The sequence below is a fragment of the Streptomyces sp. NPDC005302 genome, assembly GCF_040607345.1.
Classification (GTDB): domain Bacteria; phylum Actinomycetota; class Actinomycetes; order Streptomycetales; family Streptomycetaceae; genus Streptomyces.
Window position 1 is genome coordinate 1 of record NZ_JBEXGN010000035.1, and the last position, 47,040, is coordinate 47,040.

The 47,040-nt window shown below is 72.4% G+C and carries 41 protein-coding genes; 18 read left to right on the plus strand and 23 right to left on the minus strand.

The window, feature by feature from the left end:
• Positions 1 to 140: 140 nt before the first annotated feature.
• The 4 genes from ABZT74_RS32775 to ABZT74_RS32790 all read right to left on the minus strand — a co-directional run bounded on the left by ABZT74_RS32775 (position 141) and on the right by ABZT74_RS32790 (position 5,140).
• The gene (locus ABZT74_RS32775) at positions 141 to 866 is read right to left on the minus strand and encodes a GvpL/GvpF family gas vesicle protein (protein WP_356440884.1); all 726 of its coding nucleotides are present in this window, start codon (positions 864 to 866) and stop codon (positions 141 to 143) included.
• A gap of 103 nt (positions 867 to 969) precedes the next feature.
• Positions 970 to 2,817, minus strand: coding sequence for a transketolase (locus tag ABZT74_RS32780; protein WP_356440887.1), 1,848 nt, complete (start codon positions 2,815 to 2,817; stop codon positions 970 to 972).
• Entirely contained in the window at positions 2,814 to 4,211 is a 1,398-nt protein-coding gene (locus tag ABZT74_RS32785) for an NAD(P)/FAD-dependent oxidoreductase (RefSeq protein WP_356173729.1), read from the minus strand. Before ABZT74_RS32785 ends, ABZT74_RS32780 begins: the two co-directional genes overlap by 4 nt.
• 434 nt (positions 4,212 to 4,645) lie before the next feature.
• The gene (locus ABZT74_RS32790) at positions 4,646 to 5,140 is read right to left on the minus strand and encodes a phage holin family protein (protein WP_356440891.1); all 495 of its coding nucleotides are present in this window, start codon (positions 5,138 to 5,140) and stop codon (positions 4,646 to 4,648) included.
• 146 nt (positions 5,141 to 5,286) lie between these two features.
• On the opposite strand from ABZT74_RS32790, the gene ABZT74_RS32795 reads away from it, so the two are divergent.
• Complete coding sequence (locus ABZT74_RS32795) at positions 5,287 to 5,634, plus strand: VOC family protein (RefSeq protein ID WP_355874183.1); 348 nt, start codon at positions 5,287 to 5,289, stop codon at positions 5,632 to 5,634.
• A 78-nt stretch (positions 5,635 to 5,712) separates the two neighbouring features.
• Here ABZT74_RS32795 and ABZT74_RS32800 read toward each other — a convergent pair whose 3' ends face one another.
• The 11 genes from ABZT74_RS32800 to ABZT74_RS32850 form a co-directional block, all read right to left on the minus strand.
• On the minus strand, positions 5,713 to 7,689 hold the full coding sequence (locus ABZT74_RS32800; RefSeq protein ID WP_356173724.1) for a DUF5107 domain-containing protein: 1,977 nt from the start codon (positions 7,687 to 7,689) through the stop codon (positions 5,713 to 5,715).
• 51 nt (positions 7,690 to 7,740) lie between these two features.
• Entirely contained in the window at positions 7,741 to 8,637 is an 897-nt protein-coding gene (locus ABZT74_RS32805) for an arginase family protein (protein WP_356440894.1), read from the minus strand.
• Positions 8,638 to 8,731: 94 nt separating this feature from the next.
• Positions 8,732 to 9,280 carry a GNAT family protein gene (locus ABZT74_RS32810; RefSeq protein WP_356440897.1) on the minus strand — a complete coding sequence of 183 codons (549 nt, stop codon included), beginning with the start codon at positions 9,278 to 9,280 and terminating at the stop codon, positions 8,732 to 8,734.
• Between the two features lie 23 nt (positions 9,281 to 9,303).
• Positions 9,304 to 9,552 (minus strand): LapA family protein, encoded by a 249-nt coding sequence (locus ABZT74_RS32815; protein ID WP_356173718.1) that lies wholly within the window; start codon positions 9,550 to 9,552, stop codon positions 9,304 to 9,306.
• A gap of 112 nt (positions 9,553 to 9,664) precedes the next feature.
• Positions 9,665 to 11,455, minus strand: a complete 1,791-nt coding sequence (locus tag ABZT74_RS32820) for a CocE/NonD family hydrolase (protein WP_356440900.1) — start codon at positions 11,453 to 11,455, stop codon at positions 9,665 to 9,667.
• 205 nt (positions 11,456 to 11,660) lie between these two features.
• Positions 11,661 to 12,587 (minus strand): LD-carboxypeptidase, encoded by a 927-nt coding sequence (locus ABZT74_RS32825; RefSeq protein ID WP_356173902.1) that lies wholly within the window; start codon positions 12,585 to 12,587, stop codon positions 11,661 to 11,663.
• A 214-nt stretch (positions 12,588 to 12,801) separates the two neighbouring features.
• A complete protein-coding gene (locus ABZT74_RS32830) occupies positions 12,802 to 14,775 on the minus strand; it encodes an LpqB family beta-propeller domain-containing protein (RefSeq protein ID WP_356440903.1) in 1,974 nt (657 codons plus the stop codon).
• Positions 14,776 to 14,784: 9 nt separating this feature from the next.
• The gene (locus ABZT74_RS32835) at positions 14,785 to 16,098 is read right to left on the minus strand and encodes a M20/M25/M40 family metallo-hydrolase (protein WP_355874207.1); all 1,314 of its coding nucleotides are present in this window, start codon (positions 16,096 to 16,098) and stop codon (positions 14,785 to 14,787) included.
• Entirely contained in the window at positions 16,091 to 16,924 is an 834-nt protein-coding gene (locus ABZT74_RS32840; protein ID WP_355874210.1) for a M55 family metallopeptidase, read from the minus strand. Before ABZT74_RS32840 ends, ABZT74_RS32835 begins: the two co-directional genes overlap by 8 nt.
• 202 nt (positions 16,925 to 17,126) lie before the next feature.
• Positions 17,127 to 19,517, minus strand: coding sequence for an MFS transporter (locus tag ABZT74_RS32845; protein ID WP_356440906.1), 2,391 nt, complete (start codon positions 19,515 to 19,517; stop codon positions 17,127 to 17,129).
• Positions 19,518 to 19,711: 194 nt separating this feature from the next.
• Positions 19,712 to 20,155, minus strand: coding sequence for an SRPBCC family protein (locus tag ABZT74_RS32850; protein ID WP_355874216.1), 444 nt, complete (start codon positions 20,153 to 20,155; stop codon positions 19,712 to 19,714).
• 184 nt (positions 20,156 to 20,339) lie between these two features.
• On the opposite strand from ABZT74_RS32850, the gene ABZT74_RS32855 reads away from it, so the two are divergent.
• The 4 genes from ABZT74_RS32855 (at position 20,340) to ABZT74_RS32870 (ending at position 24,129) form a co-directional block, all read left to right on the plus strand.
• Positions 20,340 to 21,380, plus strand: a complete 1,041-nt coding sequence (locus ABZT74_RS32855) for an Rv2578c family radical SAM protein (protein ID WP_356440909.1) — start codon at positions 20,340 to 20,342, stop codon at positions 21,378 to 21,380.
• A 182-nt stretch (positions 21,381 to 21,562) separates the two neighbouring features.
• Positions 21,563 to 23,146, plus strand: a complete 1,584-nt coding sequence (locus ABZT74_RS32860; protein ID WP_356440912.1) for an alpha/beta hydrolase — start codon at positions 21,563 to 21,565, stop codon at positions 23,144 to 23,146.
• Between the two features lie 60 nt (positions 23,147 to 23,206).
• Positions 23,207 to 23,605, plus strand: coding sequence for a RidA family protein (locus ABZT74_RS32865; protein ID WP_356440915.1), 399 nt, complete (start codon positions 23,207 to 23,209; stop codon positions 23,603 to 23,605).
• A complete protein-coding gene (locus tag ABZT74_RS32870) occupies positions 23,602 to 24,129 on the plus strand; it encodes a GNAT family N-acetyltransferase (RefSeq protein WP_356440918.1) in 528 nt (175 codons plus the stop codon). The genes ABZT74_RS32865 and ABZT74_RS32870 overlap by 4 nt, the downstream gene beginning before the upstream one ends.
• A 58-nt stretch (positions 24,130 to 24,187) precedes the next feature.
• Here the strand turns inward: ABZT74_RS32870 and ABZT74_RS32875 are convergent, their stop codons facing one another.
• Entirely contained in the window at positions 24,188 to 24,766 is a 579-nt protein-coding gene (locus tag ABZT74_RS32875) for an adenylosuccinate lyase (RefSeq protein WP_355874230.1), read from the minus strand.
• Positions 24,767 to 25,136: 370 nt separating this feature from the next.
• Here ABZT74_RS32875 and ABZT74_RS32880 point away from each other — a divergent pair, with 370 nt between their 5' ends.
• The 9 genes from ABZT74_RS32880 (at position 25,137) to pssA (ending at position 36,070) form a co-directional block, all read left to right on the plus strand.
• Complete coding sequence (locus tag ABZT74_RS32880; RefSeq protein ID WP_356440921.1) at positions 25,137 to 26,942, plus strand: 3-hydroxyacyl-CoA dehydrogenase family protein; 1,806 nt, start codon at positions 25,137 to 25,139, stop codon at positions 26,940 to 26,942.
• Between the two features lie 136 nt (positions 26,943 to 27,078).
• Positions 27,079 to 27,894: a TetR family transcriptional regulator gene (locus tag ABZT74_RS32885; protein WP_355874236.1), complete on the plus strand. Its 816-nt coding sequence runs from the start codon at positions 27,079 to 27,081 to the stop codon at positions 27,892 to 27,894.
• A gap of 429 nt (positions 27,895 to 28,323) precedes the next feature.
• Complete coding sequence (gene ccrA / locus ABZT74_RS32890; RefSeq protein WP_356173687.1) at positions 28,324 to 29,661, plus strand: crotonyl-CoA carboxylase/reductase; 1,338 nt, start codon at positions 28,324 to 28,326, stop codon at positions 29,659 to 29,661.
• A gap of 8 nt (positions 29,662 to 29,669) precedes the next feature.
• On the plus strand, positions 29,670 to 31,718 hold the full coding sequence (locus ABZT74_RS32895) for a protein meaA (RefSeq protein WP_356440924.1): 2,049 nt from the start codon (positions 29,670 to 29,672) through the stop codon (positions 31,716 to 31,718).
• Entirely contained in the window at positions 31,715 to 32,680 is a 966-nt protein-coding gene (locus ABZT74_RS32900) for a CoA ester lyase (RefSeq protein ID WP_356173681.1), read from the plus strand. The genes ABZT74_RS32895 and ABZT74_RS32900 overlap by 4 nt, the downstream gene beginning before the upstream one ends.
• Positions 32,681 to 32,684: 4 nt before the next feature.
• Entirely contained in the window at positions 32,685 to 33,197 is a 513-nt protein-coding gene (locus tag ABZT74_RS32905) for a MaoC family dehydratase (RefSeq protein ID WP_355874247.1), read from the plus strand.
• A 2-nt stretch (positions 33,198 to 33,199) separates the two neighbouring features.
• Positions 33,200 to 34,405, plus strand: a complete 1,206-nt coding sequence (locus tag ABZT74_RS32910; protein ID WP_356173678.1) for an acyl-CoA dehydrogenase family protein — start codon at positions 33,200 to 33,202, stop codon at positions 34,403 to 34,405.
• A gap of 170 nt (positions 34,406 to 34,575) precedes the next feature.
• On the plus strand, positions 34,576 to 35,232 hold the full coding sequence (locus ABZT74_RS32915; protein ID WP_081220193.1) for a phosphatidylserine decarboxylase: 657 nt from the start codon (positions 34,576 to 34,578) through the stop codon (positions 35,230 to 35,232).
• 55 nt (positions 35,233 to 35,287) lie between these two features.
• Positions 35,288 to 36,070, plus strand: coding sequence for a CDP-diacylglycerol--serine O-phosphatidyltransferase (gene pssA / locus ABZT74_RS32920; RefSeq protein WP_355874302.1), 783 nt, complete (start codon positions 35,288 to 35,290; stop codon positions 36,068 to 36,070).
• 68 nt (positions 36,071 to 36,138) lie between these two features.
• Here pssA and ABZT74_RS32925 read toward each other — a convergent pair whose 3' ends face one another.
• From ABZT74_RS32925 to ABZT74_RS32945, 5 genes are all read right to left on the minus strand, one after another.
• A complete protein-coding gene (locus ABZT74_RS32925; RefSeq protein ID WP_355874254.1) occupies positions 36,139 to 37,407 on the minus strand; it encodes an ABC transporter substrate-binding protein in 1,269 nt (422 codons plus the stop codon).
• Complete coding sequence (locus ABZT74_RS32930) at positions 37,404 to 38,450, minus strand: branched-chain amino acid ABC transporter permease (protein ID WP_356173899.1); 1,047 nt, start codon at positions 38,448 to 38,450, stop codon at positions 37,404 to 37,406. Before ABZT74_RS32930 ends, ABZT74_RS32925 begins: the two co-directional genes overlap by 4 nt.
• A gap of 79 nt (positions 38,451 to 38,529) precedes the next feature.
• Entirely contained in the window at positions 38,530 to 39,420 is an 891-nt protein-coding gene (locus ABZT74_RS32935; protein WP_355874257.1) for a branched-chain amino acid ABC transporter permease, read from the minus strand.
• Positions 39,417 to 40,202: an ABC transporter ATP-binding protein gene (locus tag ABZT74_RS32940; RefSeq protein WP_355874307.1), complete on the minus strand. Its 786-nt coding sequence runs from the start codon at positions 40,200 to 40,202 to the stop codon at positions 39,417 to 39,419. The genes ABZT74_RS32935 and ABZT74_RS32940 overlap by 4 nt, the downstream gene beginning before the upstream one ends.
• A 195-nt stretch (positions 40,203 to 40,397) precedes the next feature.
• Positions 40,398 to 41,204 carry an ABC transporter ATP-binding protein gene (locus ABZT74_RS32945; protein WP_356173673.1) on the minus strand — a complete coding sequence of 269 codons (807 nt, stop codon included), beginning with the start codon at positions 41,202 to 41,204 and terminating at the stop codon, positions 40,398 to 40,400.
• Positions 41,205 to 41,384: 180 nt separating this feature from the next.
• On the opposite strand from ABZT74_RS32945, the gene ABZT74_RS32950 reads away from it, so the two are divergent.
• The gene (locus ABZT74_RS32950; protein ID WP_356440929.1) at positions 41,385 to 42,605 is read left to right on the plus strand and encodes a helix-turn-helix domain-containing protein; all 1,221 of its coding nucleotides are present in this window, start codon (positions 41,385 to 41,387) and stop codon (positions 42,603 to 42,605) included.
• 254 nt (positions 42,606 to 42,859) lie between these two features.
• Here ABZT74_RS32950 and ABZT74_RS32955 read toward each other — a convergent pair whose 3' ends face one another.
• Positions 42,860 to 43,996, minus strand: a complete 1,137-nt coding sequence (locus ABZT74_RS32955) for a glycerate kinase (protein ID WP_356440932.1) — start codon at positions 43,994 to 43,996, stop codon at positions 42,860 to 42,862.
• A gap of 221 nt (positions 43,997 to 44,217) precedes the next feature.
• On the opposite strand from ABZT74_RS32955, the gene ABZT74_RS32960 reads away from it, so the two are divergent.
• Together ABZT74_RS32960 and ABZT74_RS32965 are read left to right on the plus strand one after the other, a co-directional pair.
• Positions 44,218 to 45,291, plus strand: a complete 1,074-nt coding sequence (locus ABZT74_RS32960; protein WP_356440935.1) for an ADP-ribosylglycohydrolase family protein — start codon at positions 44,218 to 44,220, stop codon at positions 45,289 to 45,291.
• Between the two features lie 83 nt (positions 45,292 to 45,374).
• Entirely contained in the window at positions 45,375 to 45,869 is a 495-nt protein-coding gene (locus tag ABZT74_RS32965; RefSeq protein WP_356440938.1) for an NUDIX hydrolase, read from the plus strand.
• A gap of 68 nt (positions 45,870 to 45,937) precedes the next feature.
• On the opposite strand, the gene ABZT74_RS32970 is transcribed toward ABZT74_RS32965, so the two are convergent.
• A complete protein-coding gene (locus ABZT74_RS32970; protein WP_356173661.1) occupies positions 45,938 to 46,222 on the minus strand; it encodes an SHOCT domain-containing protein in 285 nt (94 codons plus the stop codon).
• Between the two features lie 310 nt (positions 46,223 to 46,532).
• On the opposite strand from ABZT74_RS32970, the gene ABZT74_RS32975 reads away from it, so the two are divergent.
• The gene (locus ABZT74_RS32975; protein ID WP_355874277.1) at positions 46,533 to 46,961 is read left to right on the plus strand and encodes a hypothetical protein; all 429 of its coding nucleotides are present in this window, start codon (positions 46,533 to 46,535) and stop codon (positions 46,959 to 46,961) included.
• Positions 46,962 to 47,040 lie beyond the last annotated feature (79 nt).

Sequence of the window (47,040 nt, forward strand, 5' to 3'; positions counted from 1 at the left end):
GGGGCGCGCCCGGGGCGGCGGCGCCCGGGCCGCGCGCCCCCCCCCCCCCCCCGGGCGCCCCCCCCCCCCCCCCCGCCCCCCCCCCCCCCCCGCCGCCCCCCCCCCCCCCCCCCGCCGCTCTCAGGTCCCGCCCGGCGCCGTCACCGCGCGGTGCGCGTGAAGCCCGCGAGGTCCGTGAAGCCGGTGAGGCCGGGAAGCTCCGTGAAGGAGTACGCGGCCCAGGGTCCGGTGAGTTCCACCCGCAGTCCGGGCTCCTCGCGCACGCCGCGGTTCACCCGCTCGACGAACTGCTCGGACTCCGCGCGCGGCACCAGGTAGGCGGCGTTGAGCACCTGGGAGTAGGCCAGATCGGAGGGCGCGGCGCTCTGCGGGGCGTGCAGCCTGCTCTCCGTCGCCCGGCCGGCCAGCGTGTCGTGCAGCCGGTGCGCGAGCCCGTCCGCCCGCTCCCCCGTGTACCCGAAGGCCCCGGCGGTGTCGGCGTACACCCTCACGTCCCACTCGACCCGCCCGTCGAGCCGGTCCAGCGTCGCGAGGAACTCCTCCCGGCGCTCCTCCATCATCACGCGGACGCCGCTCTCGTCCCGCAGGACGGTGGCGAGCCGCAGCGGCAGCGGGCTGGTGACCCCGGTGAGCGCGTCGATGACGCCCTGGTGGGCCCGGGCCGTCGCCTCCAGCCAGGCCACGTCCTCCAGCCTGCGGCGCAGCGGCTCCGCGGCGAACTCCTCCTCCGGGACCGAGCCGACCACGGCGACCAGATCGTCGTGGCGCAGCAGCTTGGGCGGGACGCCCGCGACACCGGTCAGTTCGGCCGACAGCGCGGCCGGGAAGGCGCGGCAGATCGCGTAGACGTACGGCAGTCCGCTCATGGGGTCTCTCCTCCCGCGGGTCCCCGTGCCCGGCGTGGGGACCCGGCGCACGGCACCGGGCCGGCTCACCGGCCTTGTCACCATCCTGCTCTCCCTTCCGTACTCAGCGCACCACGGCCGTCTCGACGAGCAGCCGGGCCGCCGCGGCGATCGACGCGGCGTCGATGCCGGCGGCGCGCAACTGCTCGGCCGGGCTCGCCGAGCCGGGCATCGTCCGGACGGCGAGCCGGGCGAGGCGGGGCACCGGCCGTCCGTCGGTGAAGGCGTCGAGCACCGCGTCGCCGAGTCCGCCCTCCTCGCGGTGGTCCTCGACGGTGACCAGGCATCCCGTCTCCTCCGCGGCCTCGCGCAGGGTCGCGCGGTCGACGGGCTTCACCGAGTACAGGTCGATCACGCGGACCTGGATGCCCTCGCGGTCGAGGGCGTCGGCGGCGGCCAGCGCCTCGTGGACGGTGACGCCCGCGGCGACGATCGTCAGCCGGTCGCCGGACGAGGCGCGCAGCACCTTGCTGCCGCCGACGGGGAACTCCTCGGTGGGGCTGTAGATGACCGGGCTGTCGCCGCGCGAGGTGCGCAGGTAGCGGATGCCCTCCAGGCCGGCCATGGCGGCGACGAGCTTCGCGGTCTGGTTGGCGTCGCACGGGTAGAGCACGGTCGTGCCGTACAGGGCCCGGAACATCGCCAGGTCCTCCAGGCCCATCTGGGAGGGTCCGTCCTGGCCGATGGCGACGCCCGCGTGGGAGCCGACGAGGTTGATGCCGGAGCCGCTGACGGCGGCCATCCGCACGAAGTCGTGGGCGCGGGTGAGGAACGCCGCGAACGTCGTGGCGTACGGCACCCAGCCGCGTGCGGCCATGCCGACGGCGCAGCCGACCAGTTGCTGCTCGGCGATGTAGCACTCGAAGTAGCGGTCGGGGTGTTCCTTGGCGAAGAGCTCGGCGCGTGTCGAGTCGCCCACCTCGCCGTCCAGCGCGACGACGTCGCCGCGGGCGCTGCCGAGCGCGGCCAGCGCCTGTCCGAAGGCGTCCCGGGTGGCGATCTCGTCGCCCGTCTCGAAGCGGGGCAGGTCGAGGTGCCCGGAGCTGACGGCGTGCAGCATCCGCGCGGCGGGCGGCTGCCGGACGTCGACGTGGTGGTCGTGCACGCCACCGAGCTCGGCGATGGCCTCCTTCGCGTCCGGCAGGGGCTTGCCGTGCAGTCCCTCCCGGTCCTGGACCGAGGCGACGCCCTTGCCCTTGAGGGTGCGGGCGAGGATCGCGGTGGGCTGCCCGCCGGTCGAGCCGGCCTCGGCGAAGGCGCGGTCGACCGCGTCCACGTCGTGTCCGTCGACCTCGACCGTGTGCCAGCCGAAGGCCTGGAAGCGGCGGGCGTAGGCGTCCAGGTCGTGCCCGTGCCGGGTCGGTCCGCGCTGGCCGAGGCGGTTGACGTCGACGATCACCGTGAGGTTGTCGAGGTGCTCGTACCCGGCGTGCTCGGCGGCCTCCCAGACGGAGCCCTCGGCGAGTTCGCTGTCGCCGCACAGCACCCAGACGCGGTATCCGGTGCGGTCGAGCCGCTTGCCGGCGAGGGCGACGCCCACCCCGACGGGCAGTCCCTGGCCGAGCGACCCGGTGGCCGTCTCGACCCAGGGAAGCCGTCGCGGCGACGGATGCCCTTCGAGCCGGCTGCCCTCCTTGCGGAAGGTGAGCAGTTCGGACTCGCTCACGGCGCCGGCCGCCTTGTAGGCCGCGTACAGCAGGGGCGAGGCGTGGCCCTTGGAGAGGATGAAGCGGTCGTTGCCGGGGTGCTGGGGGCGCTCGAAGTCGTAGCGCAGGTGGTGGGCGAACAGGACCGCGACGAGGTCGGCGGCGGACATCGACGAGGTCGGGTGTCCGGAGTTCGCGGTGTCGGCGGCGCGCACGCTGTCGACCCGCAGCTGCTGCGCCAGGTCGATGAGCTGACGGGTGTTCATGAGTCTCCTTCCGGGCGGCCCGTGGTTTCCGAACGGCCGGCGTCGGGTCCGGCGGCCTCGGCGGGCTTCGTCGCACCCTGCGGCGCTCCGGCCACCCGGGCCAGTTCGGGCGCGGAGGTGTCCAGGGGCACCGACCAGGCGCGGACCAGGCCCAACTGCACGGACTGGCGCGGGAGTACGGCGTCCAGCAGCCAGTCGGCGGCGACGCGGACGCGGTTGGCGGGCATGGCGGCGAGGTGGTAGCCGCGGGTGACGGCTCCGGCGAGCGGCCCCGACAGGGGCACACCGAGGGGGTTGGCCGCCGCGTCGACGCCGCCGAGGTCGACGGTGAAGCCGAGGTCGCGGTGACGGTAGGCGCGGCGGTCGCCGACACCGAGCGAGGCGGCGACGTTGTGACCGGCGACCTTCCCCTGGCGCCAGGCGTGCTGGGCCGTCATCGGGGTGTACTCGCCGGGCTTCTCCAGGTCGGGCACGGCCGCCGCGTCACCGCAGGCGAACACGTCGGGGTGGCCCGGCACCTGGAGGAACGGGTCGACGAGGAGCCGGCCCCGTTCGAGGGGCCGCCCGAGCCCCTCGACCAGCGGATCGGGCCGGACGCCGACGCACCAGGCCAGCGTCCGGGTGTCGACGAACTCCCCGTCGCTGAGCCGGACTCCGTCGGGCGTGGCCTCCTTCACCGAGGTGCCCGTGCGCACGTCGACCCCGCGCCCGCGCAGCACGCGGTCGGCGGTGCGCGAGAGCCGTTCGTCCAGTTCGGGCAGGACGCGGTCGGCGGTGTCGAGCAGCAGCCAGCGCGGCCGGATGCCGTCGGGCAGCGACCGCTCGCGCACCAGGGCGTCGGTGAACAGCTGCCCCTGCGCGGCGACTTCGGTTCCGGTGTAGCCGGCGCCCACGACCACGAAGGTGGTGCGGGCGGTGCGGCTCTTCGGGTCGTCCGACCCGGCGGCGAGTTCGATCTGCCGGGTGACGTGGTCCCGCAGGTAGAGCGCCTCGGGCAGGCCCCGGAATCCGTGCGCGTGCTCGGCGACTCCGGGGACCGGCAGCAGCTTGTTGACGCTGCCGACGGCGAGCACGAGGCGGTCGTACGTCAGCGTGCCGCCGTCGCCCTCGGGGCCGGTGTAGCGCACGGTGCGTGCGTCGAGGTCGATCCCGTCGGACGCGGCCTCACCGAGTACGAGGCGTACGCCGGGCAGTGTCCCGGAGAGCGAGACGGTGACGCGGCGTGGCTCCAGGACACCGGAGGCGACCTGGGGCAGCAGCGGCAGGTACAGGAAGTAGTCGGTCGGGTTCAGCAGAGTGATCTCGGCCTTGCCCCGGGCCAGCCGCGTCAGGGTGCGGGCCGTCCGGTAACCGGCGAATCCGGCGCCGACGATCAGAATGCGGGGTCGCCTCACGATGCTCCTCTGTCGGTGTCGCTTGCGGTGTCTCTCGGTGTCACCTGTGGTGTCGCTCGTACGGGCCTTCCGCGTCCCCCTCGCGGGATGACCCAAACACGGGCACCCCCGGCCTTTCGCCGACCGCGCGGCAAGCCGATCGGGCCTCGGGGCCCGCGTCCGGACCCGCGGGGCACGGCAATGGGCAGGGCCGCGGTTCGGACCGGGACCGTGGGCGCGTATCGCGCATGCCGGCGCGGCACAGGCGCCGTCGGGCGGATGGCCGGGGGCCGCGAGCCGGGGCCGATGTCCCGTGGGGCCGGCCGGCCCTCGGGGGCCTCACCGGTTTCCAGTCTGCTCCCGGCGGACGGCTTCGGCACGACGGACGGGACGTGCGCGGGAGGGCCGCCCGGTCCGCCCCGGCGACGGCCGGAGCGGACCGGGCGGGAGGACGGTCATCGTGCCTGGTGAAGGTACGTGTCGGGGTCGCTCGCGAGGTGGGCGCCGGGGTCGGGCGCGCCCGGCGTCACGGCCGGGACCGGCGGATACAGGACGCCCATGCCGCCGGGCGGGGAGGCCGGCGCGGTGCCGCCGAGGATCCGTCCGGGCGGCGTGAGCTCGCTCGCGGCGCCGGTGTCCGGGTGGGCGGCGGACGGCCTGGCCATGCCGCGCAGCACGAACGCGGCGACGCCGAGTGCCGCCGCGGTGACCAGGGCGGCGGCCCAGCCGGGCAGCCCGAGGGCGAGTGCGAGGCCCAGCGCCAGCGCCAGCGCGGCTCCGGCGTACAGGGCGGCGGCGCCCGAGGCGGCGTACAGCGCGGCCGTCCGCCGCTGCTTGCGCGTCTGCTCACGCAGTTCGTCGCGGATGGTCTCGCGGGCCACCGCGGTCAGTTCGTCGACGAGTCCCTTGTCCAGATGCTCCAGGTGATCCAGGTGCTCGATGCGCTTCATGGTGTGCGGGTACCCGGGTGTCCGGCCCCGTAACGGACCGTCGGTGACCGCCCGTACGGCGCGCCCGGCCTCGCGCGGGGCATCGGTGGACGGCGACCGCACGAAACGATCTCCGTCGCGGGCCGACCCCAACTAGGCTCGTCCGCATGGAGATTCTGGGAGCCACGCTGCGCGTCTGCGTCGAGGACCTGGAGACCGCGGTCCCCTTCTACGAGCGGCTCGCGGGCGGCAGAGCGCTGCGCTTCGAGCGCGGTGGCGTGTCGGTCGCCGCGATCGGCTGCTTCCTGCTGATGAGCGGGCCCGAGTCGGAGCTGGAGGTGCTGCGCAAGGTCGCCGCGACGATCGCCGTCAAGGACGTCGAGGAGACGGCGCGGGTCCTCACCGACCTGGGGGCCCGTGTCGTCGCGGGCCCGGTGGCGACACCGGGCGGCCGCAACCTCATCGCCCTGCATCCGGACGGCTCGGTCTACGAGTACGCCGACCGCAACGGCTGACCGGTGCCGGTCCCCCGGGGCGTCCCGCCGTACAGTGGGATGCCCCGGGGGGGGTGAACCCGGTGGTTCGGGCCCCGTTCAGAGCTCGGACGGCGGCCGCATACGGAAGTCGTAGCGCGCGGGCAGGGGTTCGTCGCTGAGCCGGGACCACAGCTGACCGATGGTCTCCGCCCCCTCCCTCAGGTCGGCGACCTCGAAACCGGCGTCGAAGACGGCCCGCGCCGCCTCACGGTTCCCCTCGGCGAGCAGCAGTCCGGCCTCGACGAGGCGGAACCGGCCGCGCTCCCGGACGGCCGGGAACAGCCGCTCCCACACGGCACGGGCGTCGGCGGGACGCCGCACCGCGAGCAGCGCCTCGATGGCCTCGCGGCCGAGCGCGGCCGTCGCCGCGGTCCAGCGCTCCCCGTCGTCGCGCCGCTCCCGGCACAGGTCGTCGAAGGCCTCCCGGTAGCGGTCGGCGGCCCGCTCGGGGTTGCCGCTCTGCTGGTCGGCCACGGCGAGGCAGCGCAGCAACGGCCAGAGCGACGGCGCCAGTTCGAGCGCGCGCTCCCAACTGCGCACAGCCTGCGCGAGATCACCGGCGTGCCACTGGGCCACGCCCAGGTGGTACTCGGCGACGGGCACGGCGGGTGCCGTCTCCAGCATGTCGCGCCAGTGCGGCGCGACGAGCGACTCCCCGGGCGGACCGGCGCGCCGGGGCTCGGGGAACGCACCCGACCGCAGCAGCTCGCGCCACGGCGCCTGGTCCTCGCCGAGCGTGGACTCGTCGAAGGGCGTTCCCGGCAACTTGTGGGCGGCGCGCAGGACTTCGAGCGCGCCCCAGCCCGAGCCGACGGCGAGGACCTCACCCGGTTCGGTGTCGGCGTGCGGCAGCCAGGCGGCGTACGCGGCGTCGACGGCGTCCCGGGAGAGGACGCCCTCCAGCCGGCGCTCGGTCTCCGCCCGCGCGGCGTCCCAGTCCGTTCCGTGGACGGTCTCCGCGTCGACGGACAGCGGGCCGTACGCCTCCAGCCAGGAGACGTCGCTCTCCGCCTCGAGCCGCACGTGTTCGAGCTGGGTGCGGGCGAGTCCGGCCTGGATCTCGCAGTACCCGCCGGTGCCCGGCTCGGTGAGCCACTCCTGCCAGCGCCGGCCGCCGGGACCCGAGCCCCAGACGAACAGCTTGCGCCCGCGCAGGGTGTCGGTCGAGGTCTGCACGAGCCCGTCGCCGGCGTCGTCGACGGCGGTGATCCAGCGGCGCCGCCCGTCGGGCACCTCGTAGAAGTAGTCCGCGGGGAACGTGCTGTTCAGCGGATAGGTGCGGTCGGTTCCGTCGTACTCCGGAACGGGCACCGGGCGCAGCCGCCGCTCGTAACCGAAGTGCCAGGCCTCCTCCGCCGGCGCGATCACCCGGCGCTCCTCGGGGACCGCGATGTTGGACCACCAGTACAGCGGAGCGGGCCGCTCGTGCGGGTTGCGGACGCGGACGCCGACGTACAGGAAGTCGGAACCGTCCGGCAGCCACAGGTCGACCTGGAAGGGGAGGTCGCGCAGCCGCTCCCATTCCCACAGGCGCAGCATCTCGCCGCCGTCGGGGGCGGGTACGCGGGCGGCGTGGACGGGTGAGCACGACAGGGTGGTGTGGCCGGTGGCGCCGATGTTCCACTCGATGCCGCCGGAGAACCACGCGCCGTTGAGGGCGAAGCAGGCGGGCTGCACCACCGGGTTCCGGTAGAGGAGTTCCCGGTCCGTGGGCTTGTGGAAGAGGGAGACGACGCGGCCGCCGTAGCCGGGCAGCACGGTGGCCCGCAGCCGGTCGTTCTCGATCACGACGGTGTCGAGCTCACCGGGCCGGCGCTCGCGTCCGTAGCCGTCGCGGATGCGCTCCGGCAGCACGCTGTGCAGCGGCTCGTAGCCTATCTGGCGGGCCATGTCGCGCGGCAGGCCGACGCGGTCGCGGTCGTCGATGGTGTGTGTCTCGTCGAGGGTCCGCAGGGGCGGCAGCGGGTTGCTCGGTCCCAACTCCGCCGCCGGGAGGGTCAGTACGTCACGTCGGATCGTCGTCACGATGACCATGGAACATGGTCATCGGGCAGCTGACCAGGGTCTCCGCTCGTCAGGTTCGGGTCAGGATTGCGCAAAGGCCCCGACGACGACGTCCGCGAGGAGCGCGCCCGCGGCTCCGTCGGGGTCCAGATCGGGGTCGTAGATGGTGACGTTGAGGCCGACGCAGCGCGGGGAGCGCACCAACGGGCCCAGCAGAGCGAGGAGTTCGTCGGGGAACAGGCCGTCGGGGTCGGGGCTGTCCACGGCGGGCATCACCGCGGGGTCGAGACAGTCGGCGTCGAGGTGCACCCAGAAGCCGTCCAGCCGCGGGGGTTCGAGGGCGTCCAGGCAGGCGCGGGCGATCGCGTCCGCGCCGCGGGTGCGCAGTTCCCCGACGGTCGTCGTGGAAATCCCCAGGGCGGCGAGCTCGTCCCGGTCGGAGTCGCCGTCGCGCATCCCGACGAGGCGCACGTCCTCGTCCCTCAGGTAGGGCCCGAGCCCTTCGAGGTCGGACAGGTCCTTCTGGCCGCGCCCGGTGGCGATCGCGAGTTCCTCGCCGCCGGCCGCGCCGATCCGGTCGGAGTTGCCGGGGTGCCGGAAGTCGGCCGAACCGTCGATGGCCGCGAGCCCGAACCGGCCGACGCGGCGCAGGGCGAGGGAGGCGCCGAGCTGGATGGAACAGTCTCCGCCGAGGACGACGGGCAGGTCGCCCGCGCGGACGTGCCGCTCGACGCGGTCGGCGAGGACGCGTGTGTAGCGGGCGATGGCCGCCGCGTTGAAGACGCCGTCGCCCTCCTTCCACTCGCCCCGGTCGTAGCGCGGGGGCACGACGACCCCGCCCTCCAGGGCGCCGAGCCGCTGCACGATCCGCTGTTCGCGCAGGGCGCCGGCCAGCTTGTAGCAGCCGGGCACGGTGCCGGGCGCGGGTGGCCGCAGGCCCAGGTTGGAGGGGGCGTCCAGTACGACGATGTTCCGCATGAGGTCATCCTCGCCTCCGGCACGGCGCCGGGGAAGGGGAGCGCGGAGCGGCCCGCCGGGGCGGCCGCCCGGCCCGCTCCCCGCGCACCGGCCCTCAGCGGGGCGCGGTCATCTCCGCGGTGATCGCCCACCGCTCGTGGTCGCGCCAGGCGCCGTCGACGTGGATGAAGGCCGGCGAGAACCCTTCGAGGCGGAAGCCGCACCGCCGGGCCAGGGCGATGGACGCGGCGTTGCCCGGCTGCACGTTGATCTCCAGCCGGTGCAGCCCCATCGTCTTGAAGGCGTACCGCACGACGAGGCCGAGACCCTCGGACATGAGCCCGCGGCCGGCGGCGTGCGCGAACGCCCCGTAGCCGAGGGCGCCGCACAGGAAGCCGCCCTCGACGATGTTGTTGATGTTGACGAAGCCGGCGATGCCCCCGCCGTCGCGTTCGCAGACGAGGAACCCGGCCTTGGTCCGGTCCGCGATGAGCCGTCCCGCGTACGCGGCGTAGCCGTCGGGGCTGCCGGGCGGGAACAGCCACGGCTGGTGGAGGCTCTTGCTCTCCCTGGCCCGCGCGGTGAACTCGGCACCGTCGTCGAGGGTGAAGTGCCGCAGGCCCACCCGGGGGCCCGCGGCGAGATAGCCGCTTGTCTCAGGCATCCCGTCACCCTAGTGGACGGTGATCACCGCCTGCGTCGCATGGCGAACGCACCGCACAGCGCGCCGATCAGCGCGGTGGTGAGGAGCGCCACCCACAGCGGCATGGTCACCTCGGGGATGATCAGCCGGACCTTGGTGCTGCGGGTGTTCTCGAAGATGAAGACGAGGGCGAGGACCCCGAGCACGGCGACGACGATCCTCGCGGGCGTCACCAGCCCTTCACGGGAGCTGTTGCCGCCGGTGGGGGCGCTCTTGGTGGTCTTCCGGCTCATGCGTCCAGCATGAGCCCGAAGGCACGGGTCCGCACGACGGGAGGATCCTCCGGGGGAACCGGGGACACCCGTCGCGGCCCCACGGCACCGGTCCCCGCACCAGGTCTCGGGGTCAGCCGCCGACGACCGGCAGCTCCAGGGTCCCGGTGTCGCCGGGTGCGCTCGTCACGGTCACCGGCTTCACCCCCCTGTTCCCTGCGTAAGCGTCGTCACTGGCGGCGACGACGAACCGGAGCCGGTGCCCCGTCTCGTACCGGTGGACGATCCCCGGCAGCGTGACGGTGAAGCTCTTCGTCACGTCCGGGACCCGCACCGGTGCCACCAGCCGGTGGACGAGTGTCCTGGTGCCGTCGGGCGCCACGTCGTACAGCTTGGCGAAGAGGACCAGCTTGTCGGCGGCGTCGCCTGAGTGCTGGACCCGCTCGGTCACCGGCGAGAGGACCCTCAGCCGGGCCCGGGGCGAACCGACGACGTCGACGGGCCGGGCCAGCGGCTCGCCGGTCCAGCCGAGGCAGGTGCCCGCGGTGTCGTACGGAGCCCGGTCGGGCAGCCCGATCAGGCCGGCGAGGGAGTTCTCGGAGTGGCTGCTCGGCACCGGCAGGTTGCGGTACACACGGCTCCCCCGGGCTACCTTCGCGCGGTTGTCGACCAGCTTCCCGTCCCCGGAGAGGTAGAACGTCCTGTCGGGCGCAGGAAGGCGCGAGGCGGTGGCGTACGTGTCGTCGGGGTCCGTGATCCAGTCGCGGTAGTAGGCGAAGGCGGGTCCGGTGTCGACGTCCGCGCGGCGGTGGAGGTAGCGGTCGAACCAGGCGAGGACCCGCCGGCCGACGTAGCTGGTCTCCAGATTGCCCCGGCTCAGGTCGAGTTCACCGCCGGCGGGGTCGGTGAGGCCCCCGCTGTGCCCCCACGACTGCCAGATCATCCGGGCCGGAGTGCCCTGCGCCTTCAGCGTCTTGTACGTCGCTGTCGCCTCGTTGAGATTGAAGAGGCTGTCGGCCTGCCCCTGGACGAGCAGGGTGGGTGCCCGCACGCTCCGCAGGTAGGACACGGGCGAGACGCTGCGCGCGTACCGCAGCAGCGATGTGGTCCTGGCGGCCGGGTAGCGCCCCGAGTTCAGGGTGCGCACGGTGGCGCAGGCGTCGGTCACGAAGTGCAGGCAGCCCAGGGAGTTGACGCGGGTGGGGTCCAGGTTCGCCGTGGTGAGCGGCCGGCTCTCGCCGATCAGGTAGAAGCCGTTGGTCCACTGCCATTTGAAGGCGCCGGGCACCTGCGGGGCACCGGCCGCGTTGTTGGGGTCCAGGGAGTACGCGAGGTCGTTCCAGGTGATGAGCGGGACGAGGGCGTCGACGCGGTGGTCGACGGCGGCCGTGGCCATCTGGACCGCGCCTCCGTACGAGCCGCCGATCATGCCGACGCGGGGGTCGTCGCGGCCGTCCCGGGTGACGTAGTCGACCGTCGTGCCGTCGTCGGCGGCGCGGGTGCCCGCGAGGAAGTCGACGAGTCCGGAGGCGGCCCGTCCGTCGATGCCCGGGTCGTCGAGGGAGATCGGACACCCCGACTTCCCGAAGCCGAGCCCCGAGTAGACGAGGCCCACATAGCCGCGGGCGGCGAACGCCCTGCCGATGCCGTCCGTCGAACCGTCCGACTTGCTGCCGCCGAAGCCGTTGGTCGCGAGCACGGCGGGCGCCGGGTGCGCCCGGTCCACCCCCGCCGGCCGGTACAGGTCGGCGTCGATCGCGCAGTCGCGGTCGCCGGCCCGGACGGTGACCGTGAGCGGGGTGACCGTGTACCGGCCGGCGGCCGAGGCCGCGGGTGCTGTGAACGCGAGCGGCCCGGCCAGCGCCGCGGCGAGCGCCAGGGCGAGCGGAGCACGGGACGCGGACGCGCGCGAGCGACGGGACACGAGGACCTCCACGCTGAGGACGACCGGACCGGCCGCGACGCGTCCACCGGGCCGGAGCCTGCGGACACGTCGCGATACCGACCGGTAGGTACCGGACGGTAGTCATGCTGTGACACGTGTCATCCGGGGGTCAATCACCGGTAAGAGTGGTTCTTGACGGCGATGGGGTCGGGGAGCCGGTGGACGCTTCGCGCGACCCGCGCCGTCAGGCCAGCGCGGGCTCCTCCAGGGTCAGCGTCCCGGCGTCCGCGTCGAGTTCGGCCCGGACGCCGAACGGCATCGTCAGCGCGCCCTCGCCGTGTCCGAAGCCGAGGTGCTCGACGACCGGCACCCCGAGTCCCGCAAGACGGTCGGCGAACACCGCGCGCAGTTCCTCGTAGGGTCCGCAGTCGACCCAGGAGCCGAGGGCGATCCCGGCCACGCCGTCCAGCCAGCCGGCGCGCAGCAGTTGGGTCAGGATGCGGTCCGTCCGGTAGGCCTCCTCGCCGATGTCCTCGATCAGGAGGAGCCCGCCGCGGGCCGACGGGCGGGCGTGCGGGGTGCCGAGGTCGGCGGCGAGCAGGGACACGCAGCCGCCCAGGGTGACCCCGCTCGCCCGGCCGGGCACCAGCGCGGTGGCCTCACCGGAGGAGATGGTCCGCACGGAGTCCGGTTCGAAGAGGGTCGCCCGGAGGTGTTCCTGCGCCCGCGCGTTCTTCAGGAAGTCGAGGGCCGCGATCATCGGCCCGTGCAGGGTGGCGAGCCCCACCCGGGTCGCGAACGCCTCGTGCAGCGCGGTGATGTCGCTGAACCCGAGGAAGACCTTGGGGCCGGCGGCCCGGATCGCGTCCCAGTCGAGCAGGTCGACCATGCGCTGCGCGCCGTAGCCGCCGCGGGCGCACAGCACCGCGGACACCTCCGGATCGCACCATGCGGCCTGGAGGTCGGCGGCCCGGTCCGCGTCCGTCCCGGCAAGGTAGCGGAACTCTCCGTGCCGGTCGAGGACATGGGGGCCCACGACCGGGTCCAGGTCCCAGCCGCGCAGGATGTCGAGTCCGGCCTCGAGGCGCTCCTCGGGGACGGGACCGCTGGGCGCGACCACGGCGACGCGGGCGCCGGCCGCGAGCCTCGGCGGCCGGGTCAGGGGGTTGATGGGTGAGGTCGCTCGGGTCACGCGTACTGCTCCCGTTCCTGGTGCTGATCTCTGTGCGGGTAGTGCCGGTTGTGCGGGTGAGGCCGGTTGTGCGGGTGACGGCCGCCCGTGTGGTGGCCGCTCGTGTGCTGTTCGTGGTCGCGCGGGACCGCCCGGTTCGCCGCCCCGGCCCGCGCGGGGCCGGCACCGGTCGGGTCCCTGGGCCACGTCGGTCTCACTTGGTCAGCTCCAGGGTGGGGAGGTCCGGCGGGTTCAGGCCGAACACCTGCGCGTACAGGGAGAGTTCGGCCTCCAGGGCGCGCACCATCGTCTCGGCGCGCCGGAAGCCGTGGCCCTCGCCCTCGAAGGCGATGTAGGCGTGCGGGACGCGGCGGCCCTCCTCCTCCAGCCGGGCCAGGAAGCGTTCGCACTGCACGGGCGGGCAGATGGCGTCGTCGAGTCCCTGGAGCAGCAGGAACGGCGCGGTGATCCGGTCGGCGTGCTCGGACGGCGACCGCTCGGCGTAGCGGGCGGGTACCTCGGCGATCGGCCCGACCAGCGACTCCAGGTACTGCGACTCGAAGTCGTGGGTCTCCCCGGAGGCCCATCCGGTGAGGTCGAGGATGGGGTAGATGATCGTGCCGCAGGCGTACACGTCGGTGGCGGCGAGCGAGGCGGCGGTCGTCCAGCCGCCCGCGCTCCCCCCGCGGATCGCGAGGCGGTGCCGGTCGGCGGTGCCCTCCGCGGCGAGCGCGAGCGCGACGGCGGCGCAGTCCTCGACGTCGACGACACCCCACTGTTCGCGCAGCCGGTTGCGGTACTCCCGTCCGTAGCCCGTCGAGCCGCCGTAGTTGACCTCGGCGACCCCGATGCCGCGGGAGGTGAAGTAGGCGATCTCCAGGTCCAGGACGAGCGGCGAGCGGCCGGTGGGTCCGCCGTGCGCCCAGACGACGTACGGCGGGAGTTCGTCGCCGGGTGCGACGTGGTCCGGGTGGTGCGGCGGGTAGACGTGCGCGTGGATCTCGCGCCCGGCGGGGCCGGTGAAGGAGCGGATCTGGGGCTCGGGGTAGTGCGCGGGGTCCACCGGGTCGTCGTGCGCGGCGCCGACCACGCGGGCGCGCCCGGTGCTCGCGTCCAGCTCGACGACCTCGTACGCGCTGCGGGGGCTCGCTCCGACGCCGACGATCCTGGTGCCCTGCGCGGCGAGGGTCGGCGCGAACTCCGTCCAGGGGCCGGCCGCGTCGACGAGTTCGCCGGTCTCCGGGTCGAGTATCCCGAGCGCGGTGGACCCCCGCCCGTGCACGACCGCGATGAGGCCGCTGTCCAGCGGGGCGAACCAGCGGTTCCCGACGCGCCAGAGCGAAGCGCCGAACTCCTCCTCGCGCGGGCAGACGGCCAGGCCCTCGCCGTCCGCGCCGAGCCGGTAGAGGTTCCACCAGCCGGTGCGGTCGCTGACGTAGAGGAGGGTGCCGTCGGGTGCCCACTCGGCCTGGACGACGGACTCCTCCGGGCCTCCGGCGACCGTGCGCGGAGCGGCCAGCGTGCCGTCCGCGGTGACGTCCGCGAGGATCACCTCGGTGCCGTCCCAGGGCATCCGGGGGTGGTCCCAGGCGAGCCAGGCCGCCTGCCGGCCGTCGGGCGAGACCCGGGGTCCGGTGACGAACCGGTGCCTGCCGTCGGACAGTTCACGCACGGCGTCACGGTCCCGCGCCGCCGATCCGTCGAGCGGTACGGCGGCGAGGACCCGGCGCACATCGCTCGGGCCGTCGCCGGTGAACTCCTCCAGGACGCACCACACCTCGTCCCGCTCCCCGCGGATCTGCGGGTCGACCCAGCGCAGTCCGCCGCCCACGTGCGAGACGGGGGTCAGCGGGGTGGGTTCGGCGCCGGGTTCCCACCGGTAGAGGCGCTGGTCGGAGAAGTCGACGAAGACGATCAGGGGACCCTCGGGGCGCATGACGCCCGCCCAGGGGCGGCCGCCGTACTCGATGACGCGACTGCGCACGTTCCACGGGGCGGGCAGGACGGGCTCCTGGCCGCCGTCCTCCGTCCGCCGCACCAGCGTGCGCCGCCCGCCCTCGGTGGGCCGGGGTTCGGTCCACCAGACCTCGGCGCCGACGAAGCCGACGAACTCGGGGTGCCCGTCGTGCGCGGCGGCGAGCTTCGCGTCGATCGGCGAGGGCCAGGATCCATACGGCAAGGTCTGCATGTCGTCCCCCTAGGCCGTGCGCAGGAAGCGGTCGAGAACGCGGACGCCGAAGTGGAGCGCCTCGACCGGCACGCGCTCGTCGACTCCGTGGAACAGGGCTTGGTAGTCGAAGCCCTCGGGCAGCTTCAACGGGGCGAATCCGTAGCCGGTGATGCCGAGGCGGGAGAACTGCTTGGCGTCCGTACCGCCGGACATGCAGTAGGGCACGACGTGACCCTCGGGCGCGAACTCCTCGACGGCCGCCCGCATCCGGGCGTAGGTCGGGGTGTCCAGCGGCGCCTGGAGCGCCACCTCGTGGTGCTCGAACTCCCACTCCACGTCGGGCCCGGTGAGCCGGTCCAGGGTGGCGCGGAACTCGTCCTCGCCGCCGGGCAGGAACCGGCCGTCCACGTGGGCGACGGCCTCCCCCGGAATCACGTTGATCTTGTAACCGGCGCTCAGCATCGTCGGGTTGGAGCTGTTGCGGACCGTCGGCTCGACGAGGGCCGCGGCGGGGCCGAGCTTCTGGAGCAGGCCGTCGACGTTGTTCAGGTCGTCCAGGTCGGCGTCCACGCCGTACACGGCGGCGAGTTCGGTCAGGGCGGCGCGGACGGTCGGGGTGAGACGCAACGGCCACTCGTGGGCGCCGATGCGGGTGACGGCGGCGGCGAGTCGGGTGACCGCGTTGCTCCGGTTCACCTTGGATCCGTGGCCGGCGCGGCCCCGCGCGGTCAGCCGCAGCCAGCCGGTGCCGCGCTCGCCCGCCGCGATCGGATAGAGCTGCCGGCCGCTGCCGTCGTGGAAGGTGAAGGCCCCCGACTCGCTGATCCCCTCGGTGCAGCCCTCGAAGAGTTCCGGGTGCCGGTCGGCGAGGAAGCCCGAGCCGTCCTCGGCGCTCGCCTCCTCGTCCGCGGTGAAGGCGATGACGAGGTCGCGGCGGGGCCGTACCCCCTCGCGGGCCCAGGAGCCCAGGACGGCGAGGATCATCGCGTCCATGTTCTTCATGTCCACCGCGCCGCGCCCCCAGACGACGCCGTCGCGGACCTCACCGGAGAACGGGTGGACGGTCCAGTCCTCCGCCTGCGCGGGCACCACGTCCAGATGACCGTGGACGAGGAGGGCGTCGGCGGACGGGTCGGTGCCCGGCACGCGGGCGACGACGTTGGTCCGCCCGGCGGTGCGCTCCAGGAGGGTGGGCTCCAGGCCGGCCTCGGCCAGTCGCGCCGCCGCGTACTCGGCGGCGGGGCGCTCGCGGCAGTCGCCGCCGCCCCGGTTGGTGGTGTCGATCCGGATGAGGTCGGAGGTGAACCGGACCACCTCGTCCAGTGCCTGTGCGTCAGCCATACTGCTCCTCCACCGCGGCCGAGACGATCGTGGTGACCGCCTTGAACGTCCGGATCCCCTCGTACATGGTGTCGCTGGTGTAGGCGATTCTCCGCTCGCCGGTGCGGTCCACTCCGGGCACCACGGTGGCGGCCATCGACAGGTGCTCGGCGTCGAACTCCAGGGCGACGGTGAAGGGCCCCGCGGCGACCGGTTCGTGCCGCACGGCGAGCGCCGCGGCCTCCTTGGCGGCCGCCCGGATGTCGGCGGCGGTCCTGGCGGGGGTGCGGCACACGGCCGCGTACCGCGACACGTGGTCCTTCACGGCGACCTTCAAGGCCCCGGGTGCGTAGCCGAGGGCGTCCTCGCACGCGACGTCGTCACCGGTGACCAGCACCACCGGCACGCCGTACTCCGCGACCACACGGGCGTTCAACAGGCCCTCGCTCGCCCGTACCCCGTCGACCCACACTCCGGTGATGGAGTTCGCGAGGTAGGTGTGGGCGAGGACGCCCTCCATGCCGGCGCCCGCGTGGTACCCGACGAACGCGATGCCGTCCACGTCGTCGTGCTGCACGCCCTCGACCATGGACAGCGACTTGTGCCGCCCGGTGAGCATCTCGGCTCTCTCGTCGAGCTGCTCCAGCAGGAGGTTGCGCATGGTCCAGTGGGCCTCGTTGACCAGCACCTCGTCGGCGCCGCCGTCGAAGAAGCCGAGCACCGCGGCGTTCACGTCCGAGGTGAACATCGCGCGGCACCTCTCCCACTGCGGGGTGCCCGGCAGCACGTCGGCCGGCCAGGTCACACCGGTGGCGCCTTCCATGTCGGCGCTGATGAGGATCTTCATGCCGGAAACCGTACGCGCTTGTGCCCGGGCCCGGCAGAGCCTGTGGACAACTCTCACCGGTCCAGACCACTGGCGTCACTCGGGGCGCCCCGCCACCCGTTCTTTCGACGCGTTCCGCGGCCCGGCCCCTCCGCCGCGCAGGCGGCGGAGCCGGCTCGCCCGAACGGCCGGACGCACGGGCCCGGAGCGCCTTCCGGCCGGGTCAGTCCTCGTGGCCCAGCTGCAGGTCCCGTTCCGTCCTGCCGCCGCCGGCGACCTGGAGCACGGTGGCCACCGGCGGGTAGCCGGCCGCGATGACCGTGTACTCGCCGGACGACAGGTCGACGAACCGGAACGTGCCGTCGGGTCCGGTGGTCAGGGTGTCCACCACGTTGCCCGCGGCGTCCAGGAGGGTCACGCGCGCGTCCTCGACGGGGCGCCCGCCGCCCGCGCGGACGGTGCCGCGCAGCACGGCGCCGCCCGCGAGTTCGACGTCCTGGCGGGTCTCCCGCGCGGCCTGGACGCTCACCGGGAGCGCGGCGGGGCGGAACGCGGGCGCGCTGGCGGCGAGCGTGTACTCACCGGCCACCAGCTCGGTGATGACGTAGCCGCCCTCGCGTCCGCTGCGGGTGGTGGCGACCACCTCGCCGTGCACGTTGGTGAGGGTGACGGTGGCCTCCCGCACCGGGGTGCCGTCCGCGGTCAGGACGCTGCCGGCGAGGCGACCCGCGCCGCCGAGCACCACGTCGAGATCGACGGGCCGTTCGCCGACGGTCACCGAGACGGCCTGCGGCTGGTGGCCGCCGGCCGCGGCGATCAGCACGTACGATCCCGCGCCGGGCGTGGAGAGCGCGTACCGCCCGTCCTCGCCGCTGGCGCCCCGCCCGATCTGCTGTCCCCCGACGTCGATGAGGGTGAGAGCGGCCCTGGGGACGACCGTGCCGTCGGAGTGCTGCACCGTGCCGCAGACGGGGATCCCGGCGGCGTGTCCCGAACGGGCCGGCGGAATGGGGGTGTTCACCTGCGCGGACTCCGGTTCGGCGGTGGGGGTGTGGTGGGACACCAGCGGTTTCTCCTTGAGGAAGAAGGCGATGACCAGTCCGAGGACGAGGACCGGCACGAGATAGAGGAAGATCCGCGGCATGGCGTCCGCGTACGCGCCGATGTACTGGTCGCGCAGGGCGGCGGGCATCGCGTGGACGAGCTGCGGGGTGATGGACTCGGCGTCCCCTGCGGGGGTGCCGGCGCGCGCGGGGAGGCGTTCGGCGAGGGCGTCGGCCAGCCGGTTGGCGAAGAGGGTGCCGAAGATGGCGGCGCCGACGCTGCCGCCGATCTGCCGGAAGTAGTTGTTGGCGCTGGTCGCGGTGCCGAGGTCGGCCGGGTCCACGGAGTTCTGCACGGCGAGCACCAGGACCGGCATCACCATGCCGATGCCCGCGCCGAGGAGGGCCATCCAGAGGCTGTAGTGCAGCCGGGGGGTGTCGACCTCCAGGTGCGACAGGAGCCACATGCCGAGGACGGAGAGGGCGCCGCCGAGGACGGGGAAGACCTTGTAGCGGCCGGTACGGCTGATGAGCTGCCCGGAGACGATGGAGGCGCCGACGATGCCGCCCATCATGGGCAGCATGAGCAGGCCGGACTCGGTGGCGCTGGCTCCGTCGACCATCTGCAGGAAGGTCGGGAGGTAGCTGGCGGCGCCGAAGAGCGCGACGCCGACGACCAGGCCGACGAGGGCGGTGACGTTGAAGACGCCGTCCCTGAACAGCCGCAGGGGGATGAGGGGTTCGACGGCGAAGCGCTCGACGACGAGGAAGAGCGCGGTCGCGGCGAGGGCGCCGGCGGCGAGTCCGAGGATGACCCGTGAGCCCCAGGCGTACTCGGTGCCGCCCCAACTGGTCAGCAGGACGAGGCAGGTCGACGCGGCGGCGAGGAGGAGCACGCCGAGGACGTCGACGCGGGCGCGGACGGCCGGCTTCGGCAGTTTCAGCACGACGGTGACGACGGCGAGGGTGAGCAGGCCGAAGGGGACGTTGATGTAGAAGCACCAGCGCCAGGTGAGGTGGTCCGTGAAGTAGCCGCCGAGCAGCGGTCCCGCGACGGACGCGAGCCCGAACGCGGCGCCGATCAGGCCCATGAAGCGGCCACGCCGGCGGGGCGGCACGATGTCCGCGATGATCGCCTGCACGCCGATCATGAGGCCGCCGGCGCCGGTTCCCTGCACCGCGCGGAAGGCGATCAGCTGGTCCATGGTCTGCGCGCGGCCGGCGAGTGCCGAGCCGATGACGAAGACGACGATGGCGAACTGGAAGACGCCCTTGCGGCCGAAGAGGTCGCCGAGCTTGCCGTAGACCGGGAGGCCGACGGTGGAGGTGAGCAGGTAGGCGGTGATCGCCCAGGACATCTTGTCCAGGCCGTGCAGCTCCCCGACGATCCGGGGGAGCGCGGTGGCGACGATCATCTGCTCCAGGGCGGCGAGGAGCAGGGCGAGCATGAGCCCGCAGAAGACCAACCGCACCTGGCGCGGGGCGAGTCCGGCGGGTTCGACGGCCGGTGGCGCGGTCTCGGGCGGGGGTGCGACGGCCGGTTCGTCCTGCACCAGAGTGATCCCGCCCACGTACCGCTCCCCTCGTCGCACCCGCGCACAATTGCCGCTTATGGCGACAACTGCGAGCAAGCACGACGAGTTACGGCATGAGCGCCGACGGACGGGAGATCCACTCGAACCGGTGAGAGATCAACACGCCCTCCGGCGGCCCCTCTTGACGAGGGCGAGCCCCTACGGGAGGGACCGACGCCGCGCCTGCGGCGTCACTTCTCGGCGTGGGCCGCGAGGTTGGCGAGCTCCGCGTCGTAGATGCGGCCGAGGCCCTTGGGCGCGAAGGTCCGCTCGAAGAAACCGCCGATGCCGCCCGCGCCGTTCCAGACGCTGGTCACCACGACGCGCGACGTGCCCTCACCGGCCGGGGTCACCCGCCAGGTGGTCACCATGGAGGAGTTGCGGTCCTTCTCGACGAGCTCACCGTCGGTGGGCTCGGTCACCTCCAGGAGGCAGTCCCGTACGCGCTTGCTGGTGGCCTGCAGCTTCCAGTGCACGAGGGTGCCCTCGCCGTCGCCGCCCTCGCGCACCTCGTACTCGCTGAACTGCTCGGGCAGCAGCTTCTGCCGTGTGCCGCTGTAGTCGGCCAGGGCGTCGAACACCGCCTCCGCGTCCGCCGCGATGACCCGCTCCGTCGTCGCCTCGACCTGCGCCATGGCACTTCCTCCAGCAGTTCGTTCCTCGGGGGTGTGCGGTCAGCCAACCACCCGGCGGCCCGGCCGCCCAAATCGGGGTGCCCGTGGGGTGCGGGCCGGGCCCGCCGGGCCTTCCGGGAAAGGCGGTCGCACGATCAAGGGAACATGTGTTCTATTCTGTGGTCAGTGCTACCGAGGAGGCGTCATGCGCTGGGAGAACCTGACCGTGGACCCCGCCGGGGACCCCGCCCGGGACGCCGCGCTGTTCGGCGCGGACCGGGTGACGACACGGACCTTCGACACCCCCGAGTTCCGGGGGATCACGTTCCACGAGATCCGGGCCCGGTCGATCGTGAACCGGGTGCCGGGGGCGTCACGGATGCCGTTCGAGTGGACCGTCAACCCCTATCGCGGCTGTACGCACGCGTGCGTCTACTGTTTCGCGCGCAAGACGCACAGCTATCTGGACCTCGACACCGGTCTCGGCTTCGACTCGCAGATCGTCGTCAAGGTCAACGCTCCGGAGCTGCTGCGCCGCCAGCTCGCCTCGCACCGCTGGCACGGCGAGCACATCGCGATGGGCACCAACGTCGACTGCTACCAGCGCGCGGAGGGCCGGTACCGGCTGATGCCGGGCATCATCGCGGCCCTGCGCGACCACGCCAACCCCTTCTCCATCCTGACCAAGGGGACACTCATCCTGCGCGACCTGGACCTGCTGCGGCAGGCGTCCGAGGTCACCGACGTCGGGATCTCGGTGTCCGTGGGCTTCACCGACACTGAGCTGTGGCGCACCGTCGAGCCGGGCACACCGGCCCCGGAGCGCCGCCTCGACGTCGTCCGCACCCTCGCGGACCACGGCATCGACTGCGGTGTGCTGATGGCGCCCGTGATCCCCTTCCTCGGCGACCACCCCGCCCAACTGCGCGCCACCGTACGGGCGATCGCGGCCTCGGGGGCGACCTCCGTGACCCCGCTGGTGCTGCATCTGCGGCCCGGCGCGCGCGAGTGGTTCATGGCCTGGCTCGGGCACCACCACCCGCATCTCGTGCCGCGCTACGAGCGGCTGTACGCGGAGGGCGCCTACGCCCCGAAGTGGTACCAGCGCCGGATCACCCGGCAGGTCCACGAACTGGCCGAGGAGTACGGCATCGGTCCCACGCGCGCGGGGATGCCGCGCCGGATCGCCGCCCCCGAACCGACCGCGCCGGCGGCCCCGGAGCCCACCCAGCTGACACTGCTCTGACACTCCCTCAGGACGCCTGCCGGGAAAGGCCGAAGGGCCGGTCCGCGGCGGCATCCGAGCGCATCGGGCGGACCAATCGGGTCGACTCTTGCCGGAACGTGTTCGTCCGGGGCCCCTCTCCGGGACGATACGGCGAAGGCCGTGGCGTGCACGGCTCGAAATCCTCCGTCCTGGGAGGTCTTGTGAAGAAACGTGCAGCTGCTCTGTGCGGGGCTGCCGCCGTGCTGGCCGGGATGATCACGTCGGTCCCCGCCGACGCGAGCGCCGGATCCCCGGCGGCACCGCGCACCGCCCCGGCCGCGAAGCTCAGCTGGAAGAAGTGCGCCACCAGCGACTACCCGACGCTCCAGTGCGCCTCCCTGAAGGTGCCGCTGGACCACTCGAACCCCTACAGCAAGCGGATCACCCTCGCCCTGTCCCGCGTCCCGCACACCGCGAAGACGTACCAGGGGCCGCTCCTGGTGAACCCCGGCGGCCCCGGCGGCAGCGGTCTCTCGCTGGCCGGTTTCGTCGCCTCCGCGCTGCCCAAGGCAGTGGCGGCCCAGTACGACGTCATCGGCTTCGACCCGCGTGGTGTCGGCGCGAGCAGGCCGGCCCTCGACTGCAGGCCGGGCCAGTTCAAGCCGGTCCGTCCGGACTCCGTGCCGAGCACCAAGGCCCTGGAGAAGGCGAACCTCGACCGCGCGAAGTCCTTCGCCAAGGCGTGCGGCACGAAGTACGCGGACCTGCTGCCGTACATCGACACGGTGAGCGCCGTCCGTGACATGGACGCGATCCGCGGCGCGCTGGGCGCGAAGAAGATCAACTACTTCGGGTACTCGTACGGCACCTACCTCGGGGCCGTCTACGCCAAGCTCTACCCGCAGCGGGTCCGCCGCCTCGTCCTGGACTCCATCGTCGACCCCACCGGCGTCTGGTACGAGGACAACCTCAGCCAGGACTACGCCTTCAACGATCGCCACCTGGCGTTCCTGGCGTGGGTGGCGAAGAACAACGCCACCTACAAGCTCGGCACCGACCCGGCCAAGGTCGAGGCCAAGTGGTACGCGATGCGAGCGGCGCTGGCCAAGAAGCCGGCGCAGAAGAAGGTGGGCGCCTCCGAGCTGGAGGACACCTTCATCCCGGGCGGCTACTACAACGGCTACTGGCCGTATCTCGCCCAGGCGTTCGCGTCCTACGTGAACAGCAAGGACTCGGACCCGCTCGTCGAGGCCTACGACAACTTCGCGGCCGTCGACGCCTCGGGCGACAACGGGTACAGCGTCTACACGTCGGTCCAGTGCCGTGACGCCTCGTGGCCGCGCGACTGGCGCCAGTGGCGTGAGGACAACTGGGCGGTGTACGACAAGGCGCCGTTCATGGCCTGGAACAACGCCTGGTACAACGCGCCGTGCGCGTTCTGGCCGACGCACTCGCTGCGACCGGTGGACATCTCCAACCACCGGCTGCCGCCCACGCTGCTCTTCCAGGCGACCAACGACGCGGCCACGCCCTACGAGGGAGGGGTGACGGTCCATCAGCAGCTGCGTGGATCCAGCCTGGTGGTCGAGCAGGGCGGCGGGAACCACGGCATCACGCTGAGCGGCAACGCCTGCCTGGACAAGTACCTGGCGGCGTATCTGACCGACGGAAAGGTGCCGCGCGGCGGTGGCGAGGCCGACGCGGTGTGCAAGACGCTGCCCGACCCGAAGCCGCTGACCACGAAGGCGGCGTCGACCTCCGCGCGGGGCTCGGCGCTGCACGGACTGCTCGGCTTCCGGGGCTGAACCCCCGCTGAGCGACGCCCCGTCGGGGGCGCTGCCGGACCCGTGGTCCACCATGGACCCATGAGTGATCCGACACGCGTCTCCGCCCCCGACGGGGTCGCCCCCGCCGCCGCGTACTCCCACGTGGTGTCGGCCACGGGGCGTTTCGTGGCGGTCTCGGGACAGCTCCCCCTGGACGAGGACGGCCGGCTCGTCGGGGAGGGCGACGCCGGGGCGCAGGCCCGCCAGGTCTTCGAGAATCTGCGCCGCTGCCTGGCGGCGGCGGACGCCACCTTCGACGACGTCGTCAAACTGACCTTCTTCGTCACGGACATGGCGCACCTGCCCGCGATCCGGGCCGCCCGGGCCGCGCACCTGCCCGCCGACCGGCTTCCGGCCGCCTCGGCCGTCCAGGTCGCCGCGCTGGTGCGGCCGGAGTTCCTGATGGAGATCGAGGCGTTCGCCGTGGTCGGCGCGTGAGCGCGCTCCGGGTCCGTGAGATGACCCTCGACGACTGTCCGCGGGTGGCCGAGATCCGGGTGCGCGGCTGGCAGAGCGCGTACAAGGGCCTGATGCCGCAGTCGTATCTGGACGCGCTCAGCGTGACCGAGGACGCGGCGCGGCGCCGCGGTCACCTCGAACGCGCCGACGGCTCCGTGGTCAACCTGGTCGCGGAGCGGGACGGCGCGGTGGTCGGCTGGGTCTGCCACGGCCCCTACCGCGACGGCGAAGTCGGCCCCGCCGACGTCGAGTTGTACGCGATCTACGTCCACCCGGACGTGCTGGGCCAGGGGGTCGGGCCGGCGCTGCTGCGGGCGTCCGTCGCCCGGTGTGTGGCGGCCGGGCGGGAGCGCATGCTGCTGTGGGTCCTCAGGGAGAACGCCCCGGCCCGCCGGTTCTACGAGCGGGCCGGCTTCGGCGCCGACGGCGCGGAGGAGCCCTTCGAGGCGGCCGGTGTCGAGGTGCCCGAGGTGCGTTACGTCCGGGCGCTGTCCCCCGCGTGACCCGGCTGCCGTACGGCGCTCACGGGGCGGCCACCCTTCGGCGCCCCGCCGCCGGCCGCTAGCTCTTCTCCTCGGGCAGCCGGGCCAGTGCGAGGGCCGCGGTCCGGGCGAGCGCCGGGTGGGCCAGCGCCTCGTCCAGGACCGGGCGGGCCCGGGCGTCGCCCAGGGTGCCGAGTCCCTCCGCGCAGGCGAGCGCGACCCTGCGGTACGGGTCGTGCGGAAGCAGCCTGCGGCGCAGGACGGTGATCAGCGCGGGTACGGCCTCGGGGGCGCGGAGTTCGACCAGCAGCCGGACCGGCTGGAGCGCGTAGGCGACGCGCAGTTCGTTCGTGGCGAGCGCGGCGGCGGCGCGGGCCGTCCGCGGATCGCCGAGCCGGGCCAGGGCCCGGGCCGCGGACGCGCAGCGCTCGGGGTCGCGGTGGTTGAGCAGCAGGACGAGTGCCTCGAAGGCGCGCGGGTCACCGGCGGTGCCGAGCCGGAAGGCGACCAACTCGCGTGCCCACAGCGGTTGTCCCGGCTCGGTCAGCGCCGCCGCCAGGACGTCGGGGTCCTCGGTGGCCGCGAGCCGTTCGTACCCCGCGGACGCCCCCGCCTCGGCCCGCACACGTTCCGTGAGTGATCGCAACGCTTCGTCCATGGGCCGAGCTTAGGCATGCCCGTGAGGTGCGGGGACCTACATCACAAAGTCGGGGGCTGGCGCGCTCGTTACCGGCGGGTTAAGCTCAGACGAGCGAGTTACCCACTCGTGTTGGACCTCTCGGTGGCCTGGTGACGCAGCCGCCGCGAGAGCAGTCGGTTCGGTACCTCAGGTATCGCAGTACGACACGGCTCCGGGACAGGGCCGGTCGGCTCCACCGCCACACGGGCGCGCTTTCTCCGGCGCCCCGTTCGCAACCGGGCGTGTGCGCTCGTCAGCCCGGCCAACACCCGCAACCTCCGCACTGTGTGCGCCTGTCGGCGTACCCGGGTGCACTCCTCAGTCGTCACCCTCTCCCAGGAGTCCCGCGATGGCCACTCCCCTGTCCGACACCCCTCTGTCCCCGCTGAAGACCGTCGCCGTCATCGGCCTCGGCACCATGGGCACCGGCATCGCCGAAGTCCTGGCCCGGGCCGGCCGCGACGTCATCGGCATCGACATCAGCGAGGCGGCGGCCCTCCAGGCCGTCGCCGCCCTCGAAGCCTCCACCGAACGGGCCGTGCGGCGCGGGCGGCTCAGCGAGCAGGAGCGTACGGACGCCCTCGGCCGCTTTCGTACCTCCACCGACCTGACGGCCGCGGCCGACGCCGACCTCGTCATCGAGGTGACTCCGGAGTCGTACGACATCAAGCAGCAGGTCTTCCGGGCGCTGGACGGCATCGTGCGGCCCACGACGATCCTCGCGACGGGCACCAACGCGCTGTCCGTGACCCGGCTCGCCGCCGACTCCTCCCGCCCCGAGCGCGTCCTCGGGCTGCACTTCTTCAACCCGGCGCCGGCCATGAAGCTCGTCGAGGTCGTCTCCTCGGTGCTGACCTCGCCGATCGCCGTCGCCGCCGTGACCGACCTGGCCCTGGAACTCGGCAAGGAGCCCGTCGCGGTCGGGGACCGTCCGGGATTCGTCGCCGACGGCCTGCTGTTCGGCTACCTCAACCAGGCGGCCGCGATGTACGAGGCCAAGTACGCGTCCCGGGAGGACATCGACGCGGCCATGAAGCTCGGCTGCGGCCTGCCGATGGGCCCGCTCGCGCTGCTCGACCTGATCGGCGTGGACACCGCGCGCACGGTCCTGGAGGCCATGTACGCCGAGTCGCAGGACCGGCTGCACGCCCCCGCGCCCGTCCTCAAGCAGCTCAGCGAGGCGGGCCTGACCGGGCGCAAGTCCGGGCGCGGCTTCTACTCGTACGACGCCCCCGGCGGGGCCACCGTCGTGCGGGACGCGCTGACGCCGCCGGAGGCGGGCACCGAGGCCGCCGGCCGCACCGTCCGCTCGGTCGGCGTGGCAGGGTCCGGGACGATGGCCTCCGGCATCGCCGAGGTCTTCGCGAAGGCCGGCCACACGGTCGTCCTCGCGGCCCGCAGCGAGGAGAAGGCGCAGGCCGCGAAGGCGCGGATCGGCAAGTCGCTCTCGCGCTCCGTCGACAAGGGCCGGCTGACGGCCGAGGCGGCGGCGCAGACCCTGGAGCGGATCACGCCGACCGGCAGCTACGACGACTTCGCCGACGTCGACCTGGCGCTGGAGGCGGTCGCCGAGGACCTGGAGGTCAAGCAGCAGCTGTTCGGCGTCTTCGACAAGGTCTGCAAGCCCGGCGCGATCCTCGCCACCACCACCTCCTCGCTGCCCGTCGTCGCCTGCGCCCGCGCCACCTCGCGCCCGCAGGACGTGATCGGCATGCACTTCTTCAACCCGGCCCCGGCGATGAAGCTCGTCGAGGTCGTGCGGACCGTGCTGACCGCGGACGACGTGCACGCCACCGTGCGCGAGGTCTGCGCGAAGATCCGCAAGCACCCGGTGGACTGCGGTGACCGGGCCGGCTTCATCGTGAACGCGCTGCTGTTCCCGTACCTCAACAACGCGATCAAGATGGTGCAGGAGCACTACGCCTCGCTCGACGACATCGACGCCGCGATGAAGCTGGGCGGCGGCTACCCGATGGGCCCGTTCGAACTGCTCGACGTGGTCGGTCTCGACGTCTCGCTGGCCATCGAGAAGGTCCTGCACCGCGAGTTCCGTGACCCGGGACTCGCCCCCGCACCGCTCCTGGAGCACCTGGTGGCCGCGGGCTGCCTCGGCCGCAAGACGGGCCGCGGTTTCCGCGAATATGCCCGCCGCTGAGCGTCCGGGCGACTCGTTCGCGGCGGACGCCGACTGGGGCGGACTGCTCGAACCGGCCGGAAACCCCTCGCCCGTCCCGGGCGGGGGGATCCCCGGACATGCGCGCTCTCCTGCACACATGCAGTACGTTCGGGTCATGTCCCAGCCCGCCAAGTCCTCACGTACCCCCGCCACGTCCGACGCTCCCCCGGAGAGCGCCGCGGGCAGCCGCGCGGCGGCCCAACGGCTCAAGATGCGCCGGGAACTGGCGGCAGCGGCCATGGAGCTGTTCGCGACCAAGGGGTACGAGGCGACCACCGTCGACGAGATCGCCGCCCGGGCGGGGGTGGCCCGCCGCACGTTCTTCCGCCACTTCCGCTCCAAGGAAGAGGCGATCTTCCCCGACCACGACGACACCCTGATCCGGGCCGAGGCGGTGCTCAACGCGGCGCCGGCGCACGAGCATCCGCTCGACACCGTGTGCCGCGGCATCAAGGAAGTCATGCGGATGTACGCGGCGCAGCCGGAGATCTCCGTCTCCCGCTACAAGCTGACCCGCGAGGTACCGACGCTGCGCGAGGCCGAGATCGCCTCCGTGGCGCGCTACGAGCGGCTCTTCACCCGCTATCTCCTCGGCCACTTCGACGAGCACGCGCACGACGACGACGCCAACGACGATCCGCTGCTCGCGGAGGTCGCCGCGTCGGCCGTGGTCACGGCGCACAACCACGTTCTGCGGCGCTGGCTCCGGGCCGGCGGCCAGGGTGACGTGGAGACGCAGCTGGACCACGCCTTCGCCATCGTGCGCAAGACGTTCGGCACGGGCATCGGCGCGGGACGGGAGACCGCGCCGCGACCGGCCGCCGCCTCGTCCTTCTCCGAGGGGGACGTGCTGGTGACCGTCGCCCGGGTGGACGCCCCGCTGGACCAGGTGATGCGCACCATCGAGCAGGCACTCAAGGACCGTTCGTAACGGCCCGTCGCACACTTTCGGCAGTACCGCTCGTCCGCAGTGGCCGGACGGGTTGATTCAGCACCGGACGGGCTCCTTTTGAGCGCGTCCGGTGTTTTTATGCCCTGATCTGATCGATCATCGCTCACGTGTTACGTAAAGATTTCATCTGAGCGCAACTTTTGGCACTGCGTGCCTTGTCAGGTGACACGGCGTGCCATACGTTGAAGGAGTCCGGGCGGCCGGCGTGCAGAGACCCTTCGTACGCCGGCTGTCCCCGCAAGCCGATGGCCTGCGCGCCCGGACGCCTGCGTCACAGGCAACCCTCGCGCACACCAAGCGCTGCCCAGCACCACCTCCGCCGAACCGACGGCACACCCCCACCCTCAGCAGCAGCACCGACGTAACCCTCAGCGTTCCCCGCAGGACGCTCATCGCCGGAGGCACCACGTGAAGGAAATCCTGGACGCGATCCAGTCGCGGACGGCCACGTCCGCCGACTTCGCCGCTCTTCCGCTCCCCGAGTCCTACCGCGCGATCACCGTGCACAAGGACGAGGCGGAGATGTTCGACGGGCTCAGCTCCCGCGACAAGGACCCCCGCAAGTCGATCCACCTGGACGACGTGCCGGTGCCGGAGCTCGGCCCCGGCGAGGCCCTGGTGGCCGTCATGGCGTCCTCCGTGAACTACAACTCGGTCTGGACGTCGATCTTCGAGCCGGTGTCGACCTTCAGCTTCCTGGAGCGCTACGGGCGGCTCAGCGACCTCAGCAAGCGCCACGACCTGCCGTACCACATCATCGGTTCGGACCTCGCGGGCGTCGTGCTGCGCACCGGCCCCGGCGTGAACTCCTGGAAGCCCGGCGACGAGGTCGTCGCGCACTGCCTCTCGGTCGAGCTGGAGTCCTCGGACGGCCACAACGACACGATGCTCGACCCCGAGCAGCGCATCTGGGGCTTCGAGACCAACTTCGGCGGCCTCGCCGAGATCGCGCTCGTCAAGTCCAACCAGCTGATGCCGAAGCCCGACCACCTGAGCTGGGAGGAGGCCGCCGCTCCCGGACTGGTGAACTCCACCGCCTACCGGCAGCTGGTCTCCCGCAACGGCGCCGGCATGAAGCAGGGCGACAACGTCCTGATCTGGGGCGCGAGCGGCGGACTCGGCTCGTACGCCACGCAGTTCGCGCTCGCCGGCGGCGCCAACCCGATCTGCGTCGTCTCCAGCGAGCAGAAGGCGGACATCTGCCGCTCGATGGGCGCCGAGGCGATCATCGACCGCAACGCCGAGGGCTACGCGTTCTGGAAGGACGAGCACACCCAGGACCCGAAGGAGTGGAAGCGCTTCGGCAAGCGCATCCGCGAGTTCACCGGGGGCGAGGACATCGACATCGTCTTCGAGCACCCGGGCCGCGAGACCTTCGGCGCGAGCGTCTACGTCACCCGCAAGGGCGGCACCATCACCACCTGCGCCTCGACCTCGGGCTACATGCACGAGTACGACAACCGCTACCTGTGGATGTCGCTCAAGCGGATCATCGGCTCGCACTTCGCGAACTACCGCGAGGCCTGGGAGGCCAACCGGCTCGTCGCCAAGGGCAAGATCCACCCCACGCTCTCCAAGGTCTACTCCCTGGAGGACACCGGGCAGGCCGCCTACGACGTGCACCGCAACCTCCACCAGGGCAAGGTCGGCGTGCTCGCGCTGGCACCCCAGGAGGGACTGGGCGTGCGCGACGAGGAGAAGCGCGCCCGGCACATCGACGCCATCAACCGCTTCCGGAACGTCTGAGGTCCGCCATGACCGAGCGTCAGCCCGCCCCGGCGAGGGCGGAGAAGGACCGGCCGTGGCTCATGCGCACGTACGCCGGACACTCCACCGCCGAGGCGTCCAACGAGTTGTACCGCCGCAACCTCGCCAAGGGGCAGACGGGCCTGTCCGTGGCCTTCGACCTGCCCACCCAGACCGGCTACGACCCCGACCACGTCCTCGCCCGCGGCGAGGTGGGCCGGGTCGGGGTCCCGGTCTCGCACGTCGGTGACATGCGCCGGCTGTTCCAGGACATCCCCCTGGACCAGATGAACACCTCGATGACCATCAACGCCACCGCCATGTGGCTGCTGGCGCTCTATCAGGTCGTCGCCGAGGAGCAGGGTGTCGACATCACCCAGCTCCAGGGCACCACCCAGAACGACATCGTGAAGGAGTACCTGTCGCGGGGCACGCACGTGTTCCCGCCGGTCCCCTCCCTCCGTCTCACGACGGACATGATCACGTACACGGTGAACCACATCCCCAAGTGGAACCCGATCAACATCTGCAGCTACCACCTGCAGGAGGCGGGCGCCACACCGGTCCAGGAGATCGCGTACGCGATGTCCACCGCGATCGCCGTCCTGGACGCGGTGTTCGCGTCCGGGCAGATCGCGGACGACCGCAAGGGCGACGTGGTGGCCCGGATCTCCTTCTTCGTGAACGCGGGCGTCCGCTTCATCGAGGAGATGTGCAAGATGCGGGCCTTCGGGCGCATCTGGGACAAGATCACGCGCGAGCGGTACGGCATCGAGAACCCCAAGCAGCGCCGCTTCCGCTACGGCGTCCAGGTCAACTCCCTCGGCCTGACCGAGGCGCAGCCGGAGAACAACGTCCAGCGGATCGTGCTGGAGATGCTGGCCGTCACGCTCTCCAAGGACGCCCGCGCCCGCGCCGTCCAACTGCCCGCCTGGAACGAGGCGCTGGGCCTGCCGCGCCCCTGGGACCAGCAGTGGTCGCTGCGTATCCAGCAGGTCCTCGCGCACGAGAGCGACCTCCTGGAGTACGAGGACATCTTCGAGGGCTCGCACGTCGTCGAGGCCAAGGTGACGGCCCTCGTCGAGGAGTCGCTGGCCGAGATGGACCGGATCGAGGAGATGGGCGGCGCGATGGCCGCCGTCGAGTCGGGCTATCTGAAGTCGCAGCTCGTGTCCTCGCACGCCGAGCGGCGGGGCCGTATCGAGTCCGGCCGGGAGAAGATCGTCGGCGTCAACATCTACGAGTCGACCGAGCCGAACCCGCTCACGGCCGACCTGGACGCCGCGATCCAGACGGTCGACCCGGCCGTCGAGGCCCGTGTCGTCTCCGCGCTCCAGACCTGGCGGGACACCCGCTACCAGCCGCCCTTCAACCACCCCCGCCCGTGCAAGGCGCTGGAGCGGCTGAAGACGGCCGCCGAGGGCACCGGCAACCTCATGGAGGCGACCCTGGAGTGCGCCCGCGCAGGCGTCACGACCGGCGAGTGGGCCGGGGCCCTGCGCGAGGTGTTCGGTGAGTTCCGCGCCCCCACCGGCGTCTCGTCCGCGCCCGTCGCGGTCAGCGCCGGGGAGGGCACCGGGCTCGCCCTGGTGCGCCGCAAGGTGGAACTGACGGCCCGGGACCTGGGGGTCGGCAAGCTCCGCTTCCTGGTGGGCAAGCCGGGCCTCGACGGGCACTCCAACGGCGCCGAGCAGATCGCCGTGCGGGCCCGCGACGCCGGGTTCGAGGTGGTCTACCAGGGCATCCGGCTCACTCCGGAGCAGATCGTGGACGCGGCCGTCGACGAGGACGTGCACGCCGTGGGCCTGTCCATCCTGTCCGGCTCGCACGCGCAGTTGGTGCCGGACGTGCTGGAGAAACTGCGCAAGGCCGGCGCCGCCGACATCCCGGTGATCGCGGGCGGGATCATCCCGAACGCCGACGCCGAACAACTGCGTGCCGCGGGAGTGGCCGCGGTCTTCACCCCGAAGGACTTCGACATCACCGGAATCATCGGCCGTATCGTCGACGAGATCCGCAAAGCGAACAAGCTCGGCCCCCTGGAGGTCCCCGCATGACAACGCCCGTCAACCGTCTGCGTCCGCGCCGCTCCTGTCTCGCGGTACCGGGAAGCAACCCCCGCTTCCTGGAGAAGGCGCAGGGGCTCCCCGCGGACCAGGTCTTCCTCGACCTGGAGGACGCGTGCGCGCCGCTGGCCAAGCCCGACGCCCGGCACACCATCGTCAAGTTCCTCAACGAGGGCGACTGGACCGGCAAGACGCGGGTGGTGCGCGTCAACGACTGGACCACCGAGTGGACGTACCGCGACGTCGTCACGGTCGTCGAGGGCGCGGGGCAGAACCTCGACTGCATCATGCTGCCGAAGGTCCAGGACGCCCAGCAGGTGGTGGCGCTCGACCTGCTGCTGACGCAGATCGAGAAGACGATGGGCTTCGAGGTCGGCAGGATCGGCATCGAGGCGCAGATCGAGAACGCCCAGGGGCTCAACAACGTCAACGCGATCGCGCAGGCCTCCCCGCGCGTCGAGACGATCATCTTCGGCCCGGCCGACTTCATGGCGTCGATCAACATGAAGTCGCTGGTCGTCGGCGAGCAGCCGCCCGGCTACCCGGCGGACGCCTACCACTACATCCTGATGAAGATCCTGATGGCCGCCCGCGCCAACAACCTCCAGGCGATCGACGGCCCCTACCTGCAGATCCGCAACGTCGACGGCTACCGCGAGGTCGCCCGGCGGGCCGCCGCCCTCGGTTTCGACGGCAAGTGGGTGCTGCACCCGGGCCAGGTCGAGGCGTCCAACGAGATCTTCTCGCCCTCCCAGGAGGACTTCGACCACGCCGAGCTGATCCTGGACGCGTACGAGTACTACACGTCCGAGGCCGGCGGCAAGAAGGGCTCGGCGATGATCGGCGACGAGATGATCGACGAGGCGAGCCGCAAGATGGCCCTCGTCATCTCCGGCAAGGGCCGGGCCGCGGGCATGCGGCGCACGTCCACGTTCGAAGCCCCGGAGGCCTGAGCACATGCAGTTCGGACGCACCTACGAGGAGTTCGAGGTCGGCGCGGTCTACAAGCACTGGCCCGGCAAGACGGTCACCGAGTACGACGACCACCTGTTCTGCCTGCTGACCATGAACCACCACCCGCTCCACCTGGACAGCAACTACGCGGAGAACACCACCGACTTCGGCCGCAACGTCGTCGTCGGGAACTACATCTACTCGCTGCTCCTCGGCATGTCCGTACCGGACGTGTCGGGCAAGGCGATCGCCAACCTGGAGATCGAGTCGCTGAAGCACGTGGCGCCGACCTTCCACGGCGACACGATCTACGGCGAGACGACGGTCCTCGACAAGACGCCCTCCCGGTCGAAGACCGACCGCGGGATCGTGTACGTCGAGACCAAGGGCTACAAGCAGGACGGCACGCTGGTCTGTGTCTTCCGCCGCAAGGTGATGGTCCCCACCGAGACGTACATCAAGGAGCGCGGCGGCGAGCAGCCCGGCCGCCCCCGGCTCAAGGAGCAGGAGAAGTAGCCATGGCGCGACTCGCCCAGACCGCCGGTCTCACGGACGTCCAGCGGGAGATCCTCTCCACCGTCCGGGACTTCGTGGACAAGGAGATCATTCCGGTCGCGACCGAGCTGGAGCACCGCGACGAGTATCCGCAGGACATCGTCGACGGCCTGAAGGAACTCGGCCTGTTCGGCCTGATGATCCCCGAGGAGTACGGCGGTCTCGGCGAGTCCCTCCTGACGTACGCGCTGTGCGTCGAGGAGATCGCGCGCGGCTGGATGTCCGTCTCCGGCATCATCAACACGCACTTCATCGTGGCGTACATGCTCAAGCAGCACGGCACGCAGGAGCAGAAGGACCACTTCCTGCCGCGGATGGCGCTGGGCGAGGTGCGGGGCGCGTTCTCGATGTCGGAGCCGGCGCTCGGCTCGGACGTGTCGGCGATCTCGTCGAAGGCGGTGAAGGACGGCGACGAGTACGTCCTCGACGGCCAGAAGATGTGGCTGACGAACGGCGGGACGTCGACGCTGGTGGCCGTTCTGGTCCGAAGTGACGAAGGACACCCCGAGGGCACGGCGCCCCACAAGTCGATGACGACCTTCCTGGTGGAGAAGGAGCCCGGCTTCGGAGAGGTCCGCCCCGGCCTCACGATCCCCGGGAAGATCGACAAGATGGGTTACAAGGGGGTCGACACCACCGAACTCATCATGGACGGACTGCGCATTCCGGCCGATCGTGTGCTCGGCGGCACCACGGGCCGAGGGTTTTACCAAATGATGGACGGAGTGGAGGTCGGCCGGGTCAACGTCGCGGCCCGTGGCTGCGGTGTCGCCCAGCGTGCATTTGAGCTGGGTGTCTCGTATGCCCAGCAACGCCACACTTTCGGCAAGGCGATCGCCCAGCACCAGGCCATCCAGTTCAAGCTGGCCGAGATGGCTACCAAGGTCGAGGCCGCCCATGCAATGATGGTGAACGCGGCTCGCAAAAAGGACTCCGGGGAACGAAACGACCTCGAAGCAGGGATGGCGAAGTACCTCGCCTCCGAGTACTGCAAGGAGGTCGTGGAGGATGCTTTCCGGATCCACGGCGGCTACGGCTTCTCCAAGGAGTACGAGATCGAGCGCCTGTACCGCGAGGCGCCGATGCTGTTGATCGGCGAAGGTACCGCCGAAATCCAGAAAATGATCATCGGCCGCAGGCTGCTCGAAGAGTATCGACTCCAGGGTTAGATGTCCTGGTTCGGGGTGTTTTCTTCGCGAAGAAGATCACACCCCGTCAACACTCTTCGGCCGTCGACTCCGCTTCCTGGCTTGCCCAGTTGTGGTGGGCGACCGGTACGATCGCGTGAAAGCCGCCGTCCCCCGTAAGAGCGCGGCATCATCCGCTACGAAGGTCATCCATGCCCCACAGCCAAACCTCTGCACCTCGCGACAGCCGGACCGGCGTCCGCCTCGCGCGCGGAGCATCGCCGTGGCTCCTCCCGACCGTCGCCACCGCAGCACTCAGCCTGGCCCGTTCGCGCCGCTCCGGCGCGGCCCGGGCCGTGGCCGTACCCGCCACCGCGCTCGCGGCCGGGATGCTGTGGTTCTTCCGCGACCCCGAGCGCGAGATCGCCCAGGGCCGGGTGATCTCGCCCGCCGACGGTGTGGTGCAGAGCATCATGCCGTGGAAGGACGGACGGACCCGCGTCGCGATCTTCATGAGCCCGCTCAACGTCCACGTCAACCGCGCGCCCCTCTCCGGCACGGTGACGTCGGTGGAGCACATCCCCGGCGGGTTCGTTCCGGCGTTCAACAAGGAGAGCGAGAACAACGAGCGCGTCGTCTGGCACTTCGACACCGAGCTCGGTGACATCGAGATGATCCAGATCGCCGGCGCCGTGGCTCGTCGCATCGTCCCCTACATCCCGCAGGGCACCAAGGTCGAGCAGGGCGACCGGATCGGTCTGATCCGTTTCGGCTCGCGCGTCGACATCTACCTGCCCGAGGGTGTCGAGGTCGATGTGGAGGTCGGTCAGAAGACCGTGGCTGGGGTGACTCGAATTGACCGTGGTTGATCCTGAGACACAGGCCGGCTGGGTTCCCGAGGCCGACGACATCGATGACGAGGAGATGCCCCTCTCGCTCCGTCTGTCGATAGCGGACACCCTCACCCTCGGTAACGCCACGTGCGGTTTCATGGCGGTGTACTTCACCACCACCGGCATCCTGATCCCGCACCTCACGGGCAGCCAGGAATCCGGCATGGGCCGCAACAGCGCGGCCACGGCCGTCATCCTGATGCTCTGCGCGGCGGTCTTCGACCTGTTCGACGGTCTGGTCGCCCGCAAACTGCGCTCCTCCCCCATGGGCGCGGAACTGGACAACCTGTCCGACCTGATCAGCTTCGGCCTCGCGCCGGCGTACTTCGTCCTGGTCTACGGCATGGTCGCGGACGACGCGCATCAGCGGGTCGCCGCGGTCGGTGCCATCGTGGTGCTGCTGGCGGTGGTGCTGAGACTGGCGCGGTTCTCGTGCGTGACGGTCAAGGACGGCACCTTCCAGGGCATGCCGTCCCCGTTCGGAGCCCTCACCGTCGTCTCCATCGTGCTGCTGGAGCTGCCGTTCGTCGCCACGCTCATGGCGATCATCGGCACCGCCTGGCTGATGGTGAGCCGGGTCGAGTACCCGAAGCCGCGGGGCCGCCTCGCGGTCGCGATGCTCTCCTGGATCGTCCTCTCGATGGGTCTCCTGGCCGCGTGGGCGTTCGACGCCCCGAGCGGTCAGCTGCTCCTGCAGACCGGCTGTGCGCTCCAGCTGGTCATGGGAGCGGTCATCCCGCTGTTCGCCACGGCCCGCCGGGTGAACAACTTCCGGGACAACCGCCGTGAGGCACGGGCCGCTCAGCTCCCGTAACCCCGCGTACATCGCCACGAGGGCCCCGAACCATCCGGTTCGGGGCCCTCGTGCGTGAGCGGGACGGGTCAGGAGGCGCCAGGGGTGTAGCCCTGGGCGGCGGACGAGGCCTCGGCCTGCTGGACGACCTTCATGCCTCCCACGGCGCTCTTGTCGGGCCGCAGGATGACGCTCTCCTTGGAGGAGGCCGCCTTGGGGTCGCTGAAGTTCTGGGTGACGCCGAAGCCCGGATCGAACGCGTCGATGGTCAGCAGCGCCTTGTCGACGCCCTCACGGGTGAGGTCCTTGGCCGCGCAGGCCTTCTTCAGCGCCTCTCCGAACGCCGAGGCGGCGGTCCAGCCGGCCACCACGCCGTTGTCGAGGCTGTCCTTCGGGTAGGCGGCCTTGTAGTCCGCGACCAGCTTCTTCGCCTGCGGGGTGTCGGCCCCGACGGGCAGGGACGGCGAGGCCACGTAGTAGTTCGCCTCCAGCGCGGGGGCGGCCGGGGTGGCGAGGAGCTGCGGGGCGTACGCCGAGTTGTTCCCGATGATCGGGACGCCGAACCTGCTCGCCGCCGCGACCCCGACGAGCGAGGCCGCCTGGCGCGGGCCCGCGCTGATCACGATGGCCTTCACTCCGGCCTTCTTCAGGGCGACGACCTGCCCGGTCATGTCGTTGTCCGTCGGCTTGATCTTCTGCTCGACGACCTTGAGACCCGCCTCCTTCGCCATGTACCGGGAGCCGGTCAGGGCGTTCTCGCCGTAGTCGCCCTCGAAGTACACGTGCCCGATCCTGTCGCCCTTCTTGAGGCCCTTCTCCTTCATCAGGAAGTCGATCGCGTTGATCGTCTCGATGTCGTACGTGGAGCCGATGACCCGGATGTAGGGGCTGCCGAGCAGCGTCGCCGACCAGGCCTGCGGGAGCACGAGCGCCTTGTCCTGGCCGTCGATGCGCTGTTTGACGGCGGCCACGAAGGGCGAGCCGATGAACTGGGTGAAGCCCAGCACCTTCGGTGCCAGCTCCGTGTAGCCGGAAACGGCCTTCTGCGGGTCGTAGCCATGGTCGCGGACGGTCAGCGCCAGCTTGTAGCCGCAGACCCCGCCGTCGGCGTTGGCCTGCTTCACGTACAGCTGCTGGGCCTGGGTGACGCTCTTGCCGAGTGTCGCGTACACGCCGGTCATGTCGGTGAGCACGCCGAGGTTGATCGTCTTGCCGGAGATCCCGTCGCCGGTCTTGACCCCGCCGGCCGCCGGCTTGTCGCCGGCGTCGTCGTCCTTGGCCTTGGAGCTGCAGCCGGCCAGCACGAGCAGTGCGGCCAGCGCCCCGGCGGCCATCCTGGCCGTATGTGTCGTTCTCATCGTTCCTCCCCTGCTGTGGCCCCGGGACGGGGCCGGACGCGGAGCCGGGCGGCCACCCTGACCAGGCCGCCCGGCAGAAAGAGCACCACCGCCACGACAGCGGCGCCGTACAGGTACCGGGCTGCCTCACCGGGTGCGATCCCGCCGGTGCCCGGGTCGGAGACCAGGGGCAGCGCGTCGCTGTAGCGGGTGAGCAGCTGGGGCAGCAGCGAGACGAAGACGGCTCCCACCACCGCCCCCGAGACCGAACCGAGCCCGCCGATGACGATCATGGCGAGGTATTCGAGCGACAGCGTGATCCCGAAGTAGTCGGGCACCGTCCGCTGGAAGACGAGGGCGAGCAGCACCCCCGCCAGTCCGGCGTACATCGAGGACAGGACGAACACGGCGGCGCGGTAGCGGGCGACCGGCACGCCGATCACCCCGGCCGCGATCCGGTGGTCGCGGATCGCGTTCATGGCCCGCCCCGGACGGCCGCGCAGCACCCCGCGGGCGAACAGACCACCGCCGAGGAGCAGCACCAGACCCGCGTACCAGAGCTTCTCCGCCGAGCCGAAGGGCACGGCCGCGACGACGACCTCGTGGTCGTCGAAGGTGAGGCCGAAGAGGCTCAGCGGCGGTACGTCGCGGCCGTTGAAGCCGCCGGTCAGATCCGTCGCGTTGAACAGGACGTGCTGCCCGATGAAGATCAGGGCCAGCGTGGCGATGCCGAGGTAGGCGCCGCGCAGCCGGCCCGCGATCGGGCTGAACAGCCCTCCGGCGATCCCGGAGACGGCGACGGCGAGCACGGCCGCCAGCCAGGTCGGCAGCCCCAGTCCTGTCAGGCCCCCGTCCCCGTCGGCGGCGAAGACGCAGTAGCCGTACGCGCCGACCGCGAGGAAGAACGCGTGGCCCATGGAGAGCTGGCCGGTCGCTCCGGTGAGGAGGTTCAGGCCGATCGCGCCGATCGCGGCGGCCATCGCGAACAGGCCCGCCTGGAGCCAGAACCGGTCGAGGTAGAACGGCAGGGCCAGGAGCAGGAGCCCGCCCGCGGCCCACAGCACGGCCCGGGCGCCGGGCGGCCGGACGGCCCGGCGCGGAGCGGTCGGCGGCGCGCTGCTCGCCTCGTCGCGGGTGAGGACCTCAGACACGGGCGAGCTCCTTCGTACCGAACAGCCCGGCGGGCCGGATGAGCAGGATCGCGACCATCACGAGGTAGGGGGCGAGGTCGCCGAGACCGCGCCCGAGGAAGGTGAGGTCGCTCTGGTAGCCGGTGGCCATCGACTCGGTGACGCCGACGAGGAGGCCGCCGACGAGCGCGCCGGTGGTCGAGTCGAGGCCGCCGAGGATCGCGGCGGGGAACGCCTTGAGCGCGGCGAGCGAGGTGGCGCGTTCCAGCCCGGGGGTCGGGAAGACGGTCAGGAACAGCGCCGCGACGGCGGCGAGGGCGCCCGCGACCGCCCAGGCGCCCAGCGACACCCGCCCGAGCCGCACGCCCATCAGGGCCGCGGTCTCCGGGCTCTCCGCGGCGGCCCGCATGGCCACACCCCAGGAGGTGAGGCGGAACGCGAGCAGGAACACCGTGATGAGCAGGGCCGCCGTGACGAACGCGGCGATCCGGGTGTGCGCGAGGGAGACCGGTCCGACGGTGAGGACGGCGTTGCCCCAGGGGTCGCCCATCGCCAGGACGTCCGTGCCGATCCGCCGGGTCAGTTCGGTGGTGAGCAGGATGTCGACGCCGATGGTGACGATGGCGAGGACGCTCTGGTCGGTGCCCCGGTAGCGCCGCATCACGAGGAACTCCACGGCGGCCCCCACCAGGGCCGCGCCCGCGACCCCGGCGAGCAGCGCGGGCCAGAAGCCGATGTCGTCGTGGAGCGTCGCGGTGACGTAGCCGCCCGCGAGGAGCAGCGAGGCGTGCGCGAAGTTCACGACCTCGGTGGCCCGGAAGATGACGACGAAGCCGAGGGCGATGAGGGCGTAGACGGAGCCCATGGACAGGCCGTTGAGCAGGAGTTCGACGAAGGTGCTCATGAAGCGGTCTCCTCTGGCTCGGCGCGCTCGCCCAGGTAGGCCCGCACCACCGCCGGGTCGTTCTGTACGTCTGCGGGGGCGCCGTCGGCGATACGGCGCCCGAAGTCCAGTACGGTCACCGCGTCCGCGAGCCGCATCACCACCCCCATGTCGTGTTCCACCAGGACGATCGAGATGCCGAGGCTGTCGCGGACGCCCGCGACGACCGCCGCGGTACGGCGCCGTTCGTCGGCGGTCATGCCGGCGACGGGCTCGTCGAGGAGCAGCACCCGCGGCTCCATGCACAGCGCCCGTGCCAGCTCGGCGAGTTTCTGCTGCCCGTACGGGAGGGAGCCCGCGGGCCGGTCGAGCTGTCCCTCGAGTCCGACGAACGCGGCGATCTCGCGGACGCGTTCGCGGTGCCGCCGGTCCTCGCGGGCCGCCGCGGGCAGCCGCAGCCCGGCGGCGAGGAAGCCGGTGCGGGTCAGCCGGTGCCGGCCGAGCAGCAGGCAGTCCTCGACGGTGGCGTGCGGTGGCAGGGCGAGGTTCTGGAAGATGCGGGCGATACCGAGACCGGCGATGCGGTGCGGGGGCAGCCCGGTGAGTTCCTGGTCGCCGAGCCGGACACTGCCGGCGGCGGGCCGGCAGACACCCGACAGGACGTTGAAGCAGGTCGACTTGCCCGCGCCGTTCGGCCCGATCAGGGCATGCACGGTGCCCGGGGCGACGGTGAAGCCGACCGCGTCGAGCGCGGTCAGCCCGGCGAACCGGACCGTCACGTCCCTGACCTCCAGCGGCGGGATGCCGGAGTCCGCGCCGCCCAGGGCGTCCGCGGGCCCTCGCGTGCCGGGGCCGGGCCCGTGCCGCGCGGCGCCGGTGGTCCGTCCGGTGTCGGTGGCCTGCCTGGTGGTGGCCTGTGGGATGTCGGTGGTCTGCGTGGTGTCGGTGGTCCGTGCGGTGTCGTGCGGTGCCGCTCCGTCGCGTTCGTCCACGGCGGCTCACCCCTTCCAGCGGGACAGGGACGGAAGGCCGTCGCGCGCGGTCGCCCCGTCGGCCGCGGCGTCCTCGTCGACGACGCCGAGATAGCGGCGGCGCACCTCGTCGGAGGCGGCGAGTTCGTCCGCGGCACCCGAGAGGGTCACCTCGCCGACCTCCAGCACGTAGGCGGTGGTGGCGAGCCGCAGGGCGAGGGCGGCGTTCTGTTCGACGAGCAGGACGGAGGTGCCCTGTTCGTTGATCTCCCGCACGGTGTCGGCGATCCGCGCGGCCATCAGCGGGGCGAGCCCGAGCGAGGGCTCGTCGAGCAGCAGCACCCTGGGGGCGCCCATGAGGGCCCGGCCGACGGCGAGCATCTGCTGTTCCCCTCCGGACAGCAGTCCCGCCCGCTGCCGGGCGCGGTCGGCGAGCACCGGGAACAGGTCGTGCACGCGCCGCAGGGCCCGCGCCCGGTCCACCCGGCCGCCGGTGCCGCCGAGCGCCCCGGCGCGCAGGTTGTCCGCGACCGTCATCCGGGCGAACACCCGCCGCCCCTCCGGGACCTGGGACACCCCGGCGGCCACCACCCGGTCCGGTGCCAGCCGGTCCAGCGGTCGTCCCCCCAGCGTGACCGTGCCGCCGGTCACCGCTCCCCCGTGGAAGGAGAGCGTCCGGCACACCGCCCGCAGCAGCGTCGACTTGCCCGCGCCGTTGCCGCCGAGGACCGTCACGACGGTCCCCTCCGGCACCTCCAACGACACGTGGCGCAGTGCGCGTACGGGGCCGTATCCGACCGACAGGTCCCGCACGAGCAGAGCCGAACCGCCCATGGCACCTCCCTTGTTCTCGCTCGGTGTGGCGCTCACCTCAGCACCGGCGCGGCGGCCCGTCCACGGCCCGCGGCCGAATCGCGGCGGCAGCCCAGCGGTGGTGGCCGCCCGTTGTGCACGCGCACAACACCGCGTGTCAGGGGCCTGTGCGGGCCCCCGCCGGGGTGGCATCCTCCGGCCATGGGTGGGCGCAGACCGCGAACCGGTCAGGACTGGAAGCTGCTCGCGGAGTCGTGTGTGGCTCTGCTGGAACGGCTGCCCGAGCTCGTCGACGAGCACATCAGGCAGCTCACCGAGTACTCCCCCGTCTACGGGCAGGTGCTGCCGCAGGACCAGCAGTGGCGGGAGGCGGAGACCGCGATGCGTATCGGTATCCAGGCGATCTCCGCGCCACGGGACTCACCGCGCCGCGATCTGCAGCACGCCGAGGAGGCCGGCCGGCGGCGGGCCCAGCAGGGGCTGCCGCTCGAACTCCTCGTGCACGCCTACCGTTCCGCGGGCTATCTGGTGTGGGACGCGCTGATGGAGAGCGCCGCCGGCCGGGAACCCGAGCGGCTCGCCGTGCTGATGCGGTGCGCCACGATGGTGTGGTCGGCCGTCGACGTGCAGGCCGCGACCGCCTCGGAGTCCTACCTCGCGACCGAGCGGGAGCTGCGCCGGCGCACCGACGAGCGGTTGCAGGCCCTGCTCGACGCGCTGCTGGAGGGGCAGGAGGCGCCGGGTCTCGCGGCCCGGGCCGCCGCCGGTCTCGATCTGCCCGAGCACGGCCCGTACGCCGTCGTCGTCCTGCGCACCGAGCGCCACGACACCCGCGACGGGCGCGACGGCTGTGTCCGGCCGATGCTCGGCGCGGGACTGCGGTTCATCTGGCGGATGCGGGCCGACTGCGAGATCGGTGTGGTGGCGCTGGACCCGGGGCAGGGCCTGGACGCCGTGGCCCGGCTGCTGGACGGGCGGCGCTCGGGTCCGGGCGGGATCAGCCCGGTCGTCTCGGGACTCGGCGAGCTGGGGCGGGCCCGGCGCTGGGCGGAACTGGCGCTGCGCACCTGCCCGCCGGACGCGACCGGTGTCGTACGCCTCGACCAGCGGATGGCGACCGCCCTCGTGGTGAGCCAGCCGGAGCTGGCGGGCCGGCTGGTGTCGGACGTGTTCGGCGCGCTGCTGGAGCTCGAACCCGGCGACCGGGCCGTGCTGATCGAGACGCTGGACATGTGGCTGGCCTGCGAGGGGTCGGCGGGCCGGGCGGCGGGACGCCTGTACTGCCACCGGAACACCGTCTTCAACCGCCTGCGCCGACTGGAGCAGCTGACGTCCCGGTCCCTGGCCCGCCCCCGCGACCTGATCGAGATGACCCTGGCCCTGGACGCGTACCGCCTGGCGGGGACGGGGACGACACGGTGAGCCGCGCCGAGCGGCCGCCGCGGGGGGTACGAGCGGCAGGCGGCACGAGCAGCAGGTCACCAGGCCCGCCGAGACATCACGTGCGCCCGCAGGCAGGCGCCCGGAAGCGCGGCACGGCGGAGCACCACCGCGTTCTCGCCGCAGGCCGCGCGGTGAGACGCCGTGGTGCCCGCACACGGCGTACGGGGCGGGCTGGTCCTCCGCGGGGCGGCCGGCCGGGGTGGTGGTGCCGTGGCCGGCGCGCCCCGTGGGCCTCAGGCCAGGAAGTCGCGCCCGATGTTCTCCGCGACGCGCTCCAGGATGGGGCCCGCGTCGGCGATGCACTTGGCGATGTCGGGCTCGATCTCGGTGAGCGGGTAGGCCCGCCGGATCCCGGCGGTGCCGAGGGCCTCCGGCCGCAGGGTGAGCCGGCCGCAGACCGCGACGACCTCCTTGCCCTCGGCGCGGGCGGCTGCCGCGACCCCGGCGGGAGCCTTGCCGTGCAGGGTCTGCTCGTCGAGGGATCCCTCGCCGGTGATCACCAGCGTGGCCCGCTCCAGCGCGGACGCGAATCCGAGGACGTCGAGCATGACCTCGATACCGGCCCGGAAGCGGGCCCCGAGGACGAGCGCCCCGTAGCCGATGCCGCCCGCGGCACCCGCGCCGGGCGCGGCGGCGTACTCGGCGGCCCTCGGCCCGATCGCTTTCTCCAGAACCGTGGCGAAGTGGGCGAGCGCGGCGTCCAGCGTCGCCACGTCGTCGGGGCTCGCGCCCTTCTGCGGGCCGTACACGGCGGGCGCCCCCTTGGGCCCCGTCAGCGGGTTGTCCACGTCGCTGGCCAGGACGAGGTCGACCGCGGTGAGCCGGTCGTCCAGGCCGGACAGGTCCGCGGTCTCCACGTCACGCAGCGCGGCGCCGCCGGGAGCCACCGGCGTGCCGTCGGCATCGAGGAAGCGGGCGCCGAGCGCGGACAGCATGCCCGCGCCGCCGTCCGTGGTCGCGCTGCCGCCGACGCCGAAGACGATGGTGCGCGCACCGGCGTCCAGCGCGGCGCGCAGCAGTTCCCCGGATCCGTACGTCGAGGCGGTGAGCGGCGCGAAGACGCCCGCGGGCAGCCGCTGCAGTCCGCTCGCCTCGGCCATCTCCACCACCGCGGTGTCGCCGCGCAGCGCGTACGCGGCGGTCACCTCGTCGCCGAGCGGCCCGGCGACCCGCACCTCGCGGCGCTCGAACCCGGCCGCGACCGCCGCGTCGACGGTGCCGTCGCCGCCGTCGGCCACGGGCAGCGACTCGACCTCGACCTGCGGCACGGCCCGGCGCAGTCCGGCCGTCACACGCTCAGCGACCTGTACGGCCGTCAGCGATCCCTTGAACTTGTCCGCGGCGATGAGCACACGGGGGGTCCGATCCACTGCAGCGTCCGCCACCTTGCATTCCCCTTGCTTTCGGGCCTTGCACACGTCAAGGCAGTCGCGCCGCTGCGACCTTAACCGGAGGAAGCCCTCGCCGTCATGCCCCGCCCGGCCTGCGGGACGGCCCGCGGCGACGCTCCCGGTCCCGGTCCGGGGACCTCCGGAACGGAACACTCCGCGCGGGACGGGCAGGGAGGTCCGGAAGCGGGTAGACCCACGCCATGACCCTTGTGGGCACCGAACTCGCCGACCGCGTCCTCGGGGGCTGGCTGGGCCGGATCGCGGGCACCGTACTCGGCAGGCCGGTCGCGCGGGGCGACCACTGGACGCGGGACCGTATCGACCGCTATGTGCGGCAGGCCTCGGCCCTGCCCCTCACCGACCACCTGCCCGCGGACGACGGACCGGGCGAGGAGTTCCGGCCGCGCCCAGGGGGCCAGCGGCGCGTGCGCGGCCCGATCCACGGCAGTGTCCGGGACGACGACGTGGACTACGCCGTCCTCGGCCTGCACCTGCTGGAGACGCACGGCTTCTCCTTCAGCACCGAACAGGTCGGGGACCTGTGGCTGCTGCGCCTGCCGTATCTGCGGACGTTCACCGCGGAACGCGCCGCCTACCGCAACCTCGCCCAGGGACTGAGGCCCCCGCTGACGGCGACGTACGAGAACCCGTACCAGGAGTGGACCGGCGCGCTGATCCGCGCCGACATCTACGGCTGGACCTGCCCGGGGCTGCCGCGCCGCGCCGCCTTCCTGGCCCGCCGGGACGCGGTCCTCTCGCACACCGGAAACGGGGTGTACGGCTCGATGTGGGCGGCGGCGCTGATCTCCGCCGCGTTCACCGCCTCGACCGTCCGGGACGCGCTGGACACGGCGCTGACCGTCATCCCGGCGAGCAGCCGCCTGGCCCGTGTCGTGCGCCGGGTCCTCGCTCTCCACGAGACCCGGATGGCCTGGGAGGACACGCTCACCACGCTGTCCGAGGAGACGGCGGGTCTCGGCCGGCTCCACACGGTCCCGAACGCGGCGGTGCTGACGGCCGGGCTGCTGTACGGCGACGGCGACTTCACCCGTACCGTCACGCTGACGGTCCGCGGAGGCCTGGACACCGACGCCAACGGCGCGACCGCGGGGTCCGTCGCGGGCGTCCTGTGCGGTGCCGCGGCGGTCCCCGCCCGGTGGACGGACCCGCTGGAGGGCACGGTCCGCAGCGCGGTGTTCGGTTTCGACGGAGTCGGCATCAGCGAGCTGGCCACCCGCACGGTCGCCCTGGCCGAGGCGGGTACGGCGGCCTAGAGCCGCGTCGCGTGCCGAGGCGGGTACGGCGGCCCGGGGCCGCGCGTCCGGGGCCCCGGCCGGGCGCTCGTTACGCTTCCTGGATGACGACTTCGGACTTCGACGCCTATATCGCCGGTCTGCCGCGTGTCCTCGCCGCGGCGGCCGCTCTCTTCCGCGACGCCGAGGGGAACGTCCTGCTCGTCGAGCCGAACTACCGCGAGGGCTGGGGCCTTCCGGGCGGCACGGTGGAGTCGGACGACGGCGAGAGTCCGCGCCAGGGAGCGCGGCGCGAGACGGCCGAGGAGATCGGCCTCGACGTGGAACTGGGCCGGCTCCTGACCGTCGACTGGGTCCAGGGCCCCGGCCGGCCGCCCCTGGTGGCCTACCTGTACGACGGCGGGGTCCTCGGGGACGGTGACCTCGACGCGATCCGGCTCCAGGAGGAGGAACTGCTGTCCTGGCGTCTGGTTCCGCGCGCGGAACTGTCCGCCTTCCTGCCCGGCGTCCTGGGCCGACGCGTCGTCGCGGCGCTCGACGTGCTGGAGCGGGAGGGCGTGGGAGCGGCGGAGCTGGAGAACGGCCACCGGGTGGGCTGAGCGGGACGATTCGGCCGGACCGCGGCCCGCCGGGCCGGACAGTCCGGCCCGGCGGGCCGGGGAACCGTTCAGCCGAGGATGCGGCGCTTCTGGGCCTCGAACTCCGCCTCGGTGAGGACGCCTTGGTTCTTGAGGTCGCCCAGCTGCTTCAGCTGGTCGATCTTGCTGGTCATGTCGTCGGCGGGCGGCGGAGGCGGCGGCGCGGCCGCCGGCGCGGGCTCCTGGTAGGCCTGGGCCGGCGCCTCCTGCTGGGCCCAGCGCCCCGCCTGACGGCGTGACACACGGTTGGAGACGGCGGTGGCCGTACCGGCCACCACGGCGGTGCGGGCGACCCCGCGGAGGAGACCTGGCACGGTGTTTTCCTTTCACGCACGAGGCGGTTGAAAGCTCCGGAACGGAATTCCGCCGCAGGCCGTGTTTCCGGTGCGCGCGGACGATTCCGAGCCCCGCACGCAAAGTCTGGGAAACCCCTGCGTTCCGGGCCGGACCACTCCGGACAGACCTTTTCATTGGAGCACCGCGGGAACCTCTCCGCACCTCGATCCGGGATCGTCATCCCCCCTTTTCCGAGATCTGCCGGTCCGTCATTCCCGTGGCAAGCTGAATCGGGGGCCACCGGCCGTCACCCGGCCGACGGTGAGGTCTAGGCACAAGGAGCTCGCGATGACTACGACGGATACGCACCGGCGCGACACCGGTGACAGTTCGGGAATGTGGGTGTCCGGCTGGACCGCGTTCGCCGGGGTCATGATGATCTTCGGCGGTGCGATGGCCATCTTCGAGGGCATCTCCGCCATCGCGAAGGACGACGTCTTCGTCACCACCCGGAACTACACGTACAGCTTCAATCTGACGAGCTGGGGCTGGATCCATCTCGTCCTCGGCATCCTCGTCGTCATCGCCGGCATCGCCCTGTTCCGCGGCATGCTGTGGGCCCGCATCGTCGGTGTCGCCCTGGCCGGCCTGTCCATGATCGCCAACTTCATGTGGCTGCCGTACCAGCCGGTGTGGGCGATCGTGCTGATCGCCATCGACGCGTTCGTCATCTGGGCCCTGTGTGTGGGTCCCGGCCGCGAGGCGCACGCCCGGTAGAGCCCCCGGGCACCACGGTCACCTCCGTCGACCCGACGCGACCCGGCAATGGCAGCGGCCCCGCACCGCGGTGCGGGGC

Bases quoted from the DNA above. Each gene is read 5' to 3' on its own strand.
- ABZT74_RS32775 (WP_356440884.1), bottom strand. From the start codon at position 866: ATGAGCGGACTGCCGTACGTCTACGCGATCTGCCGCGCCTTCCCGGCC.
- ABZT74_RS32780 (WP_356440887.1), bottom strand. From the start codon at position 2,817: ATGAACACCCGTCAGCTCATCGACCTGGCGCAGCAGCTGCGGGTCGAC.
- ABZT74_RS32790 (WP_356440891.1), bottom strand. From the start codon at position 5,140: ATGAAGCGCATCGAGCACCTGGATCACCTGGAGCATCTGGACAAGGGA.
- ABZT74_RS32795 (WP_355874183.1), top strand. From the start codon at position 5,287: ATGGAGATTCTGGGAGCCACGCTGCGCGTCTGCGTCGAGGACCTGGAG.
- ABZT74_RS32800 (WP_356173724.1), bottom strand. From the start codon at position 7,689: ATGGTCATCGTGACGACGATCCGACGTGACGTACTGACCCTCCCGGCG.
- ABZT74_RS32805 (WP_356440894.1), bottom strand. From the start codon at position 8,637: ATGCGGAACATCGTCGTACTGGACGCCCCCTCCAACCTGGGCCTGCGG.
- ABZT74_RS32810 (WP_356440897.1), bottom strand. From the start codon at position 9,280: ATGCCTGAGACAAGCGGCTATCTCGCCGCGGGCCCCCGGGTGGGCCTG.
- ABZT74_RS32815 (WP_356173718.1), bottom strand. From the start codon at position 9,552: ATGAGCCGGAAGACCACCAAGAGCGCCCCCACCGGCGGCAACAGCTCC.
- ABZT74_RS32830 (WP_356440903.1), bottom strand. From the start codon at position 14,775: ATGCAGACCTTGCCGTATGGATCCTGGCCCTCGCCGATCGACGCGAAG.
- ABZT74_RS32835 (WP_355874207.1), bottom strand. From the start codon at position 16,098: ATGGCTGACGCACAGGCACTGGACGAGGTGGTCCGGTTCACCTCCGAC.
- ABZT74_RS32840 (WP_355874210.1), bottom strand. From the start codon at position 16,924: ATGAAGATCCTCATCAGCGCCGACATGGAAGGCGCCACCGGTGTGACC.
- ABZT74_RS32850 (WP_355874216.1), bottom strand. From the start codon at position 20,155: ATGGCGCAGGTCGAGGCGACGACGGAGCGGGTCATCGCGGCGGACGCG.
- ABZT74_RS32855 (WP_356440909.1), top strand. From the start codon at position 20,340: ATGCGCTGGGAGAACCTGACCGTGGACCCCGCCGGGGACCCCGCCCGG.
- ABZT74_RS32865 (WP_356440915.1), top strand. From the start codon at position 23,207: ATGAGTGATCCGACACGCGTCTCCGCCCCCGACGGGGTCGCCCCCGCC.
- ABZT74_RS32875 (WP_355874230.1), bottom strand. From the start codon at position 24,766: ATGGACGAAGCGTTGCGATCACTCACGGAACGTGTGCGGGCCGAGGCG.
- ABZT74_RS32880 (WP_356440921.1), top strand. From the start codon at position 25,137: ATGGCCACTCCCCTGTCCGACACCCCTCTGTCCCCGCTGAAGACCGTC.
- ABZT74_RS32885 (WP_355874236.1), top strand. From the start codon at position 27,079: ATGTCCCAGCCCGCCAAGTCCTCACGTACCCCCGCCACGTCCGACGCT.
- ABZT74_RS32895 (WP_356440924.1), top strand. From the start codon at position 29,670: ATGACCGAGCGTCAGCCCGCCCCGGCGAGGGCGGAGAAGGACCGGCCG.
- ABZT74_RS32900 (WP_356173681.1), top strand. From the start codon at position 31,715: ATGACAACGCCCGTCAACCGTCTGCGTCCGCGCCGCTCCTGTCTCGCG.
- ABZT74_RS32905 (WP_355874247.1), top strand. From the start codon at position 32,685: ATGCAGTTCGGACGCACCTACGAGGAGTTCGAGGTCGGCGCGGTCTAC.
- ABZT74_RS32910 (WP_356173678.1), top strand. From the start codon at position 33,200: ATGGCGCGACTCGCCCAGACCGCCGGTCTCACGGACGTCCAGCGGGAG.
- ABZT74_RS32915 (WP_081220193.1), top strand. From the start codon at position 34,576: ATGCCCCACAGCCAAACCTCTGCACCTCGCGACAGCCGGACCGGCGTC.
- pssA (WP_355874302.1), top strand. From the start codon at position 35,288: ATGCCCCTCTCGCTCCGTCTGTCGATAGCGGACACCCTCACCCTCGGT.
- ABZT74_RS32925 (WP_355874254.1), bottom strand. From the start codon at position 37,407: ATGAGAACGACACATACGGCCAGGATGGCCGCCGGGGCGCTGGCCGCA.
- ABZT74_RS32935 (WP_355874257.1), bottom strand. From the start codon at position 39,420: ATGAGCACCTTCGTCGAACTCCTGCTCAACGGCCTGTCCATGGGCTCC.
- ABZT74_RS32945 (WP_356173673.1), bottom strand. From the start codon at position 41,204: ATGGGCGGTTCGGCTCTGCTCGTGCGGGACCTGTCGGTCGGATACGGC.
- ABZT74_RS32950 (WP_356440929.1), top strand. From the start codon at position 41,385: ATGGGTGGGCGCAGACCGCGAACCGGTCAGGACTGGAAGCTGCTCGCG.
- ABZT74_RS32960 (WP_356440935.1), top strand. From the start codon at position 44,218: ATGACCCTTGTGGGCACCGAACTCGCCGACCGCGTCCTCGGGGGCTGG.
- ABZT74_RS32965 (WP_356440938.1), top strand. From the start codon at position 45,375: ATGACGACTTCGGACTTCGACGCCTATATCGCCGGTCTGCCGCGTGTC.
- ABZT74_RS32975 (WP_355874277.1), top strand. From the start codon at position 46,533: ATGACTACGACGGATACGCACCGGCGCGACACCGGTGACAGTTCGGGA.